48 protein-coding genes and 1 pseudogene (2 of these 49 only partly in view) are annotated in these 57,290 nt (G+C 69.6%); 29 read left to right on the forward strand and 20 right to left on the reverse strand.

Translation table 11 applies throughout. From position 1 onward, the window contains the following. On the reverse strand, window positions 1-501 hold the 5' portion of the coding sequence (locus ACH4YL_RS27720; RefSeq protein WP_398510161.1) for a hypothetical protein. It extends 129 nt beyond the left edge of the window; 501 of the gene's 630 nt are visible here — the first part of the coding sequence; it begins with the start codon at window positions 499-501; its stop codon lies beyond the left edge, outside the window. Window positions 502-761: 260 nt separating this feature from the next. Between ACH4YL_RS27720 and ACH4YL_RS27725 the strand changes: the two genes are divergently transcribed. Then, entirely contained in the window at window positions 762-2,498 is a 1,737-nt protein-coding gene (locus ACH4YL_RS27725; protein ID WP_398510162.1) for a SulP family inorganic anion transporter, read from the forward strand. 44 nt (window positions 2,499-2,542) lie between these two features. On the opposite strand, the gene ACH4YL_RS27730 is transcribed toward ACH4YL_RS27725, so the two are convergent. After that, entirely contained in the window at window positions 2,543-4,150 is a 1,608-nt protein-coding gene (locus tag ACH4YL_RS27730) for a phospholipase D-like domain-containing protein (RefSeq protein WP_398510163.1), read from the reverse strand. Between the two features lie 493 nt (window positions 4,151-4,643). On the opposite strand from ACH4YL_RS27730, the gene ACH4YL_RS27735 reads away from it, so the two are divergent. The 3 genes from ACH4YL_RS27735 (at window position 4,644) to ACH4YL_RS27745 (ending at window position 7,690) form a co-directional block, all read left to right on the forward strand. Beyond that, window positions 4,644-5,324: a class I SAM-dependent DNA methyltransferase gene (locus tag ACH4YL_RS27735; protein WP_398510164.1), complete on the forward strand. Its 681-nt coding sequence runs from the start codon at window positions 4,644-4,646 to the stop codon at window positions 5,322-5,324. Window positions 5,325-5,636: 312 nt separating this feature from the next. Beyond that, window positions 5,637-7,313 (forward strand): SpoIIE family protein phosphatase, encoded by a 1,677-nt coding sequence (locus ACH4YL_RS27740; RefSeq protein ID WP_398510165.1) that lies wholly within the window; start codon window positions 5,637-5,639, stop codon window positions 7,311-7,313. Window positions 7,314-7,507: 194 nt separating this feature from the next. Next, complete coding sequence (locus ACH4YL_RS27745) at window positions 7,508-7,690, forward strand: hypothetical protein (RefSeq protein WP_398510166.1); 183 nt, start codon at window positions 7,508-7,510, stop codon at window positions 7,688-7,690. 63 nt (window positions 7,691-7,753) lie between these two features. Here ACH4YL_RS27745 and ACH4YL_RS27750 read toward each other — a convergent pair whose 3' ends face one another. Further along, the gene (locus ACH4YL_RS27750) at window positions 7,754-8,173 is read right to left on the reverse strand and encodes a hypothetical protein (protein ID WP_398510167.1); all 420 of its coding nucleotides are present in this window, start codon (window positions 8,171-8,173) and stop codon (window positions 7,754-7,756) included. A 541-nt stretch (window positions 8,174-8,714) separates the two neighbouring features. Here ACH4YL_RS27750 and ACH4YL_RS27755 point away from each other — a divergent pair. Beyond that, window positions 8,715-9,335, forward strand: a complete 621-nt coding sequence (locus ACH4YL_RS27755) for a TetR/AcrR family transcriptional regulator (RefSeq protein ID WP_398510168.1) — start codon at window positions 8,715-8,717, stop codon at window positions 9,333-9,335. A 35-nt stretch (window positions 9,336-9,370) separates the two neighbouring features. On the opposite strand, the gene ACH4YL_RS27760 is transcribed toward ACH4YL_RS27755, so the two are convergent. Beyond that, window positions 9,371-9,673 (reverse strand): muconolactone Delta-isomerase family protein, encoded by a 303-nt coding sequence (locus tag ACH4YL_RS27760; RefSeq protein WP_398510169.1) that lies wholly within the window; start codon window positions 9,671-9,673, stop codon window positions 9,371-9,373. Window positions 9,674-9,942: 269 nt separating this feature from the next. Here ACH4YL_RS27760 and ACH4YL_RS27765 point away from each other — a divergent pair, with 269 nt between their 5' ends. The 5 genes from ACH4YL_RS27765 (at window position 9,943) to ACH4YL_RS27785 (ending at window position 14,078) form a co-directional block, all read left to right on the forward strand. Beyond that, window positions 9,943-10,866, forward strand: a complete 924-nt coding sequence (locus ACH4YL_RS27765; RefSeq protein ID WP_398510170.1) for a LysR family transcriptional regulator — start codon at window positions 9,943-9,945, stop codon at window positions 10,864-10,866. A gap of 218 nt (window positions 10,867-11,084) precedes the next feature. Next, complete coding sequence (locus ACH4YL_RS27770) at window positions 11,085-11,798, forward strand: SDR family NAD(P)-dependent oxidoreductase (RefSeq protein ID WP_398510171.1); 714 nt, start codon at window positions 11,085-11,087, stop codon at window positions 11,796-11,798. Window positions 11,799-11,954: 156 nt separating this feature from the next. After that, window positions 11,955-12,326 carry a YybH family protein gene (locus ACH4YL_RS27775; protein WP_398510172.1) on the forward strand — a complete coding sequence of 124 codons (372 nt, stop codon included), beginning with the start codon at window positions 11,955-11,957 and terminating at the stop codon, window positions 12,324-12,326. Between the two features lie 112 nt (window positions 12,327-12,438). Then, window positions 12,439-13,254 carry an alpha/beta fold hydrolase gene (locus ACH4YL_RS27780; RefSeq protein WP_398510173.1) on the forward strand — a complete coding sequence of 272 codons (816 nt, stop codon included), beginning with the start codon at window positions 12,439-12,441 and terminating at the stop codon, window positions 13,252-13,254. A gap of 128 nt (window positions 13,255-13,382) precedes the next feature. Then, window positions 13,383-14,078, forward strand: a complete 696-nt coding sequence (locus ACH4YL_RS27785) for a lysostaphin resistance A-like protein (RefSeq protein ID WP_398510174.1) — start codon at window positions 13,383-13,385, stop codon at window positions 14,076-14,078. 528 nt (window positions 14,079-14,606) lie between these two features. Here ACH4YL_RS27785 and ACH4YL_RS27790 read toward each other — a convergent pair. From ACH4YL_RS27790 to ACH4YL_RS27825, 8 genes are all read right to left on the reverse strand, one after another. Beyond that, window positions 14,607-15,443 carry a class I SAM-dependent methyltransferase gene (locus ACH4YL_RS27790; RefSeq protein WP_398510175.1) on the reverse strand — a complete coding sequence of 279 codons (837 nt, stop codon included), beginning with the start codon at window positions 15,441-15,443 and terminating at the stop codon, window positions 14,607-14,609. Window positions 15,444-15,639: 196 nt separating this feature from the next. Then, a complete protein-coding gene (locus tag ACH4YL_RS27795; RefSeq protein ID WP_398510176.1) occupies window positions 15,640-17,052 on the reverse strand; it encodes an aminobutyraldehyde dehydrogenase in 1,413 nt (470 codons plus the stop codon). Beyond that, window positions 17,045-18,376, reverse strand: a complete 1,332-nt coding sequence (locus tag ACH4YL_RS27800) for a flavin monoamine oxidase family protein (protein WP_398510177.1) — start codon at window positions 18,374-18,376, stop codon at window positions 17,045-17,047. Before ACH4YL_RS27800 ends, ACH4YL_RS27795 begins: the two co-directional genes overlap by 8 nt. A gap of 40 nt (window positions 18,377-18,416) precedes the next feature. After that, window positions 18,417-19,523 carry an ABC transporter ATP-binding protein gene (locus ACH4YL_RS27805; RefSeq protein WP_398510178.1) on the reverse strand — a complete coding sequence of 369 codons (1,107 nt, stop codon included), beginning with the start codon at window positions 19,521-19,523 and terminating at the stop codon, window positions 18,417-18,419. A gap of 4 nt (window positions 19,524-19,527) precedes the next feature. After that, window positions 19,528-20,457, reverse strand: a complete 930-nt coding sequence (locus ACH4YL_RS27810) for an ABC transporter permease (protein WP_398510179.1) — start codon at window positions 20,455-20,457, stop codon at window positions 19,528-19,530. Further along, window positions 20,454-21,356, reverse strand: coding sequence for an ABC transporter permease (locus tag ACH4YL_RS27815; RefSeq protein WP_398510180.1), 903 nt, complete (start codon window positions 21,354-21,356; stop codon window positions 20,454-20,456). Before ACH4YL_RS27815 ends, ACH4YL_RS27810 begins: the two co-directional genes overlap by 4 nt. A 4-nt stretch (window positions 21,357-21,360) precedes the next feature. Continuing rightward, window positions 21,361-22,503, reverse strand: coding sequence for a spermidine/putrescine ABC transporter substrate-binding protein (locus ACH4YL_RS27820; RefSeq protein WP_398510181.1), 1,143 nt, complete (start codon window positions 22,501-22,503; stop codon window positions 21,361-21,363). Between the two features lie 197 nt (window positions 22,504-22,700). After that, the gene (locus tag ACH4YL_RS27825; RefSeq protein ID WP_398510182.1) at window positions 22,701-23,900 is read right to left on the reverse strand and encodes an aromatic ring-hydroxylating dioxygenase subunit alpha; all 1,200 of its coding nucleotides are present in this window, start codon (window positions 23,898-23,900) and stop codon (window positions 22,701-22,703) included. Window positions 23,901-24,281: 381 nt separating this feature from the next. Here ACH4YL_RS27825 and ACH4YL_RS27830 point away from each other — a divergent pair, with 381 nt between their 5' ends. From ACH4YL_RS27830 to ACH4YL_RS27900, 15 genes and pseudogenes are all read left to right on the forward strand, one after another. Next, the gene (locus ACH4YL_RS27830; protein ID WP_398510183.1) at window positions 24,282-24,719 is read left to right on the forward strand and encodes a hypothetical protein; all 438 of its coding nucleotides are present in this window, start codon (window positions 24,282-24,284) and stop codon (window positions 24,717-24,719) included. Further along, window positions 24,716-26,002, forward strand: a complete 1,287-nt coding sequence (locus ACH4YL_RS27835) for an NADH-ubiquinone oxidoreductase-F iron-sulfur binding region domain-containing protein (RefSeq protein ID WP_398510184.1) — start codon at window positions 24,716-24,718, stop codon at window positions 26,000-26,002. The genes ACH4YL_RS27830 and ACH4YL_RS27835 overlap by 4 nt, the downstream gene beginning before the upstream one ends. Continuing rightward, entirely contained in the window at window positions 25,999-26,190 is a 192-nt protein-coding gene (locus tag ACH4YL_RS27840; RefSeq protein WP_398510185.1) for a ferredoxin, read from the forward strand. The genes ACH4YL_RS27835 and ACH4YL_RS27840 overlap by 4 nt, the downstream gene beginning before the upstream one ends. Window position 26,191: 1 nt before the next feature. After that, the gene (locus ACH4YL_RS27845; RefSeq protein ID WP_398510186.1) at window positions 26,192-28,252 is read left to right on the forward strand and encodes an acetate--CoA ligase family protein; all 2,061 of its coding nucleotides are present in this window, start codon (window positions 26,192-26,194) and stop codon (window positions 28,250-28,252) included. Window positions 28,253-28,301: 49 nt separating this feature from the next. Continuing rightward, window positions 28,302-29,474 carry an acyl-CoA dehydrogenase family protein gene (locus ACH4YL_RS27850; RefSeq protein WP_398510187.1) on the forward strand — a complete coding sequence of 391 codons (1,173 nt, stop codon included), beginning with the start codon at window positions 28,302-28,304 and terminating at the stop codon, window positions 29,472-29,474. Between the two features lie 53 nt (window positions 29,475-29,527). After that, on the forward strand, window positions 29,528-30,709 hold the full coding sequence (locus ACH4YL_RS27855; protein WP_398510188.1) for an acyl-CoA dehydrogenase family protein: 1,182 nt from the start codon (window positions 29,528-29,530) through the stop codon (window positions 30,707-30,709). Between the two features lie 88 nt (window positions 30,710-30,797). Further along, window positions 30,798-31,658: a 3-hydroxybutyryl-CoA dehydrogenase gene (locus ACH4YL_RS27860; RefSeq protein ID WP_398510189.1), complete on the forward strand. Its 861-nt coding sequence runs from the start codon at window positions 30,798-30,800 to the stop codon at window positions 31,656-31,658. After that, window positions 31,655-32,395: a TetR/AcrR family transcriptional regulator gene (locus tag ACH4YL_RS27865; protein WP_398510190.1), complete on the forward strand. Its 741-nt coding sequence runs from the start codon at window positions 31,655-31,657 to the stop codon at window positions 32,393-32,395. The genes ACH4YL_RS27860 and ACH4YL_RS27865 overlap by 4 nt, the downstream gene beginning before the upstream one ends. A 26-nt stretch (window positions 32,396-32,421) precedes the next feature. Next, the gene (locus ACH4YL_RS27870; protein WP_398510191.1) at window positions 32,422-33,114 is read left to right on the forward strand and encodes a histone deacetylase; all 693 of its coding nucleotides are present in this window, start codon (window positions 32,422-32,424) and stop codon (window positions 33,112-33,114) included. Between the two features lie 45 nt (window positions 33,115-33,159). Further along, window positions 33,160-33,924, forward strand: coding sequence for a crotonase/enoyl-CoA hydratase family protein (locus tag ACH4YL_RS27875; RefSeq protein ID WP_398510192.1), 765 nt, complete (start codon window positions 33,160-33,162; stop codon window positions 33,922-33,924). A gap of 261 nt (window positions 33,925-34,185) precedes the next feature. Beyond that, window positions 34,186-35,259, forward strand: a complete 1,074-nt coding sequence (locus tag ACH4YL_RS27880; protein ID WP_398510193.1) for a mechanosensitive ion channel family protein — start codon at window positions 34,186-34,188, stop codon at window positions 35,257-35,259. Window positions 35,260-35,533: 274 nt separating this feature from the next. After that, window positions 35,534-35,734: pseudogene (locus ACH4YL_RS27885) on the forward strand (molybdopterin-dependent oxidoreductase); the annotation flags it as partial. Between the two features lie 105 nt (window positions 35,735-35,839). Beyond that, entirely contained in the window at window positions 35,840-36,235 is a 396-nt protein-coding gene (locus tag ACH4YL_RS27890; RefSeq protein WP_398510194.1) for a molybdopterin-binding protein, read from the forward strand. A gap of 99 nt (window positions 36,236-36,334) precedes the next feature. Then, entirely contained in the window at window positions 36,335-37,144 is an 810-nt protein-coding gene (modA, locus tag ACH4YL_RS27895; RefSeq protein WP_398510195.1) for a molybdate ABC transporter substrate-binding protein, read from the forward strand. Window positions 37,145-37,234: 90 nt separating this feature from the next. Next, the gene (locus tag ACH4YL_RS27900; protein ID WP_398510196.1) at window positions 37,235-39,175 is read left to right on the forward strand and encodes an ABC transporter permease; all 1,941 of its coding nucleotides are present in this window, start codon (window positions 37,235-37,237) and stop codon (window positions 39,173-39,175) included. A gap of 87 nt (window positions 39,176-39,262) precedes the next feature. Here ACH4YL_RS27900 and ACH4YL_RS27905 read toward each other — a convergent pair whose 3' ends face one another. From ACH4YL_RS27905 to ACH4YL_RS27925, 5 genes are all read right to left on the reverse strand, one after another. Beyond that, a complete protein-coding gene (locus ACH4YL_RS27905) occupies window positions 39,263-43,273 on the reverse strand; it encodes a molybdopterin-dependent oxidoreductase (protein ID WP_398510235.1) in 4,011 nt (1,336 codons plus the stop codon). Between the two features lie 432 nt (window positions 43,274-43,705). Next, window positions 43,706-45,427, reverse strand: a complete 1,722-nt coding sequence (locus ACH4YL_RS27910) for a ricin-type beta-trefoil lectin domain protein (protein ID WP_398510197.1) — start codon at window positions 45,425-45,427, stop codon at window positions 43,706-43,708. 210 nt (window positions 45,428-45,637) lie between these two features. Then, window positions 45,638-46,507 (reverse strand): GyrI-like domain-containing protein, encoded by an 870-nt coding sequence (locus ACH4YL_RS27915; protein ID WP_398510198.1) that lies wholly within the window; start codon window positions 46,505-46,507, stop codon window positions 45,638-45,640. Between the two features lie 157 nt (window positions 46,508-46,664). Continuing rightward, a complete protein-coding gene (locus tag ACH4YL_RS27920) occupies window positions 46,665-47,147 on the reverse strand; it encodes a DUF6924 domain-containing protein (protein WP_398510199.1) in 483 nt (160 codons plus the stop codon). 80 nt (window positions 47,148-47,227) lie between these two features. Next, window positions 47,228-47,653 carry a hypothetical protein gene (locus tag ACH4YL_RS27925; RefSeq protein WP_398510200.1) on the reverse strand — a complete coding sequence of 142 codons (426 nt, stop codon included), beginning with the start codon at window positions 47,651-47,653 and terminating at the stop codon, window positions 47,228-47,230. 137 nt (window positions 47,654-47,790) lie between these two features. Here ACH4YL_RS27925 and ACH4YL_RS27930 point away from each other — a divergent pair, with 137 nt between their 5' ends. The 3 genes from ACH4YL_RS27930 to ACH4YL_RS27940 all read left to right on the forward strand — a co-directional run bounded on the left by ACH4YL_RS27930 (window position 47,791) and on the right by ACH4YL_RS27940 (window position 52,687). Beyond that, window positions 47,791-51,189, forward strand: a complete 3,399-nt coding sequence (locus tag ACH4YL_RS27930) for a hypothetical protein (RefSeq protein WP_398510201.1) — start codon at window positions 47,791-47,793, stop codon at window positions 51,187-51,189. Window positions 51,190-51,452: 263 nt separating this feature from the next. Next, the gene (locus ACH4YL_RS27935; RefSeq protein ID WP_398510202.1) at window positions 51,453-51,893 is read left to right on the forward strand and encodes an OsmC family protein; all 441 of its coding nucleotides are present in this window, start codon (window positions 51,453-51,455) and stop codon (window positions 51,891-51,893) included. A gap of 137 nt (window positions 51,894-52,030) precedes the next feature. Further along, on the forward strand, window positions 52,031-52,687 hold the full coding sequence (locus ACH4YL_RS27940) for a maleylpyruvate isomerase N-terminal domain-containing protein (RefSeq protein ID WP_398510203.1): 657 nt from the start codon (window positions 52,031-52,033) through the stop codon (window positions 52,685-52,687). Window positions 52,688-52,719: 32 nt separating this feature from the next. On the opposite strand, the gene ACH4YL_RS27945 is transcribed toward ACH4YL_RS27940, so the two are convergent. The 3 genes from ACH4YL_RS27945 to ACH4YL_RS27955 form a co-directional block, all read right to left on the reverse strand. Beyond that, window positions 52,720-53,811, reverse strand: a complete 1,092-nt coding sequence (locus ACH4YL_RS27945; protein ID WP_398510204.1) for a WD40 repeat domain-containing protein — start codon at window positions 53,809-53,811, stop codon at window positions 52,720-52,722. 105 nt (window positions 53,812-53,916) lie between these two features. Next, window positions 53,917-56,061: a DUF1996 domain-containing protein gene (locus ACH4YL_RS27950; RefSeq protein ID WP_398510205.1), complete on the reverse strand. Its 2,145-nt coding sequence runs from the start codon at window positions 56,059-56,061 to the stop codon at window positions 53,917-53,919. A 547-nt stretch (window positions 56,062-56,608) separates the two neighbouring features. After that, a complete protein-coding gene (locus tag ACH4YL_RS27955; protein WP_398510206.1) occupies window positions 56,609-56,818 on the reverse strand; it encodes a hypothetical protein in 210 nt (69 codons plus the stop codon). Between ACH4YL_RS27955 and ACH4YL_RS27960 the strand changes: the two genes are divergently transcribed. Next, on the forward strand, window positions 56,808-57,290 hold the 5' portion of the coding sequence (locus ACH4YL_RS27960; protein ID WP_398510207.1) for a hypothetical protein. Its footprint extends 111 nt past the window's final position; 483 of the gene's 594 nt are visible here — the first part of the coding sequence; its start codon is at window positions 56,808-56,810; the stop codon falls past the right edge of the window. The two genes, ACH4YL_RS27955 and ACH4YL_RS27960, sit on opposite strands and share 11 nt — an antisense overlap.

The raw sequence follows: 57,290 nt of genomic DNA on the forward strand, positions 1-57,290 counted from the left end.
GACGGGGTTGGTGGACATACTCGGAGAGCCGTCGGACAGATGCTTCGCGGGCGGCCACTCGGCGATCCACATCAGCGCCATCATCGCTGTCCCCGCAATGGCGGCCGTCCGCAGCGCGATGCCGCTGATCAGGGCCAGTCCGATGCCGAGCAGACCGGCCATGAACAGCCAGTCCGCCCAGCCGTCGCCTGCCCAGGAATGGAAGGTCGACTCCATCGGCCCGGCAGCGACGCCGCCGAGGAACCCCTTGGTCGGGGAACCGCCGTCGACCCAGCCCTTGCCGGAGGGGGTGGCGTAGCCGAAGCCGAAGGTCTTGTCGAGGAAAGCCCACAGGAAGACGAAGCCGGTGAGCAGGCGGAGGGATGCGAAGGAGTAGGCGCGCAGGCTGTGGGTGTCCGTGTCCGCCACAGCGGTGGACTCGGACGTCGGCACAGTCCGGTTCCCGCGCCAGGCGGGCAGGTGGAAGCCGGAGCGCCGGTGGGGATGCTCATGCACGGCCATGGTGGTGTCCCTTCGGAAGATGCGGCGGGGTGCTGACGTGGCTCACTGTTGCGGGGCGCGGCGGGGTTTCCGAAGAGGCCGAAGGACCGCGGGCGTGGGCCGAACGGCACTGTGTGCGGGGCCCGTTGGGGCTGGCCGCGCCCTGCCGCCCACGGAGGGTCGCGCGCCGAGGCATCATGGCGACGGGCGTGGCTTGCCTGGTCGGCCTCGCGGCTGTGCGACCGTCGGCGGGATCCTGAAGAGGCGTGGAAAGGAGATCCATGTCCCAACCCGCGGGTGCTCACGACGCGTGGTGGCGTCGCCTGGTACCCGGTGCGCCGGGTGTCACCGTGCTCGCCGGCTACCGGCGCTCCTGGCTGCACGGTGACCTGCTGGCCGGAGTGACCGTCGCGGCGTACCTCGTGCCGCAGGTCATGGCGTACGCGAGCGTGGCGGGACTGCCGCCGGTCACCGGGCTGTGGGCGATTCTGCCCGGCCTGGTGCTCTACGCGGGGCTCGGCTCGTCGCGGCTGCTGTCGGTCGGTCCCGAGTCGACGACCGCGCTGATGACCGCCGCCGTGGTCGGGCCGCTGGCCGACGGGGACCCCGGCCGGTATGCGGTACTGGCGGCCGCGCTCGCGGTCGCGGTCGGGCTGCTGTGCCTGGTGGCGTGGGCGGCGAGGCTCGGCTTCGTGGCCGATCTCCTCTCACGGCCGGTCCTGGTCGGCTATCTCGCGGGCGTTGCGCTGATCATGATCGTGGACCAGCTGCCCAAGCTCACCGGCGTCCAGACGACGGGCTCCGGCTTCTTCCCACAGCTGTGGTCCTTCGTACGGCATCTGGACGATGCCCAGGTGGCCACCGTGGTCTTCGCCGCCGCGGCGCTGGTCTTCCTCTTCGCCGCGCCGCGCGTGCTGCCCGGCGTTCCCGGCCCGCTGCTGGCCGTCGTGCTCGGTACGGCAGTGGTGGCGGTGTTCCAACTGGACGAGCACGGCATCGCGGTGATCGGCGAGGTCCCGTCGGGACTCCCCCGCCCCGCACTGCCCGATCTCGGCGAACTGCCCGAACTGATCCTGCCGGCGCTGGGTCTCCTCCTCGTCGGCTACACCGACGTGATCCTGACCGCGCGCGCCTTCGCCTCACCCAACGACCGGCCGCTCGACGCCGACCAGGAGCTGCTGGCCCTGGGCGCGGCGAACATCGGCGCCGGCGTGCTGCACGGCTTCCCGGTGAGCAGCAGCGCCAGCCGTACCGCGCTCGCCCAATCGGCGGGCGGCCGCACCCAGTTGTACTCGCTCACCGCAGGGGCGGTTGTGCTCGCCGTCCTGCTGTTCCTCAGCCCGCTGCTGACCCTCACTCCGGTGACCGTGCTAGGAGCCCTCGTCGTCTACGCCGCCGTCCGGATGATCGACCTGGCAGGCTTCCGGCGGCTGGCCGCCTTCAGGCGCCGGGAACTCCTGTTGGCGCTCGGCTGCCTGCTTGGTGTGCTGGCCCTGGACATTCTTTACGGAGTGCTGGTGGCGGTCGGCCTGTCGGTGGCCGAACTCCTGACCCGGGTGGCCCGCCCGCACGACGCCGTCCAGGGCCTCGTGCCCGGTGTCGCCGGCATGCACGACATCGACGACTATCCGCAGGCCCGCACCGTTCCTGGGCTGGTCGTCTACCGCTACGACTCTCCGCTGTTCTTCGCCAACGCCGAGGACTTCCGGCGCCGGGCACTCGCCGCCGTCTCGGAACAGGAAGGCCCCGTGGAGTGGTTCGTGCTCAACACCGAGGCCAATGTGGAGGTGGACATCACCGCGCTGGACTCCGTCGATTCGCTGCGCCGCGAACTGGCCGCGCGCGGGATCGTGTTCGCGATGGCCCGGGTCAAACAGGACCTGCGCGAAGACCTTGACGCCTACGGGCTGACCGAGTCCGTCGGCCCCGATCTGATCTTCCCGACGCTGCCCACGGCGGTGGCCGCCTACCAGGAGCGGCGCCGCACCAACGGAGACGGATTGTCCCCGCCTTCGTGATCTCCGCATCCGATCAGCCGGCCACCGCGTCAAAGAGGCACGCTCTAGAGCGAATCGGCCAGCAGTCGGCGTTGGTGGTCCCGCGCCGGTTCGTCGTAGTACTTGTCCCACCAGTCGCCGGCGGCGAGCGGCACCGGCGCCTCGACTCCGGTCTCGGGGCCGGGTGTGGGCTGGTGCGCGGCCAGGCGGAGCGAGTCGCGGAAGCGGTGGTGGCTGAACAGGCGGAAGAACTCGGTGAAGTAGATCTCCGCGAGGCCGTGGTCGCCCCGGATCACCAGCATGTTCTCGTCGTTCCTGTTCGCGGACGGGTTGCTGAAGTTGGCCGAGCCGGTGACCACGATCGGATCGTCGCCGATCGGGTCGATCAGCAGGTACTTCGTGTGCAGGTACTCGATGTTGTTGGAGAACGGGTTGTCGTGCTCGGCCGCCCAGCCCGCGAGGCCGCCCTCTTCGACCAGGCCGCAGGCCACGAGCTCGGTGTCGGGATCAGTGACCAGGTTCCGGTGCGCGTCGGCGATGTTGGCGTTCTCGAACAGCAGCCAACGCAGCGCGGCGTGGTCACCCGGGAGCTGGTTGGCGAACCGAGGATCGAAGTTGAACGGGAAAGTGATGCACACCAGATCCTGCGCCGACCCGAACAGTTCGGCGTAGCGGTCCTGCGCCGTCGTCCGCGTGTGCGGGCTGAACACGATCGAGATGCCCGCCGGCCACGGATCGGGCATCGGGTTGTTGGCGTCCACCCAGTTGTTGAGGGTGCCAGGGGTGGGGTCCGCGACGAGCTGCGCCCAGTAGTCGAGGTACTGCCGGGCGACGGTCGGTTCGGTGACGGTGTGTCCGACGTTCGACTGACCGAAGATCCCGTTCTCGGTGATGTTGGTCGACCCGGTCCAGACGGCCCGGGGCGCACCGTCGCGGCTCGCGATCACGAACTTGTTGTGCGGGATCTGGGCCCGGGCCCGCCAGGCCACGACCAGGTCGTCGATACCGGCGGCGGTCACCGCTTCACGGTTGTGCTCGTGGTCGAACACGACGAGTTGGACGTCCACGCCCGTGTCTGCGGCCACGCGGAAGGCCTCGAGCACGGGCAGGTACTCGAACTCGTACAGCGCGGCGTGGAGCTGCGAGCCGTCGCCGGCGGCGGTGCCGATGAAGGCGAGCAGCGCCTCCTCGAGACCGCGCGACAACCATCGCCAGGCCTCGCGATTGGCGACGTCGCGGGGGTGGAGGTTCCTGAAGCGTTCGGCGTAGGCCTGAGAGGCATACACGCCACGGTTGAACCAGACACCGTGCACGCCCGGCTCCTCGGTCCGCACCTGCAGCTCGACGGTCGAGACCGGGGTGAGTTCCTCCCCCGGAGTTCCGGCCATGGTGTGCACACGGTAGGTGTAGGTGTGGCCTGGCTTGACGCGATAGTCACCCCAGGCAAAGGTCTGGAAGGGGTTCCAGTTGGACCCCCATCGGCGCCTCGCCTGCGGGAACCGGATGCGGTTGTCGAGCCAACGGTGCCGGCCCTCGGTGTGATCGAACCGCTCGACGCCGAAACCGAGCACGCCGTTCATGGCAGCTCGGTCGTGGTCGAAGCCCAGTGCCACCGCATGAGTACCGGCGATGGCCTGCACGCGCAATGGCCCGGAACTGCCCTGCACCCTCATGCCTGCGCCTCCCCGCTCACCCGACCATCTTCTGGACCCGTGCTCGCTTCCGGGCGAGCCTTCGGCTATCTCGCCGTCAGGTTCTCGATACCGGAATCGATCCTGCGTCGAGCGCATGCGTTTCGCGAGTCGAGGGTCGCACGTGTCCAGGGCTTCGGCCCGCCAGCACACCGCCGTACGAGGGACGCGGAGCCCGCCCGCACGGGAGCGTGGCCGCGTCACCAGCAGACCGCAAGAAGCTGCCCGCACTGACCGCCTGGCCCGGAGTGCTGGAACTGCTCCGCGCCAACGGGCCGGCCGATATCATCCCCGCGTCCGGCAGGCCCAAGCCCGCACATCCGGAGACCCCGATGCTCTCGTTCTTGACGACGCCACGGTTGCGCACTGCACCCACCTGGCGCGCGCTCGCTACTACTGAGTTTCGGCCCGATGGGACGACCTCCCCCACAGCTCCAGTGGGTATTCTCTTACACGTGATCTGAAGGGTGAAGCCATGGGCGAAACCACCGAAGAAGCTGGCTACGAGAGCATTCGGATCGATCGCAGCGGCCAGGCAGAGGCATTCGATGTCATCGGTGATCGGTACGACGAAGCGTTCCCGTACAAGGCAGGGCAGGTGTCGGCCGGCAAATTTCTGGCCGAGACCCTGGATCGCGGCAGCCGAGTACTCGATCTCGGATGCGGTACCGGCTTGCCGACGGCCCGCCAGTTGTCGGACGCGGGTTTCGAAGTCACCGGAGTCGATCTGTCCGGCGAGATGGTGCGCCTGGCTCGAGAGTATGTGCCCAAGGCTACGTTCCACCAGATCGATATCGCCGACCTCCGTCCCGGCGGCCCCCAGGACCTTGGGCGTTTCGACGCGGCAGTCGCATTCTTCTCGCTGCTGATGCTCCCGCGGGCCGAGATCCCGCTCGCCCTGAGTACCATCCACCACCTCTTGGTTCCCGATGGTCTCTTCGTCCTGTCGATGGTCGAGGCCGACGTGGACGACTTCACGATCTCCTTCCTCCACACGAACATCCGCGTCTCCGGCTATATCCGGGAGGACCTGATCCAGGTCGTCGAGGAGGCCGGCTTCGAGATCCTCGATGAGGACTCCTACACCTACGCCCCTGCGATCTCTGACGTGCCTCCGGAGGAACAGATCTTTCTGCGGTGCCGACGGACTGGATGAAGCACGCGGCGGCCTCAGAAAGGTCAGGATGGAGCCAGTAAGGTGATGCCACATCCTTTCCCCGATGAAGTCCCCGATGGGGCTGTCAGCAGGGCGGAAGGGCCCGACGCTTCCGGCGGGGAGCGGAGTGTCGCGTCGGGCTGTGGCCCCGAGCAGTCTCTGCAATTCCAGTCCGATCAACCCGCGCCTGCCGGTGGACGCCAAGCCGAGCGCCCAGGGACGCAACGACCGGTAGACACGGCTGACGGCGCTGTTCAGCATGCGGACCATCTGATCTACCTCGACGCCGCCATTCGGCAGATCGATCGCGGAATGTTCCCGGACGAAACGCTGAGTGAACTTCGCAGCGCTGTCGTTCCCGCCTTTGCCGATGCGGTTCTTATTCATCTGTGCGAGAGGTCGCCGACAGAGAACGAGACACCCGATCTCCTGATCCTGCTTCCGCATACCGCCGACCGGGGTGCACATGCGGAAGCAGCCGTGCTGGACAGCACCCGGACCGGCGTCCCGCAGTGGTCGTCGACCCCGATCGGATCGCAAAAACTCTCGGTCAGCGGCCCCCTTGCCGAACTCCTGCGTGCCGGGCTGCCCATCCTCGGGGACACCCCAGGAACCGCATCATGGGTTAAGGAACTGCTGGATCCCGCGGTGGGCGGCCCCAAGGACCTTCCATCCGGTGAGCGAGTGATCATCGCCCCGCTCGTCGGCCGCCGCCAAGTCATCGGCGTCGCCCTTCTGATCCGTGGGCCCGACCAGCCCCCTTTCTGCGACAACGATCTGCTCGTCGCCTCTCAGCTCGCCACGCACACGGCCCTCAGCATGGACAGGCTCGAAGCCTCCGAACAGGACGCTGTCCGCGCGGCGGCCATACAGCGGACCATGCTTCCGGTATCACTGCCAGAACTCTCCGGCGTCCGACTCGCCAGTCGATATCTGTCCGCCGCGGAAACATCTCAGGTCGGCGGCGACTGGTACGACGCCATGCCTCTGCCCGGTAACCGCGTGGCGCTCGTCATCGGCGATGTCATGGGTCATTCCATGACCTCCGCCGCGATCATGGGCCAGTTGCGCACGACCGTGCAGACGCTCGCGGGACTCGACCTCCCCCCGGAGGAGATCCTTTACCACCTCGACGAACAGGCTCAGCGGCTCAGTAGCCAGCACATCGCGACCTGCCTCTACGCCATCTACGATCCGATAGCGCAGCGGCTGCAGCTGGCCAACGCCGGCCATCCGCCGCCCATCCTCGTTGCCCCGGACGGCGGCGCCAAGGTGCTACAGGTCCCGCCGGGGCCGCCAATCGGTGTCGGCGGCCTCACCTTCGAGACGGTGGAACTGTACGCACCGGTTGGCGCGACGTTGATTTTGTACACGGACGGACTCGTCGAAACGCGGACAAGGGACGTCTGGACAGGCTTGGAATTCCTGCGCGACCAGCTGCAAGCCGCCGGCCATGATTCCGCCACGCCGCCCGAAATGCTGTGCGACGCGATTCTCCGACTCATCGGCCCGACCGACCAGAAGGACGACGTTGCACTGCTCGCCGCCCGATTCGACGGCATCGCCGCCGGCAACGTCGCGTATTGGTACCTTGCTCCGCATCCGCAAGCAGCGAGCCGTGCCCGTCGGCTGACCCGCAAGATGCTGCTCCGTTGGCAGCTGGAATCCATGGTGGATTCGACCGAGCTCATGGTGAGCGAGGTGGTGACCAACGCCTCGCGATACGCGTCCCGTCCGCTGTGGCTGAGGCTGATCCGCACCAGCGCTCTTCGCTGCGAGGTAGGCGATGACTCCCCATACGTGCCCAGAATGCGGCACGCTCAGCTCGGTGACGAGGGCGGCCGCGGCCTGTTCCTCGTGAATCAGCTCGCTCGGCATTGGGGGGCGACGCGGCTGAGTACGGGCAAGATGGTCTGGTTCGAGCAGGCGCTACCCGATACGGCGAAGCAATTCGACGAGGCAGCGATGGAGCGTCGGATCTCTCCTTGATTGGGTCGAGGTGGCCGGCGCCACCGGACCACGGCGAGAAGAGCCAGGCTCACCCCGGCACGCTCGGCCAGCGCCTATCCCCACACACGTGGCGTGATCAATCCGCTGACCTGCGGAAATTCCTCTCGTCTTCGTTTCGCCACATCAACCGGCGAAGGTGGAGACTGGAGGTGAGCGAGTAAAGGAGGCCCGTCATGAAATCCGGTGCCTCGGATTCGGATTACGACACTTGGCTGTATTCACACACTCCGTCGCAGGCGGAAGGCGAGCGAGACGAACCGGGCGAGCGCAGTGCCATGGAGGTGCACCCCGACGTGCCCAGGACCGAACCGTCGCAGGCCGAAGGCGAACGGGCGGACGACATACCCACCGGATGATCACCACGCCGGAAAGTGGATGCACACGAGGGCACCGTAACGCCGGGGGCGGGCAGTGGTACGTCAGGTGCTCGCCCCTTGCGTGAGCCGGTCGAGTTGCTTGTCGACCACCACGTCGAGAGGGAATCGGTGTGTGCGCTGCGCGCCGCGGTCGCTGAAGTCGACCGTGAGGGTGCCCACACGCACCATGATGTGGTGGTCGATCAGCACCGTGCCATCTGAGCCCTTCATGCTCAGGTCGAAGGCGACGGCCTCGTCACCGGCCGCGGGGGCCTTCGCCATGGTGATGCGGGAGTTGAGCTTCCCCTCAGGGGTTTCGCCGAGAAGGGCCTCGCAGGTCTTGAGTCCTCGTTTGAGTCTTTGGAACTGCTCTGGGGCCTCGGTGTCGGCATACGAGGCCAGCCAGGTCCGGGCACCCCAGCGGTTGTTGTTCCACCAGAAGTCCTGGATCACGGACGTGGACGCGTCGTGTGCGACAAGCACGTCGAACACGTCCTGGCAGTCCGGGCCCCCCGCTACCACAACTCGCGGATCGTACTTGGGAACCGGGCCCTGAACGGGCGCACTGTCAGCCTGCGGCACGTCCTCGTCCCGTAGCAGGAGTGACTTCAACTGTGCGGTCGTCAGCGGCCGAGACCCGGAGGGCGACGGCGTCACGGACGCCGGTGCCGCATCCGCCCCTTTTTCCTCCTCGACCGGTTGCTGTGACGAACACCCGGAAACGACGAACACTCCGGCAGCCACCACCGCAGTCGCCGCTTTCCAGCACCTTGTCCACACTGCCACTGGCCCCCTGATCTACTTCACCTGAGACGGGCAGACGTTACGGCCCGGAGATACGGTTCGGCCACCCCGGCCGGCGGGTGCCGCGGCTCGATGGGGAGTTGCTCTGGGACAGAAGCCGGTCACGCGATGGCTGCCGGCCAGCACTACCCGGGCCCCTGGCGTCGCGCGGCTTCCAGCTGGTGGCCGCGGTGGGCGACTGGTCCAATAGGAAGTAGTCGACCGGTCGTACACTTGCCCCATGGGACGGACCAGCAACGCCCGCGGGAAGATCCTCAGCGTTGCGCAATCGCTGATCGAGCTCCGCGGTTACTCTGCCTTGGGCGTGGCGGAGATCTGCAAGACAGCCGGTGTGCCGAAGGGCAGCTTCTACTACTTCTTCGATTCCAAGGAAGCTCTCGGCCTGGCCGTGATCGACGAGCACTGGGTCGATCAACAGCGCATGTGGACACGCATCCTGAACAGTGACGAGGAACCGCTGCAGCGGCTGCGTCGGCTGTTCGAGGAGACCGAGGCGGGCCAGCGTGCCGGCCGGCAGAGCTGCGGCACTGTCTCGGGCTGTCTGTTCGGGAACCTCAGCCTGGAGATGAGTAACCACACCGAGGCCATCCGCACCCGACTGCAGGAGATTTTTGACGCGCAGGTCGAGTTGGTCGACTCGGTCATTGCTGAGGCCCTCGAGCGCAAGGAAGTCACCGCGACCAACACACGGGAAGCCGCACGCGCGGTGGTCGCCCAGTTGGAGGGGCAGGTGTTGTTCGCCAAGCTCTACAACAACCCCCAGCGACTCAGCGCATTGTGGCCGAACTGCCTGGCCCTGCTGGGTGCTCGCGCACCGCACGAGGTCGGTGCCGGCGTCTGATCGCGCCGGCGCCAGTGGGCCTGCCGAGCCTGCTGTCACGGCGTGGCGTCAGTCCGGCCGGGGTCGTTGGGGTGGGACTCGAGCGCGGTGACGGTGAGAGTCATCCACGGGCGCAGCGGGAGGGTTCCGAGCACCTTCTCGTGGAGCTCCTCCTCGTCGGCGGCCCGCCAGATGCCGATGCTGCGGAGATCGCCGACCGGGCGCCACAAGCGCGCCAGGTTGTCGGTACCTGCCAGTTCCCGGGCGCGAACTGCTTCGGCGGCACGTCGCTGGTCGACCTCGTCCTGGCTGGTGCCCTCGGGGACTGTGGTGGTGATCTCCACCAGGAACTCTCGCATGGTCCTGCTCCGCTCGGTGGGGCGTCCGGCGAGGACCGGACACCGGAACTGGTGGTGGTTGCCTGAGCTTCCTGGTGCCGGCCGCCGAGGTCAGTTCGGACGGCCGGGCGTACCGGGAGCCGACAGGCTCAACCCGTCTGTCGGAGGCGTCGAGGGCTGCTGACTCACTTGCCTGGAGCTTCCATGGCTTCATCGTCCGCCTGCCACCAGGGACGATGCCACAACCGGCTTCCTCCCTGCTGGGAGCCGTGGCCTCTCACCCCCGTAGCATGACGGGTGTGGAACTGCGCCAGCTGCGGTACTTCGTCGCGGTCGCCGAGGAGCTGAACTTCGGCCGGGCCGCCCAGCGTCTGCTGATCGCGGGCCCCTCCTTGTCGCAACAGATCAAGGCGCTCGAGCGCGACTTGGGCGTGCGGCTCTTCGATCGCGACCGCCGTTCGGTGTCCCTCACCCCGGCCGGTTCGGCGCTGCTCCCCCACACCCGCGCCCTGCTTGAGCGGGCTGACGACCTCCAGCGGCGTGCCGTTCAGCTGTCCGGATCGGAATCGGTACGACTCGGCTACGTCAACTGGCTCCCGCCAGACCTGACCGCCCGCACGGCGGGGGTCGCCCAAGTGCACATCGACGCGTGGATCGCGCCCTCACACACTCAGGCCGCCCGGGTCGCCGACGGCAGCCTGGACCTTGCGGTGTGCTGGGTGCGGACGGAGGACCTGACACAACGCGGCCTGCACGCCCGGCTCATCGGCGCCGACCGGCTCTACGCCGTTGCCTCCGGCGACGACACGCGCGACGTGCGCGCCCGGGACACCGTCGTCCTGCTCGACGACGACACCACCTCCTGGTCGTCCTGGAACGACTACGCCGAACTACTGGCCCGGGACAGCGGGGCCCGCGCGGTACGCATCTCCGACGGCGGCATCACCGGACCCGCCTTCTTCGACCACGTCCGTCGCAGCAGCCGTCCGATCGTCAACTGCCCCAAGGGCCAGACCACACCGCTGCCGCCCGACCTCGTCCAACGTCCGGTCGTCGCACCGGAGATCTACTGGACCTGGTCCTTGGTCTGGCGCGAGGGCGAGGAACGCCCTGCGGTCCTCGCCGTCATCGATGCCCTCTGCGACGCCGTGGGCGACCTCGGCATCCATGCCCCGGGCGCCTGGCTGCCCGACGGCGACCCGTACCGGCGCTAGGGCGCTCCGCCGCTCCTGCCGCGGCCGCCCGACCCGGGTCGGCGCGCTCCCGCTGACATGGGCTGGAAGGCTGCGCCTACCAACTGGGAGGATGCCGGTCCTGGCCAGGGCCCTGTTGCCCTTTGACTTCTTCGTGCCGAGCCGCCTACGTTCGAATAGTCGACCGGTCGTCTAGACGATCAGTCGTGGCAGGCCCACCCCAACCGAAGAAGGTCATCATGAGCTCTCAGCACCAGAAGGTCGCAGTCATCACCGGCGCCTCCCAGGGCATCGGCGCGGGACTCGTCGACGCGTATCACAAGCTCGGCTACGCCGTCGTAGCCACCTCGCGCACCATCGCTCCTGCCGACGACGCGGGCATCCTGACCGTCCAGGGCGACATCGCGGACCCCGCCACCGCCGAACGCGTCATCGCCGCCGGCGTGGAGCGATTCGGCCGTATCGACACCCTGGTCAACAACGCGGGCCTTTTTGTCGCCAAGCCGTTCACGGACTACACCGACGACGACTACGCCGCCGTCACCGGCGTGAACCTCGCGGGCTTCTTCCGCATCACCCAGCTGGCCATCGAGCGCATGCTCGCCGTAGGCGGCGGACACATCGTCAACGTCACCACCAGCCTGGTCGACAACGCCGACTCCAACGTCCCTTCCGTGCTTGCCTCGTTGACCAAGGGCGGCCTGCAGTCCGCCACCAAGTCCCTCGCCATCGAGTACGCCACGCGAGGCATCCGCACCAACGCGGTCTCACCGGGCACCATCAAGACCCCCATGCATCCCGAGGAGACCCACGAGGCCCTCGCCGCCCTGCATCCGGTCGGCCGGATGGGCGAGCAGCGCGACATCGTCGACGCGGTGATCTACCTGGAGAACGCCCCGTTCGTCACCGGAGAGATCCTCCACGTCGACGGCGGCATGAGCGCCGGCCACTGACCCTGCGCTCACCGCCGACGCCGCGCGGCCCGGGGGCCGCGTCCACCGGCAGGAAGCCGACCGGTCACAGCACCGCTCTGGCAGCCAAATGCGCCGGTCACAGTGGCTCACCGGGCCCAGCGGATGTCTGCGCCGACTCACCAACAGGAGAACCTGATGAACAGCACGACAGACAGCGAAGCGATCCTGCGCGGCGTCCTCGACCAGTGGAAGACCGCAGTCGACAGGCACGAACCGCAGCAGGTCGCCTCCCAGTTCACCGAAGACGCAATCTTCCAAGGACTGCGCCCCTACAGCGTCGGAAGGCCGGGCATCGCCGCCTACTACGACTCCCAGCCCGTCGGGCTGACGGCGGCATATCGGATTCTCGAAACCAGACGCCCCGCCGACAACCTCGTATTCGGGTACCTGGACGTCGACTTCTCGTTCACCGATCGGCCCACTCTGAGGGTGAACCTCGGCGTACTGGTGCAGCGCATGGAGCAGGGCTGGTACATCAGCCACTATCAGGTCTCCCGGCTCGACTAAGACGTCACGAGCCCTCCTGGACGGGACAGAGAATCTACAGCGGCACACCCGGACCGCCCGGATCTCGCAGTCGTAGGCTTGAGGCAGAGATGCCGAGCCGAGGCGCGTGGCTATGAGTGCGGTGGGAAGGCACACGGTCAAGCAAGGCTGCATCTGGCATCGCGGGGCCGAGCTGGTCTACGACGACGCGGGCCAGGGCTCCCTCGCTGTGTACGCGCACGGAGGGTTCGTCAGTCAGGCCGCTGAGGACCGGATGGGCCTGTTCGACTGGGATCCGGTCCTTGACGCGGGGCATCGTCTGGTCCGCTATGACGCTCGGGCGCACGGGCGGTCCACCGGCGACCCCGTCGATACGGACTACACCTATCACTCGCTTACCGACGATCTGCTGGCCCTGCTCGATCACCTGGGCGCCGCCGAGCCCCTCGACGCCTTGGGCGCTTCGATGGGATGCGGCACTGTGCTGCATGCCGCCGTCCAGGCGCCCGACCGGTTCTCCCGACTCGTTCTGCTCATCCCACCCACGGCATGGGAGACAAGGGAGGCGCATGCGCGGGCCAACCGGGAGTCCGCTGACACCATCGAACGAGAGGGAGTGGACGCTTGGCTCGCCGCCAAGGAGAAGCAGCCTCGCCCCGCAGTCGTGGCCGATGTTCCCGACTCGCCACCCACGCCTGCCGAGCGGGTACTGCCTTCCGTCCTGCGCGGCCTGGCGCTGTCCGATCTCCCCTCCCCCACGGCAGTCGCCACACTGCACCAACCGAGTTTGATTCTTGCCTGGGTCGATGACCCGGGCCACCCCCTGTCGACCGCGGAAACGCTTGCCCGTCTGCTGCCGCACGCAGAGCTGCACGTGTCCCGGACACGCGCCGACATCCGCACGTGGGGAGCGCGCATCGCGGAGCACCTGAGCCGACCCTGGCCATGAACGGCAACAGATCAGCGCCCCTATGGCCTTGGGAGCGAAACGATCAATGCACCGCATCCGGGTGCCGTCCCTGGACACGCGGGAGAAACCAGCGGTGACCGTGCCCGATCGACGATCCTGGCATCACCATGCGTATCTTCCTGGCCGTCGCCGTTCTCGCGGTCGTGAACGTCCTCAACAACCGGCTCGTACCTGGGTTCTACGTCCCCGTCTGCCTCGCCGCGACCGCGGTCCTGATTCTGATTGCCCGCTGGGACGGCATCAGCTGGGCCGACCTCGGACTCGGCAGGGCCACGCTGGGCCGCGGAGTGCGGTGGGGGCTGATCCTGGCCGGGGCGGTGCTGGTCGGCTATCTCATCGCGTTCGCCATTCCGCTCACCCGCCCGCTGTTCCTGGATGAGCGTGCCGACGACCTGTCCGTGGCCCAGCTGCTGTTCCGGGTACTGATCCGTGTGCCGTTTGGCACCGTGCTGCTTGAGGAAGTCGCGTTCCGGGGCGTCTTGTGGGCCATGTTCAAGCGGCGATGGGGCGTCGGCTGGGCAACGTCACTCTCCTCGATCCTGTTCGGCTTCTGGCATGTGCTTCCCTCACTGGGCATCACAAAAGCCAACAGTGCAGTCGGGACTGTCTTCGGCCACGGCACGCTCGGTGTCACGTTGTCTGTTGCCGCGGCCGTCGTGGGCACCGCGGCGGCCGGCGTGGTCTTCTGCGAGCTGCGTCGCAGATCCGGCAGCCTGCTGCCGTCCGCCGCACTGCATTGGGCCCTCAATGGGGAGGGATACGTCCTCGCGTGGGGAGCAGACCAGTGGCGGGGTGCCGGCTGAAACTGCGTGACCGCGCACGGCTCCCGTCAGCAGGCGACGGACACGATCTAGTCGTCGTGCTCGGTTCCGCCGAAGAAGTGCAGCTGTCCGAGCCATCGGATCGGCTGGCCGACCGGGAGGTGATCACGCCCCGGGTCGGGCAGCGGCACCTTCGACCAGTCGATGAACGGCCGGCCCTCAGGCGTCCGGCCAAGTGACTCGCGCAGCCCGGATCACCCATGACGTGGGTCATCTCCAGCAGGTGGAAGCCGTGGGGATGGTGGGTGATGAGCCCACCCGGCGGTTCAGGTAGCTCGATGTTCTCCAATTGCTCTATGCGGGCCTTGGCGATGTGGTCGTAGGAATCGAGAGGGAGTGCCTCGCGATAGGCGTCCCTTGCAGGGCAGGAGTGCGCTCCGCCGCCCGTACCACTTCGGCGGCCAGCGCCCGGCCGCGCCGGTCGTCCTCGTCCAATCCGGCGGGCGGGTTGTGTTGGCGCCGGGAGATTCGCTCCGGGCTGGTCCGTCGCACAGCCCAACCGGCATGGCGTCATGCCGAGGCTTCGTCGGGCTTCCAGCCCCAGGCGGTGATCATCCCGGGTGAGAGAGCGGCACAGTCGGGTGAGTCCAGATAGCGGATCGCGGCGTCGACGGCAGGTTCGTCCGCGAGGCGGGTGGCCACGATCGTCTCTCTCGCGTGGTCCCATGTCTGCGCCCAGAAGCGGCTGATGGGGCTTCCCGGGAGCAGAGGAGGCACATGGATCTCCGCCGCCACGGATTCAAGGTTCGCTCCCCGCAGCAGCTGCGGGTATCCGGGCACCCAGGAGATGTCGGTGCCGATCGTGTCCTTGAGCCCCTGCCACATGGCTCGTATCACCTGCGTGTAGGGGGTTGCGGGGGCTGTCGCGGTGGTCAGGTCGATCGCGTCGCTGAGGACCAGCACGCCGCCGGGGGCGACGAGGGTGCTCAGCTTGGTGATCATCCGATGCCAGGAGCGCAGGTGCATGAGGACGAACCGGGCGTGGACCAGCTGGAATTGACCAGGGTTGAAGTCCGGGGCGGTGATGTCCGCCTCCAGGGCGGTCAGCCCGGGTGTGGGGTGGGCGGTGAGGAAGCGTACGTCGCGGTCGACGGCGAGCACGTTGGCGACCCGGGCCTGGCTCAGGAGGCGGCGGGACACCGTGCCGGTTCCCGCACCGAGGTCCAGGCAGTTCCAGCCCGGTCCGGCACCCAGGTTCATGAGTCGCGTCAGGGTGATGTCGTCGTAGGTGAGCGCGCCGAGATCGATGCGCTGGTCCTCGCCTGTCTGCTCGGGCCTGAACACCGTCTCGCCGTAGCGGCCGTCGCGAGGGATGTCACCGCCCGTGCCCTCCCGTGACGCGCTCATGCGTCGGCCAGGACGGAAGCGAAGAAGCCGTTGACCGGCATCCGGAGCAGCGGGCTGTGGAGCAGCTTCATGGCAGGGACCTCTTCACCGACCGGGGACAGCACTGAGCGGCTCGCTACGGGGCCGTCGCGCCATCGATCCTCCACCGGCCTGGGCCCGCACGGCCGGGGGCGCGCCGTGCGGGGGGCCAAGCGGATCAGAGCATCACATGCTTGACCTGCGTGTAGTCCAGCAGGCCGGACAGGGACAGATCGCTGCCGTAGCCCGAGTGTTTGACTCCGCCGTGCGGCATCTCGGACACCGTCGTGCCGTGTGTGTTGACCCAGACGATCCCGGTGTTCAGCGCCCGGGTCGCACGCATGGCTCGGTCGTGGTCCGTGGTCCAGACGCCGGCGGCGAGGCCGAACCGTACGTCGTCGGCATGCCGCAGTGCCTCGGCTTCGTCCTCGAAGGACTGGACGGTGACGACGGGGCCGAAGATCTCCTCCTGCACGATCTCGTCACTCTGGCGGACATGGGTGACGACGGTGGGCTGGTGGTAGAAGCCGGGGCCCGCCTGCCGCGAGCCGCCCGTCGCGATCTTCGCGTGGCCCGGCAGACGACTCAGCAGGCCTTCCACGGAGGCGAGTTGGGCCGCGCTGTTGAGGGGGCCGAAGTCGAAGGCCGGTCGTAGGGCTGCCGCGTGTGCGGCGAAGGCGTCCACGAACGTGTCGTGGATGTCGGCGTGGACGAGCAGCCGGGTGGGAGCCGTGCAGTCCTGGCCCGCGTTGTAGTAGGCGACGGCGGCAAGTTGTGCTGCGGTGGTCTCGATGTCGATGTCGTCGTGGATGATGACCGGCGCGTTGCCGCCGAGTTCGAGATGGACGCGTTTGAGGTCGGCGGCTGCGGCAGTGGCGATCTCGCGGCCGGCCCGGACGCTGCCGGTGACGGCGATCAGCCGGACGGCCGGGTGGGCGATGAGCGCCCGGCCTGTGTCGCGGTCGCCGCAGACGACATTGAGAACGCCGGGCGGCAGGTGTTCAGCGGCGATCCGGGCCAGCAGCGCAGTCGAGGAGGGCGTGGTGTCCGCGGGTTTGAGCACGGTCGTGTTCCCGGCCGCGAGTGCCGGGGCGATCTTCCACGCCGCCATCATCAGCGGGTAGTTCCATGGCGTGATCTGGGCGCAGACGCCGATCGGTTCGCGGCGCAGCAGTGAGGTGCGTCCCTCGGTGTACTCCCCTGCCGCGGCGCCCGGCAGGTTTCGGGCCGCTCCCGCGAAGTAGCGCAAGGTGTCGGTGATCGCGGGCAGTTCCTCGGTCCGGAACAGCTCGGCGGGCTTGCCCGTGTCCCCGACTTCGGCTGTCGTCAGGTCGTCGGCATGGGCTTCCATGGCGTCGGCGATGCGCAGCAGCGCGCGTTGCCGTTCGGCGGGCGTGGTCGTAGACCAGCGCTCGTACGCCGCTGCCGCGTGGGCGCAGGCCGCGTCGGTGTCGGACCTGCCGGACAGTGGGGCGGTGCGGTGTGGCATGCCGGTCGTGGGACTGATCAGGTGCATCGTCGCGCCTGATGCGGCGGGGAGGTCCGCTCCCCCGATGTGGTTGAGGACCGGGCGGGCTAGGGGTTCAGCCACGGCGCAGCGCCTCCTTCGCGGCGGCGCGGCCGGTGCGTACGGCGCCTTCCATGTAGCCGGCCACCCACTGGTCGGATCCGCAGACGTAGAAGGGTGGTTCATGTGTTCCGTGCAGGGGGCCGACGGCCATGACGTCGCCAGGGGTCCACTGGGTGACATAGCCCTGGGTCCAGGGATCGGTGCCCCACATGCGGACGTACGAGCTGATGGGGTCGTGCGCCTCCGCTCCGTAGAGAAGGGCGATGTCGCTGAGGAGTTCGTGCTCCCTGCGCGCCTCGGGCATGCCGAGCAGGACGCCGTAGCGCTCGGGGGGAATCAGGGCGGACAGGATTCCTTCGTTCTGCGGCCAGGTGCTTCCGAGGACCCCTTCGGATTCGGAGAGGCCGTTGAGGCCGGACTCGCGCCAGAACGGTTTGTCGTACGCGGCGGCGAACTTGGCGGCGACCGCCTGCCTTTGGCGGTTCAGCGAGGCGAGCCGGTCGTCGGAGACCCCGCTGACGGCGACCGAGCGGAGCGGGCCGACGGGAAGCGCGCTGACGACGGCACCGGCGGAGAAAGTCTCGCCTCCGGTCAGGCGCACCGCGCAGCCGCCGGGCCGTACGTCGATCGCCTCGACGGGCGCTTGAAGCCGTATCCGCTCCTTGAGGTCGTCCGCCATGCGCAGGGCCACCGTTGCCGAGCCCTCGGCGACGCGCAGTCCTTCCCAGTCCTCGTAGTCGTAGTGATCGTTGGGTTCGGTGTGCTGTCCGCCGGGAACAGCGGCGTGTTTGCGCAGGGCGGAGAGCAGCGAGGTCCGCTCGTACGAGCCGCTCGCGAGAGCGAGTTGGCCGATCTCCCAGAGGCGCACCACGGCGGGGGTGGCGTGCTCGGAGCGCAGCCAGGCGCCGACCGAGAGCCGGTCGAGGGCGGCGGCGTCGAGGTGGGACCACGGGTCGTCCGGGTCGACCGTGCGGGCCAGGGCGGTGAAGGCGGCGGTGACCCGCTGGTGGCAGGCATCGTCGCGGGGGCCGAACCAGTGCGGCGGGTCACCGGCCGAGGCCCCCTCCGGGGTGGCGCGAGCGATGGTTCCGGGTTCGGCGACATAGCTGGGGATCAGGGTGAGGCCCAGTTCGGCGACGAGGGTGCGGTAGGCGGTGTGTGCCTGTCCGACCACCTCGCCGCCGAGCTGGACGAGCCGGCCGTCGGGGAGTTCGGTCTGTTCGACGCGTCCGCCGACGCGGTCGCGGGCTTCCAGGACCAGGACGTCGGCCCCGCCTGCGGCCAGGTCACGTGCGGCGGCGAGTCCGGCGAGCCCGGCGCCGAGCACGATGACATCGTGATTCATGGGGCGTTCCTTCGCTGGGTTGGCTGCTGCGGCGGGGCGGTCAGTCGAGGACCAGGCAGTGTTCGGGCCGCCAGCCGATCTCGACGCTCTCGCCGCCGCTCCAGCGGTCCTCCATACGGGAGCGGTCGGTGTTCTGCTCCAGCACTGACACGGTGACGCCGGGGGCGAGTTCGATGAGGTACGTGGTGGTCGGGCCGGAGTAGACGGTCTCCCGGACCACTCCGCTCACCCGGGCCATGTCCGGTCCGAGGTCGGAGAGCCAGATCTTCTCGGGCCGGATGGCGAGGCTGACCCGGCTGCCGTCGGTGATGCCGGTGCGGGGTCCGACGGGCAGGGCGGGTCCCTGGTCCATGACGACCTCGCCGGAGCGGTAGGTGCCGGGGACGAGGTTGGATGTGCCCATGAAGGAGGCGACGAAGCTGCTCGCCGGGCGTTCGTACACGTCCTCCGGGGTTCCGCACTGCTCGACGTGGCCCTCGTTCATCACCGCCAGCCGGTCCGACATGGTCAGCGCCTCGTCCTGGTCGTGCGTGACGAAGACGAAGGTGATACCGACCTCGCGCTGGATCTGCTTGAGCTCCACCTGCATCTGGCGGCGGAGTTTGAGGTCGAGGGCGGCCAGCGGCTCGTCGAGCAGCAGGACTTGGGGACGGTTGACGAGTGCGCGGGCCAGGGCCACGCGCTGGCGCTGGCCGCCGGAGAGGGTACGGGGCTTGCGGTCGGCGAGGTCGGCGAGTTGCACCTGGTCGAGCATGGTGGCGACCCGTTCGCGTATCTCGGCGCGTGCGATGCCCTTGCGCTTGAGGCCGAAGGCCACGTTGTCGGCGACCGAGAGGTGGTCGAAGAGGGCATAGCTCTGGAAGACGGTGTTGACGTTGCGCTTGTTCGGCGGCAGGCCGGTGACGTCCTCGCCGGCGAGCAGGATGGCGCCTTCGGTGGGATCGGTGAAGCCGCCGATCATCCGCAGCGAGGTGGTCTTGCCGCAGCCGGAGGGGCCGAGGAGGGAGAAGAACTCGCCGGGCGCGATGTCCAGGGTGAGGTCCTGGACGGCGTACGAGTCGCCGTAGCTCTTGCTGATGCCGTCGAGCCGGACGGCGGACGTGGTGTGCGTCGTCGCGCCGGCTGCCTTGGTGGTCGTGGAGGTCACGGGGTCACTTCCCGGAGAGGAGGTCGAGGCCGCCGCGACGGCCGAACAGACGCGGGATGAACAGGGCCAGGGCGATGAGGCCGATGGAGCCGGCGAGCATCAGCGTGCCGACGGCGTTGATGGTGGGCTGTACGCCGAACCGGATCGCCGAGTAGATCCGTACGGACAGCGGCTGCGGGTCGACTCCGGTGGTGAAGTACGCGAGGACGAAGTCGTCGAAGACGAGCGCGAAGACGAGCACGGCCGAGGCGAGGATGCTGGGGAGCAGAGCGGGCAGGGTCACCAGGCGCAGCGCCTGCCAGCGGGTGGCTCCGAGGTCCATCGCGGCCTCCTCGACCTCCGGGTTGAGGGCGGCGATCCGCGACCGCAGGATGACCGTCACGTAGGAGATGGAGAAGGTGATCTCGGCGAGCATCACCGTGCCGGTGGAGAGGGTGATGCCCATGCCCTTGAAGAGCATCATCGCCGCGACGCCCGTGACGATCTCGGGCGTGATCAGCGGGACGAGCATGATCAGGCCCGCGAGGGAGCCGAAGCGACTGCGGCAGCGCACCAGGCCGAGGGCCAGGGCCACCCCGAGTATCAGCGACCCGGCCATGGCCACCAGGGACACCCGCAGGCTCATGCCGAGCGAGTCGAGCAGGGCCTGGTCCTGGAAGAAGGCCGAGTACCAGCGGAAGCTGAAGTCCTTGAAGACGGTGAGCGATTTCTGGGAGTTGAAGGAGAAGAGGATGACGACGCCGATGGGCAGGTAGAGGAGCGCGAAGAACGCTGCCGTGACTCCGAGGGCGAAGCGGGGCCTGCGGTCGGTGCCGCGACGGCGGCGCTTCGGGGCGGCGGCCCTGCCGGACGCGCCGGCGGTCGGGCCGCTGTGCGCGCGTGGGGCCGGACGGGCGGCGGGGCGGTGCGGTTTGAGGGCGGGGCGCAGCGTCATCGGACCGCCTCCGCCTCGTCCTTGCGGGCCCGCCGCAGGTAGCCGAGCATCCCGATGAAGAGGACGGCCATCATCAGCATGGTGAGTGCCGAGCCGAGCGGCCAGTTCTGGCCCTGGAAGAACTTGTCCTGGATCAGGTTGCCGATCATGATCTGGTCGGGGCCTCCCATCAGTTGGGCGCTGACGAAGTCGCCCATGGCGGGCAGGAAGACAAGGACACAGCCGGCGGCCGCGCCCTGCCGGGTGGCGGGCAGGGTGACGAAGAAGAAGGTCCGCAGGGGACCTCCGTAGAGGTCACGGCCTGCTTCGATCAAGGACACGTCCATGCGCTCCAGCGCCGCGTACAGCGGGATGATCATGAACACGATGAAGCCGTAGACCAGTCCGGCGATGACGCCCACGCCGGTCTGCAGGATCTTGGTACCGCCGTCGGCGAGTCCCATGGCGCGCAGCGCCTTCAGCAGCGGGCCGTCGTCGGACAGGACGACGGACCAGCCGTACATCCGCACCAGGTAATTGGCGAAGAACGGGACGACGATGGCGGCGATCAGGAGGTTCTTGAAGCGTCCGCCGTACAAGGCGATGGCGTACGCGACCGGGTAGGCCACGACCAGACAGATGACGCAGGTGAGCAGTGAGTAGCCGAGGGAACGCAGCAGCACGGCCCGGTAGGCGGGCTCGGCCAGTGCCGCGATGTTCTCGAAGTTGAGTCCGAACTGCGGATTGCCGAGCGGGTCGGTGGTGCCGAGCGACAGGGTGGCGACCAGGACGAGGGAGCCGATGAGGAAGGCGGACATCCAGAGAGTGCCCGGGATCATCAGCCAGGTCCACAGCCGGTTGCCGGCTGCGGTCGGCGCTTTGCGCGCCCCGGGCGACGGGTGATCCGTGCGTCGTTTCACGTCGTCAGCCGGCCTTCACCTGGGTCCAGGCGGTGTCCCGGGCGCGCTCGCCCTTCGCCGTGCCGTTGCGGAAGTACAGGTCGTCCTTCAGGTCGTAGGCGGAGACCAGGCACTCGGGGAAGGGCTCGACGAGCGCGGAGTAGGTGTCCTCGCTGCCGGCGACCGGCATCGGATAGCCGATGTACTCGATGTTCTTCTTCACGTTCTCCGGGCGGAGCATGTAGTCGATGAAGAGCATCGCTGTGCCGGGGTGGGGTGCGTCGGACGGTATGGCGTAGCAGTCGGAGTTGACCGGAGCCCCTTCCTTCGCGACTTCGAAGCCGAAGACCGAGGGGTCCTTCGCCTGGCCCAGCATGGCGGCCATGTCGCCGCTCCATGCCTGCGTCATGACCGCGTTGCCGTTGAGCAGGTTGTTGTAGCTGTCGCTCGAGAAACCGCGCAGATGGGGGCGCAGGGAACGCAGGGTGCTGGTGATACGGCCCAGCTCGCCCACGTCGGACGTGGAGACGTCGAGGCCGAGCTTGAGCGCCGCCATGCCGAGGACCTCGTCGCGGTCGTCGAGTACGAAGACCTTGCCCTTGGCCCGGGCGTTCCACAGGTCGTCCCAGGAGCCGGCCAGGTCGCCGCCGATCTTGTCCTTCCGCCAGCCGATCCCGGTCTTGTACATGGTGAACGGGACGGTGTGCCGGGATCCGGAGTCGTACCAGGGGTCGGCGAAGTAGTCGTAGCTGCCGAAGACCGCTTCGGCGTTCTTGAGCTGCTTGTGGTCGATGCTGCGCAGCCGGCCTCCGGCGGTCAGTCGCTGGGCCCATTTCGCGGTGGGGAAGATGATGTCGTAGCGGTTCCCCGCGTTGAGCTTGGCTGCCATGCCTTCCATGGAGTCGAAGTTCGACTGGATGACCTTGACGCCGTACTCCTTCTGGAATCCGGCGAAGACGGCCGGGTCGACGAAGTCCGCCCAGTTGAAATAGACGAGGTCGCCGTCGACCTTGACGTCGATGGGTTCCTCCTGGGCCTTCTTGTCGGCCGTGCCTGCGGAGGAGAATCCGCAGCCGGCCGCGGTCAGGCCCAGGCCGAGTCCGACGGCCGTGGCGGAGCCGGTGCGGAGGAATGAGCGGCGGGAGAATCGGGGTGCCTCGGGGGACATCAAGGGGTCCTCTCCGTGGGGTCCGTGCGGGGGGACGGACGGCTGTTCGGGGTGGGTTGTCCTGTGCACGGATTCGCTGATTCCGTTTCCGTGCGGGACCGGGGAGCCGCTGCCGGTGCGGGGGCACCGCCATAGTGGCTCGACTGCGGGGTGGGCTCGGCGGTTCACTGCTCCGGGCCTGCGTGGAGGGGGACGGCTCAGGTCTCCGCGCCGTCGAGATCGGCCCGCACGCGGCCGGCGAACCAGCCGACGGCCGACTCGCGCCGGGACAGCGGGCCGGGCTCGAACCCGGGGGTGGTGAGTCCTTTCTGCACCCTGGCCACCAACTCGGCGTCCTCGTCGTTGGTGATCCAGCCGATGTGAATGTTCAGCCGCCGGGCGAGGCGGGTACGCAGCCCGGTCCCGCGGCGGGTGTAGAACGCGCCGGGTACGGCCACGCGGTCCACGGCCGTGGGGATTGCGGTCCAGGCAAGCACATGGTCGGGGTAAAAGTCGATGAGTGTATTGGGGTAGATCACGGCATATCGCCAGACCCGGCGGTCGGCCTCGGTGAGACCGGGCATGGGTGCGGTAATGCGCTGGTAGAGGCGTTCAGCCCAGTTCGAGGACGGCTTGTCGCGCAGGGGCGAGGCGAACAGCGCGTAGGACTCCTCGATCTCGCAGGTGTAGCGCTGGTAGTCGAGCAGCCGCATCAGACCGGGGTGGGCGACCGGGACGTGGTAGCCCTCCAGGTAGTTGTCGACGGCCACTTTCCAGTTGGCGTGCTGGACCTCCGCGCCCGCCAGATCATGGATACGGCTGCGGCCGATCGGTACCAGATCGGTACCGGCGTAGTGGCCGACCGCCTCGGCGAGGCCCGCGCACTGCTCGGCGAGCGGTACGGCGTCGGGGTCGTGGTTGACAAAGACGAATCCGAGGAACGATTCGACGCGGACCGGGAAGAGCCCGAGCCGGGGCTTGTCGAGGCAGGGGATCTGGCGTGCCTCGGGGGCGCCGACCAGGCTTCCGTCGAGCTTGTAGGTCCAGCCGTGGTAGGGACAGCGGATCGCCTTGCCCGCCGGCTCGGGGGCGGTGACCAGCCGGGTTCCGCGGTGCCTGCAGACGTTGAGGTGCGCCGCCAGGCCTCCGTCCTCGGTGCGGACCACCAGGACCTCGCGGCCCGCTGCGGTGGCGGCGAGCCGGGAGCCGGGCCCGGGAAGGTCCGATTCATGGCAGACCAGCTGCCAGGACTTCGCGAAGATGTGCCGGGTCTCGGCGGTGGCCGTGTCCGGATCGGTGTAGTAGCGGCCGGCCAGGGCGTGACCGACCGGGGCCTGCTCGGGCGGGGCCTGCCCTGGCGGGCTCGGTGTGCCCTGCCGCTCCGGCGGAGCGGTGGGCGCGTGGGCTTTCTGCTGCATTCGGCTGACTCCTCCATGCCGCCTGCGCGGCGATCGGTGTCGAGGCGGCCCAGCGGGTGCCTGCGGGGCCCCGGTGTGCCCCGGGAAACCACGCTGACTAATTGGTCAGTTAGATTGCGTGGAGGTTTCCCTGCTGTCAAGGCTTGCAGACTAACTGATTGATTAGTTAGCGTAGCTCTCGTCGTCGCACACCGACATGCGCCGCAGCCCGTCAACCCGGATGCGGCAGCGTCACGGGCGACGACCGCCCGGCCAGCGAAAGCCCGCCGCGGCGTCCACCCCCTGCAGCGAGCCGCAGCAAACGCTCGCCGTATCCCGATTCACCTCGGTAACCGGCACCGCCCGTGCCGGCCACCTCCCACCCCCCTCCCGGAGGCACGCATGAGCGGTCGTCGGAGTCTGGTCTGGCTCGGGCTCACCCCCGAGCCGGAGCGGGAACTTCCCCCGAGCGTCGCTGCCCTGCGTAACCGTGCGCGGAGCACGGCAACCGCACCCCCGGAACTCGCCGCCGCCGAGCGGCGCCGCGTGGAGCGTCTGGTCCTGCACGGCACCGAGCGCACCTGGCTGCGCTATCTCGCCGAGGTCACCGAGCTCGTAACCGCTGTCGCCGACGGCTCCCGGCCGGGCGACCGGCAGGCAGCGCTACTCGCGGGCGAGGTGGTGCTCGACCACCACCGCATGCTCATCGGCCTACCCGGCCCCGGCTACGACCGGACAGCGGCCGACCGCAGAGCCCTGGACGCGGCGGTGCGGACTCTGCGCACCGCCACCCTCGACCCGGCGCCCGGCGCCGCATCACCCGACGGAGGTCGACGATGACGGCGATCCGATCCCTGATGCCGGGGCGGCCGGCCACCCTGCTCGGCACGGCACCGGAGAGCATGGAGGACGCCGCAGCGTACGAGGCCGCAGGCGGCTACGGGACAGGCTGCGGGCCGGAACAACTGCTGGAGCACATCGCCACCGCCGGGCTGCGCGGCCGCGGCGGGGCCGGGTTTCCGGCCGCCGTGAAGCTGGCGGCCGTACGGGACGGCGATGGGCCCCCGGTCGTGGTGGCGAACGGCGAGGAAGGCGAACCCGGCTCGGTCAAGGACCGGTGGCTGCTGCGGGCCCGGCCCCATCTCGTCCTGGACGGCCTCGCCCGCGCGGCCTCGATCACCGGCGCCACACGAAGCTACGTCTATGTCTCCGACCCGGTGGCGGCAGCAAGCGTCCGCCGGGCGCTCGCCGAGTGGGTTCCCGCACTGCCCGTCGAGGTGATCGAGACCGAGCACGCCTACGTCGCCGGCGAGGAGACGGCGGTGGTGCGAAGGATCAACGGCGGACCGGCCCTGCCCACGGCCAAGCCACCCCGTCCGTTCCAACAGGGCGTCGGGGACAAGCCGACCCTCGTCTCCAATGTGGAGACACTCGCCCGGATCGCACTCATCGCCGCCCGGCCGGACCTGCGCCGGCAGATCGCCGACTCCACCTTGGTGACGCTCTCCGGCACCAGCGGTCATGCACTGCTCACCGAAGTTTCGTGCGACACCACGCTGCGCGCACTGGCCGCCGCCCAAGGCACTGCCGAGGCGACCGGCGCCCTGATGGGCGGCCTCTTCGGCGGGTTGATCGCGGACGGCTCGCTGGACCTGCCTCTCGAACGCCAAGCGCTGGCCGCCGCGGGCACCACGGTGGGCTGCGGCGCGATCCGCTTCCTCGCTCCCGGCGAATGCCCCGTCACCGCGGCCGCCGACGCCGTGAGCCATCTCGCGGCCGAGAGCGCCCGGCAGTGCGGTGTCTGCGTCGCGGGCACGGCAGCGGTCCGCGACACCCTGCACTCACTCGCCACAGGCAGGCCGGACCCCGACGCCGTCACCAAACTGCTCCGCTGGTCCGCCGGCCTTCCCGGACGCGGGGCGTGCGGCTTGCTGGACGCCGCAGCCGGTACGGCCGGAAGCCTCCTGCGCGCCTTCCCGGACATCACCCGGGCCCACGTCGAATCCCCCTGCCGAGCCTGTTCCGCCGTGCCCCCCGACGGCGGCAGTCGGCTCGCCGTGGCCGTACCCGCGGTCGCCGCCTCCCTTGCGACTCCTGTGCCCGCGCTGAAAGGAACACCGTGAAACTCCTTCTCGACTCCACTCTCTGCCAGGGCTACGGGCTCTGCCAGGAACACGCTCCCGACCTCGTCGACCTCGACGAGTGGGGCTACGCGGCGATCATCGCCGTAGCGGTACCCGACGGCCGCGAAGCGGCCGCCCGCGACTGCGCGGCAGCCTGCCCCAACTCCGCCCTCCGGCTGGAGAATTGACATGGGACGTGATCTGACCGCGCTCTTCGACCCCAAGTCCGTCGCCGTGGTCGGCGCCAGCGACGACCCCGCAAAGTACGGCCATTCCGTGGCCGCACAGGCACTGCGCGCCCCCGACCGGCGGCCCGTCCACCTGGTGAACCGCCGCGGCGGTACGGTCCTCGGCCGTACGGCGGCCACCTGCCTCGCGGAGATCGGTGAACCGGTCGACCTGGTCGTGATCTCCGTACCTGGCCGGGGATTCGAAGCCGCCGTCGACGACGCGCTCGCCTGCGGAGCCCGCGCGATCGTCGGCATCACCGCCGGCTTCGCCGAAACCGGCGCAGCCGGACTGGCCCGGCAGCGGGCGATCGCCGCCCGGGTACAGGACGCGGGAGCGGTGCTGGTCGGCCCCAACTGCCTCGGCATCGCCGACAACACGACGGAGCTCTACTTGGCCTCCGACACCTTCACGGCCGGCGGGATCGCCCTGCTCAGCCAGAGCGGCAACCTCGCGCTGGAACTCCAGCTCCGCTGCGCACCGCACCGACTGGGATTCTCCCGCTTTGTCTCCCTCGGCAACCAGGCCGATGTCACCCTGGTCGACCTCGTCGAGGACTGCGCGCGCCACGAAGCCACCTCGGCCATCGCCGTGTACGCCGAGGACTTCGGAGACGGCCGCGCCTTCGCCCGGGCCGCCGCCGCGGCGGGCAAGCCGGTCGTGCTGCTCACCGCGGGGCGCGGCTCCGCCTCCGCCCGCAGCGCCCAGTCGCACACCGGCGCGCTCACCACCTCGTCCGACGTGGTGGCCGCGGCGTGCCGCGACGCCGGAGTCGAACTCGTCGCCACAGCACGCGAGATGACCGTCGTCCTGGCGGCACTCAACGCGGGCTCCCGCGCCACCGGCCGACGTACCGCGGTGCTGACCGACGGCGGTGGCCACGGCGTCATCGCCGCCGACGCGGCCGAGGCCGCGAGCCTCGACGTCCCCGAACTCGGCGCCCCGGCGCAGGAACGGCTCAGGGCCCTGCTGTGGGAGCAGTCCGCGGTGGGCAACCCGGTCGACCTGGCCGGGATGGGCGAGCAGAACCCGCTGTCGTACGCCACCACCGTCGGCGGGCTGCTCACCACCGACGAGGTCGACACCGTCCTGATGACGGGATACTTCGGCGGCTACGCCGCCTCCGGCGGTGGACTCGGCGGCGGAGGTGCCACGCTCGGGGAGGGCGAGGCACAGGCCGCGCGGGAAATCGTCACGCACTGGCGGGCGACACCCAAGCCCCTGGTCGTGCAGTCCATGTACCCGCATTCGCCGAGCTGCCGGACGCTGGCCGACGCGGGGATACCGGTGTTCGGCGCAACGGAGGACGCCGCCCGCGCTCTCGCGGCGATGACAGCTTCCCAGGCGGCCGGTCCAGCCGGGATCGCCCCGCTGCCCGCGGCCGCCACGCCCCTGCGGGACGTCGGGTACCACGCGGTCCGGGCCCTGCTCAGTGCCGCCGGCGTGCCGTTTCCCGAGGCGCGCGAGATCGCGGACGAGGACCAACTGCTCGCCGCTGCCGAGGAGTTCAGCGGTCCGTATGTACTCAAGGCCCTGCACGTCCTGCACAAGTCCGACGCGGGCGGAGTGGCGCTGAAGCTCGCCGACCGGGACGCGCTGCTCGCCGCATACCGGGAGATGGACGCCAGACTCGGCGCGTCCGCCTACTCGGTCGAGGCGATGGCCGACCTCACCGACGGCATCGAGCTGATCGTGGGAGTCAACCAGGACCCCCGGTTCGGTCCGGTCGCCATGGTCGGGCTCGGCGGAGTCCTCACCGAGGCGCTGCACGATGTCGCCTTCTCCCTGGCGCCCGTACCCGCCGACCGCGCCGAACAGCTGCTGCGGAGTCTGCGGACCGCTTCGCTCCTGGACGGCGTCCGCGGGCGCCCCGCCGTCGACGTGGCCGCCGCGGCCGCCGTCATCGAGCGCATCACCGCCGTCGCCGCCGCCCACCCCGAGATCGCCGAACTCGAGGTCAACCCGCTGCTGGTCCGCCCGGACGGCGTACTGGCCCTGGACGCCCGGGCCGTACTGGCCTGACCGCGCCCACTCCCCCGCCCCCATCCCGCCGACTCCGAAGGACAGCACCATGGACTTCCGCTACACACCCGAGCAGGCCGACCTCAAGGCGCGGTCCGCCGCGTACGCCCGGCTGCTGATGCAGTACGAGGACCAGTCCGAGCAGGCGGGCGGACCGCTGCCCGTCGACACGGTCCGCGAGCTGACGCGCGCCGCGATCGACGCCGGCGTCTACGCGATCAACATGCCCGCCGAATGGGGCGGAGCCGGTCTGTCCCTGCTCGACCAGGTCATCGTCGAGGAGGAGTTCGGGAAGGTCACCAACTGCCTGTGGGACATTCCCTGGCGGCCCGCCAACGTCCTCGCCCACGGCACCGAGGCGCAGCGGGAGAAGTACCTGCTCCCCGTCATCCGGGGTGAGCGCTTCGACGCCTTCGCGGTCACCGAGCCCGGCGCCGGCTCGGACCCCGGCTCGGGCACCAGCACCGCCGATCGCACCATGGGCGGCTGGCTGCTCAACGGCGAGAAGTGGTTCGTGACCTGCGGTGACATCGCCGACTTCCTGCTGGTCCAGGCCGACGCGGGTCCCGAGCGTGCGCCCACGCTGTTCTTCGTGGACAAGCAGGCCCCCGGTGTCGAGATGACGCGCGTGCCCCGCTTCATGCACTCCGCCGTGAACGGGCACCCCGAGTTCACCTTCACCAACGTCTTCGTCTCCGACGACGACGTCCTCGGCGGGGTCGGCAACGGCTACGAGCTGACCAAGGAATGGTTCACGGACGAGCGGCTGATGATCGCGGCACGTACGACAGGCGCCGCGGAACGCGCGCTGGAGCTTGCGCGCGACTGGGCCGTGGAGCGCCGCCAATTCGGCTCCCGCATCGCCGACTTCCAGCTGATCCAGGGCATGCTCGCCGACTGCGCCGTCGACATCGCCGTCAACCGCGCCTACACCCACCAGGTCGCCTGGGAAGCCGACCAGCCGCACACCGACCCCAAGACCCTGCACGCGAAGGCGTCGACGGCGAAGCTCGCGGCGAGCGAGGCGGCCGGGCGGGTCATCGACCGTTGCGTGCAGATCTTCGGCGGACGCGGCTACGACCGCTCCTACCCCGTCGAGCGCCTCTACCGCGAACTGCGCGTCGACCGCATCTGGGAAGGCACCTCAGAAATCCAGCGCCTCATCGTCGCCAACGAGCTCATCAAGCGCGGCACCGGAGCGCTCGCGCTGCCCACCTTCTGACACCCGCCCGCACCTTCCCGCACCCGCTCGTACTCACAACCCCGAGGACCGACATGGACTTCCGTCTCACCGCCCGTCAGCAGGAGCTCAAGAGCACCGCGCGAGGTCTCACCGACTTCATCATGAAGTACGAGCTGGACTGCGAGGAGAACAATGGCCTGCCCCCGCAGGCCCACGCAGAGATCCGCGACGCCGTGCTCGACAGCGGGCTGCAGGCGGTCAACATGCCCGCGGAGTGGGGCGGCGCCGGCCTCTCGATCCTGGAGCAGGCCACCGTCCAGGAGGAGTTGGGGCGGCTCACGGGCGCCTTGTGGGACATGGTGTGGCGCCCGGCGAACGCCCTGAGCTTCTGCACTCCCGAACAGCGCGAGCGGTTCCTCGTCCCCGTCATCCGGGGACAGCGTCGCGACTGCTACGCCGTGACCGAGCCCGAGGCCGGGTCCGACCCGCAGAACCTGCAGACCACAGCGGTGCGCACCGGCAGCGGCTGGGTGCTCAACGGCGAGAAGTGGTTCGTCACCGTGGGCGACCACGCCGACTTCATGATCGTGCTGGCCGCCGCCGGCGAGGAGCGTGCGCCGACGCTGTTCCTGGTCGACAAGGAGACGTCCGGCATCGAGATGACGCGCGTGCCGCGTTTCATGCACACCTTCGTCTACGAGCACCCCGAGTTCACGTTCACCGACGTCCAGGTACCCGAGGACGCCGTGCTCGGCGGCATCGGGAACGGGTACGACATCACCCGCTCCTGGTTCACCGAGGAGCGGCTGATGATCGCGGCACGTACGACAGGCGCCGCGGAACGCGCGTTGGAGCTGGCGCGCGACTGGGCCGTGGAACGCCGCCAGTTCGGCTCCCCCATCGCCGACTTCCAGCTGATCCAGGGCATGCTCGCCGACTGCGCCGTCGACATCGCCGTCAACCGCGCCTACATGCACCAGGTTGCCTGGGAGGTGGACGCGGGACTGTCCGACCGCAAGACCCTCCACGCGAAGGCGGCCATCGCAAAGCTGTCGGCGAGCGAGGCGGCCGGGCGGGTCATCGACCGCTGCGTGCAGATCTTCGGCGGACGCGGTTACGACCGCTCCTACCCCGTCGAGCGCCTCTACCGCGAGCTGCGCGTCGACCGCATCTGGGAAGGCACCTCAGAAATCCAGCGCCTCATCGTCGCGGGCGAACTGGTGAAGCGCGGCACGGGCGTGCTGCAGATACCGTCCTCGTCTGAGTCCGCCTGAGCCGCCCGAGCCGGCCGGTCTCCCGGCCGCGGCCATCACCCCGCGGCCGGGACCCACTCACCCCCAACACGCTGTCACAGGAGGACCCATGACCGACATCGACCGGATCGGGATCGTGGGCTGCGGCCTGATGGGATCCGGCATCGCCGAAGTGTGCGCCCGGTCAGGACGGGAGGTCGTGGTGCTCGAAACGAGCACGGCGGCAGCCGAGGCCGGGCTCCGCCGCATCACCGGCTCCCTCGATCGCGCCACCGCCGCCGGAAAGCTGTCCGGCGCGGACCGCGACGCCGCACTGGCCCGGATCGCCACGACCACGGACATGCAGCGGATGGCCGACCGGGACCTGGTCGTCGAGGCCGTCGCCGAGGACGAAGCGGCAAAGGTGGACATCTTCTCGCGCCTCGACGCGACCGTGGAGCGGCAGGACGCGATCCTGGCGACCAACACGTCCTCGATCCCCGTCATCCGGCTGGCCGCCGCCACCGGCCGCCCCGCGCAGGTCGTCGGCCTGCACTTCTTCAACCCCGTCCCGGTACTGCCCCTGGTCGAGCTGGTGCCGTCGTTGCTGACCGGCGAGAACACGGCGCGTCGGGCGGAGCACTTCGCCTCGGACGTACTGGGCAAGCAGGTCGTCCGAGCCAGGGACCGGTCCGGATTCATCGTCAACGCCCTGCTCGTGCCTTACCTGCTGGCCGCGGTACGGATGGCCGAGTCGGGCACGGCGTCGGTGGAGGACATCGACCGGGGCATGACCCTGGGCTGCGCCCACCCGCTCGGTCCGCTCGCACTCACCGATCTCATCGGACTGGACACCACCCAGGCCATCGCGGAGTCGATGTACGAGGAGTTCCGCGAGCCGCTGTACGCACCTCCGCCGCTGCTCGCCCGGATGGTCGACGCCGGCCTGCTCGGCCGCAAGTCGGGCCGCGGCTTCCACACCTACCGATGAACCGGCGCACACTGGCCGGCAGCCGCAACGGCAGCGGCCCGAGCGGATACGGGAAGATGAACACAGCGGGAGCCGATGCCGTCCCGCCGACCGGACCGACACGCACCAACCCCGGGAGCACCGACGTGACCAAGGCCGAACGCACTCGCGAAACGCGCGAGCGGATTCTCGCCGCCGCGTGCGAAGTGATCGCCGAGGTCGGCTTCGAGAAGATCCGCATGCGCATGGTCGCCGAGCACGCAGGAGTTTCCACGGCGCTGCTGCACTACCACTTCGAGACCCGCGAGAAGCTGTTCACGGAAGCGATGACGCATTCGTTCGCGCAGACCGGCACAGAGCTCGAACGGGACGCGGACACAGTGCCCGCAGCAGTCATCCTGGCGCGCATCCTCCACACCCTCCTCCCCACGGACCCGGAGCTCCGTCAGGACTGGAAGCTCTGGCAGGAGCTGTGGGTGCGGGCCCTGCGCGACGAGACGGCACAGCAACTGGCCGTCGACCTGTACGAGCAGTTGCACGCCTGGGTCGGCCAGGCGCTGCGGCGCGGCATCGACTCGGGAGAGTTCGCACCCTGCGACGTCGACGCGACGAGCACACTCCTGCTCGCCCTGTGTGACGGGTTCGGGATCCGCCTGATGCTGGGCGACCCCCAGGTCACTCTCAAGGCCGCTCAGACTGCCATCTGGGGTGCGGTCGCCGGGACCCTCGACGTACCGGCGGAGTTCCCGGCCCTCTGAGATCGTCGACATCGGCTGGATGAAGCATGACCATCGCACACCGTATTGAGCCGGGGCCTGTGAGCGGGCCCCCGCCACAGCGAGTCTGGTACGCCTCCTACGGCTCCAACATGCACCTCGACCGGCTTGCCCAGTACATCGTCGGCGGACAGCCACCGGGTGCGGCCAGGGCGTATCCGGGATGCAGGGACCGTAGCCTGCCCGCACGCTCCATCCCGGTGGAACTCCGGGGCACCTTGTACTTCGCCACCCAATCGCCGGTGTGGGGCGGAGGCAGAGCGTTCTACGACCCGCGGCGCGATGACCGTGTGCCGGCCCGCGCACATCTCGTCTCAGCCGGCCAGTTCGCCGACATCGCGGCACAGGAGATGTACAAGGAACCTGGCACCGACCTCGACCTCACCGAGGTACTCAACGTCGGGATTGCCGCCCTCGGCACCGGACGATACGAAACCCTCGTCTGCGCCGGAGCTGTGGACGGACTGCCCGTGCTCACTTTTACGGCCCCTTGGGGCGTCGACGACGTGTCGTGGACCGAGCCGTCTCCGGCCTATATGCGCTCCCTCGCCTCCGGGCTCGTGGAGGCGGGCGCATGGGGTGTCGACGCCATCACGGCCTATCTGGCTGCCCGCCCCGGCGCGGTCGGCCACTGGACGGAGCGGCGCATCAAGGACCTGGTTCAGCCTGACCCGTCCAGGCCGTCCGACCGCCCGGAGTGACCCGGGAGTAACCTGCTCGCGTCGCCACACAAAGGGGTCCTCGCGATGCCGGTCCGGATCGAACGCCAGGAACACGTCACCACCGTCGTTCTCTCCCGCCCGGAGGTCCGCAACGCGGTGGACGGTCCGACGGCTGCCGAACTCGCCGACGCATTCAGGGCGTTCGAGGACGACGAGACGGCCCGGGTGGCGGTGCTGTGGGGCGAGGGCGGCACGTTCTGCGCGGGCGCCGACCTCAAGGCGCTCGGCACGGAACGCAGCAACCATGTCACCGAGGACGGCGACGGTCCGATGGGTCCCACGCGGATGCGGCTGTCCAAGCCGGTGATCGCGGCGGTGGCGGGCCACGCCGTCGCCGGCGGCCTGGAGCTGGCACTCTGGTGCGATCTGCGGGTCGCCGAGGAGGACGCGGTCTTCGGCGTCTTCTGCCGCCGCTGGGGCGTACCGCTCATCGACGGCGGCACCGTACGACTCCCCCGCCTCATCGGCACCAGCCGCGCGATGGACATGATCCTGACCGGCCGTCCCGTCGCGGCCCCCGAGGCGTACGAGATGGGCCTCGCGAACCGTGTCGTCCCACCGGGCCGGGCACGCGCGGAGGCCGAGGCCCTGGCCGCCTCGATCGCCCGCTTCCCGCAGGCCTGCCTCCGGGGCGACCGCAGCTCCGTCCTCGAGCAGGAGGGCCTGAGCGAGCAGGCCGCCATGCAGGGTGAACTGCGCCACGGGACGAGCGTGCTCGCGCAGAGCCTGGAAGGCGCGGCCCGGTTTTCGGCCGGGGCGGGGCGGCACGGGTCCTTCAGCGAACTCTGATGCCGTTCGGCCGACGCCTTGCGTCAACGCAGCAGTGAGCGGGGCGAGTTGGCGGCAGTGCACATGAGAAGACTGCCTGACCGAACGACCGGGCCACGAAGCACCCCCGCACGTGTAGCAAGATGAGCGGACCCGCCGGTCAACGACGCGTCGTGTCCGGCGGCTGGGCACATCCTGGAACCGAGCAGCAGGTGACAACAAGGTGACGACACATCACATACCGGGCACACGCCCCCTTCTCGGCACGATGGGAGGCAGCTGGTGAACAGAGACCTCACACTGCACGACTGGATCGTCGCGGGCATCTGGGTGGCCGTCGGGCTCGCGGCAGGCATCCTGCTGCGCCTTCTCCTGCGCTGGCTGGGCAAGCACGCGACCCGTACCCGCTGGAACGGCGACGACGTCCTCGTCGACGCGCTGCGCGCACTGGTGCCGGTCGCGGCGCTCGCGGGCGGGGTGTGGGCGGCCGCGGCGGCGCTGCCGCTGACCGGCCGGGTCAACCTCACCGTCAACCAGGTCCTGACGGTGCTGCTCATCCTGGCCGCCACGATCACCGCGGCGCGCGTGATCACCGGCCTGGTGCGGGCCGTCACACAATCGCGGTCCGGCGTCGCCGGATCGGCCACCATCTTCGTCAACATCACCCGTGTCGTCGTTCTGGCCATCGGCTGTCTGGTCGTCCTCCAGACACTGGGCATTTCCATAGCCCCGCTGCTCACGGCCCTCGGCGTCGGCGGTCTCGCGGTCGCCCTGGCCCTGCAGGACACACTCGCCAACCTCTTCGCGGGCATCCACATCCTCGCCTCGAAGACGATCCAGCCCGGCGACTACATCCGCCTCACCAGCGGGGAGGAGGGGTACGTCGTCGACATCAACTGGCGCAACACCGTCGTACGCAGCCTCTCCAACAACCTCGTCATCATCCCGAACGCCCAGCTCTCCAGCACCAACATGACCAACTACAGCCGCCCGGAACAGGAGATGACCCTGATGGTGCAGGTCGGCGTCGGCTACGACAGCGACCTGGAGCACGTGGAGCGCGTCACCTCCGAGGTCGTGACCGAGGTCATGACGGAGGTCGAGGGGGCGGTCCCCGAGCACGAACCCGCCATCCGCTTCCACACGTTCGGCGACTCGCGGATCAGCTTCACCGTGATCCTCGGCGTCGGTGAGTTCAGCGACCAGTACCGGATCAAGCACGAGTTCATCAAGCAGCTGCACAAGCGGTACCGCCTGGAAGGCATCCGCATTCCCTCTCCGGCGCGCACCGTCGCTCTCCAGCAGAACGGCGTGGCCATCCCACCGCAGCGGGACGGCTCCGTGCACATCCCGTAGAAGCATCCACGAAGCCCGGCCCCGGAGCGAACGTTCCTCGCTCCGGGCCGGGCTTCTTGGATGTGCTCGGCGTACGGCCTACTGGTAGTGCGGCCGCAGGTGGAGCGAGTTGATGGGGGTCAGGTCCACGTACTCGCCGTGACCCGCCGCCGTACTGGTTGTTCAGGTTGTGCGCGCCGTACTTCCAGTAGATGTGGCTCGGCGACACCGCCGGGTTCGGCCGGATCTCGGGCCGTCGGCACTGGACTGAGAGGGGTTCGGACCGCGTCCTGACTCGTGGGCGGAGATCGATGCCGACTTCGGCAACACGCCCATGCTGCTGGCGACCCGCCTGGACGACGAGGACCTCGACGCGACGGGCACTCAGCTCGTGGTGCCCACCGACCGCTGCGGCGCGCGCTACATCAGCGCCGTCACCAGCATCTGGATCGGCACCTGCCGGCTGCCCGACGAGCCCGTGGGTGCGCACGGCTGAGTCGGAGTCCAATCAACTGGCACTTCCTCCAGTCAACTGGCATCTGCAATGGATAATCGCATATAGACTTGCAGATGCCAGGTGGATCGTTCTAACGTGGCGCCCATGCAGTCCTACACCATCGGACAGGCGGCACGTCTGCTCGGCGTCAGTCCCGACACAGCGCGCCGCTGGGCGGACGCCGGCCGGGTCGCGACCCATCGCGACGACAGTGGCCGCCGCCTCATCGACGGCCGGGATCTGGCCGCCTTCTCCATCGAAGTCGCCCAGGGAGCCAAGGACGAGGACGACGCGCCCTACACCTCGGCCCGTAACGCCTTTCCCGGAATCGTCACCGCGGTCACGCTCGGCGACGTAGCGGCCCAGGTCGAGATCCAGGCAGGCCCGCACCGGCTCGTATCACTCCTGACCCGGGAGGCCGTGGAGGAACTGGGTCTGGAGGTCGGCATGCAGGCCACCGCCCGCGTGAAGTCGACCAGCGTTCACATCGATCGCACCTGACCCCTCGCGAACCAGCGGCGTCGCCCGTCACCGGCGCGGCTCATCACCAACCGCAACGGACGGCGCCAGCCGACCATGTCCCCGAGGAGATCCGCCCTCATGTCCCTCACGTTCACCAGACGCCGCGCCGCCGCGGCCGTGCTGACGGCTGCCCTCCTCATGCCGATCGCCGCCTGTGGTAGCAGCGATTCCAAGAAGGATGGCGGCGCCGCCAAGGCCACCGAGTCCGCCACCGGGGCTCCCAAGGCCAACCTGACGGTGCTGGCAGCCGCTTCACTGACCGACGTGTTCAAGACCGCCGGCGCTGCTTACGAGAAGAAGAACCCCGGAACGAAGATCACCTTCTCCTTCGCCGGGTCCCAGGAACTGGTGGCCCAGGTCAAGCAGGGCGCCCCGGCCGACGCACTGGTCACCGCCGACACCAAGAGCATGGACAGCGTGAAGGCGGACACCGGCACCCCGGCCGTCATAGCCAAGAACCGCCTCGTCATCGCGACCGTCGAGGGCAACCCGCACAAGGTCGACGAACTCAAGGACCTCGCGGACACGAAGCTGAAGGTCGTCCTCGCCGCACCCGAGGTGCCGGCCGGCAAGTACAGCAAGAAGATCCTCGACGCCCAGAAGATCACGGTGAAGCCCGTCTCCCAGGAGCCGAACGTCCGGGCCGTGCTGAGCAAGGTCGAGCTCGGCGAGGCCGACGCGGGTCTCGTCTACAAGACGGACGCCGAATCCGCCCCGGACAAGGTCGACACGGTCGAGATCCCCGACGCGCAGAACGCCATCGCCGAATACCCGGCCGCCGCGCTGAAGCAGTCCAAGAACGCCGAAGCTGCCGCGGCGTTCGTCGCATGGCTGTCCACACCCGAGGCACAGAAGATCCTCCAGGACGCGGGCTTCCAGAAGCCGTAGCACTGGCGACTGCCGTGAGGGGGCTGTCCGTTCCGGGGGAACGGACAGCCCCTTTCACTCATCCAGAACACCGAGTCCCAGGAATCCCCGATGAAACGCATCCGCAGTCGCGCACCAGGCCCTCGCACGCCGATCACCCTGGCGGTCCCCGCCCTGCTGGCCGTCGCGTTCCTGTTGCTGCCGCTGATCGGCATCCTCGTACGGACTCAGTGGGACGAACTCGCGGACCATCTCACGACTCCGGGGACCATCGAGGCACTGCGGCTCTCGCTGCTGGTCTCGTTCTGGGCGCTCGGGCTCTCACTGCTGCTCGGTGTGCCGCTGGCGTGGCTGCTGGCCCGCGTACAGTTTCCCGGCAAGGCGTTCGTGCGCTCCCTCGTGCTGCTGCCGATGGTGCTGCCGCCGACCGTCGGCGGTGTGGCACTGCTCCTCGCATTCGGCCGCCGCGGGCTGCTCGGCCCCTGGCTGGAGAACACCTTCGGCATCACCCTGCCGTTCCACACCTCCGGGGCCGTACTGGCCGCGACGTTCGTCGCCATGCCGTTCCTCATCATCAGCCTCGAAGGCGCACTGGGCGGACTCCGACCCCGCTACGAGGAGACCGCAGCGTCCCTCGGGGCCTCTCCGGTACGGGTGTTCTTCACGGTCACGATGCCCATGGTGGCCCCGGGCCTCATCGCGGGAGCGGCCCTCACCTGGGCTCGGGCACTGGGCGAGTTCGGCGCAACCATCACCTTCGCCGGCAACCTCCCCGGCACCACCCAGACACTGCCCCTGCAGGTGTACCTGCTGCTCCAGGACGAGCCGGAGGCAGCGACATCGGTCTCTCTGCTGCTGCTCGCCATCGCGATGCTGGTGCTTGTCGCGCTGCGCGGCCGCTGGACCGGTACGCCCGACGTCCGCTCGCAGGAACCAAAGCTTCAGGTGGAGGAAGCCGAACCAGGTGTGGCCCCGGTCCCCGAGCCCGCCGGCGCACAGCGCGCGGCCCCGCAGGAGCAGTGGTCGCTGCACGCCGACGTCACCGGCTTCAACCGACTCACCCTGGACGCCGAACCCGGCACCACCATCGCCGTCGTCGGCCCCAACGGCGCCGGCAAGACCACGCTGCTGCGCGCCCTCCTCGGCCTCACCCCACGCGCCCACGCCGAACTCCGGCTCGCCGACCACGATGTCACCGAACTCCCCCCGCACCGCAGGGGCGTGGCCTGGGTCCCGCAGGACGGCGCCCTCTTTCCGCACATGAGCGCGCTGGCCAACACCGCGTACGGGCTTCGCGCTCACGGCGTCCCGCGCGCGGAGGCCCGTCGCAGCGCCCAGGATTGGCTGGACCGGCTCGGCGTCGGCCATCTCGCCCATCGCAAACCGGCTCAGGTCTCCGGCGGTCAGGCCCAGCGTGTCGCGCTCGCCCGTGCGCTGGCCGCACGCCCCCGGCTCCTCCTGCTCGACGAGCCGCTTGCCGCACTCGACCAGACCACCCGCGCCCAGGTCCGGCACACCCTGCGGAGTCATCTCGACGGCTTCGGCGGTGTCTGCCTGATCGTCACTCACGACCCGGTGGAAGCAGTCGCGCTCGCCGACCGTGTCCTCGTACTCGACGAGGGACGTGCCCTGCAGGACGCCCCGCCCACCGAAGTCACCCGACACCCCCGCTCCCCCTGGGTGGCCCGCATGCTCGGCCGCAACGCCTGGCCCGGGACCGCCACCGCCGAAGGCATCCAACTCACCAGCGGCGGCACGCTCGTCGTCGCGGACCCGCTCCCGGCCGGCACGGGCGCACTCGCGATCATCGCTCCGGAAGCCGTCGCCGTGCACCGCGACAGGCCCAGCGGCAGCCCTCGCAACATCTGGCCGGGCACCGTACGGGAGATCACCACCAGCGGCAGCCGGCTACGTATCCTGATCACCTCCGACCAGGCACCGGACCTCGTCGCCGAGATCACTCCCCAGGCTGTCGCCGAACTCGGCCTCGCCGACGGCATTCCCGTCTGGACCAGCGTCAAAGCGACCGAGGCAACCGTGGTGGCCCTCTGAGCCGGTCCGTCGCGTGCGAACCGGGCGGACGATGACCCGGGTGCCCTTGGCGAGAACCGGAGCACACTCCTGGTCGACCGACGCGGATCAGTAGACGTCGCGGACGTACCGCTTGTCGGCGGCGAGCTGCTTGACGTACAGAGCCGCTGCGTCCTGGTCGAACCCTCCGTGTGTGACGGCGATGTCGCGCAGAGCCTGGTCGACGTCCTTGGCCATCCGCTCGGCATCGCCGCAGACGTAGAAGTGTGCGCCGTCCTGGAGCCATGACCAGAGCTGCGGACCGTGTTCGCGCATCCGGTCCTGGACGTAGATCTTGGCGCGCTGGTCGCGCGAGAAGGCGGTGTCGAGGCGGGTGAGGGTGCCGTCGGCGAGGAAGGAGGTCAGCTCGTCCTCGTAGTAGAAGTCGGTGGCACGGTGCTGTTCGCCGAAGAAGAGCCAGCTGGGGGCTCGGTGGCCACGGGCACGGCGTTCCTCGAGGAAGCCGATGAAGGGAGCCACTCCGGTCCCGGGCCCGACCATCACCATCGGTGTGGCGGGGGCCGCCGGAGCCCGGAAGTGCGGGGAGCGCTGGACGAAGACCGGCACCGTGGCGTCGTCCGTGGCATCGGCGAGGAACGGCGAGCACACGCCCTTGCGGAGACGGCCGTTGAGGTTCTCGTACCGGACGACGGAGACCGTCAGCGACACCTGGTGGGGGTCGGTGAGAGGGCTGGACGATATCGAGTACCGGCGTGGCTGCAGGCGCTTGAGGACGCCCGCCCACTCCTGCGGTGTGGCTCGCACGGGGTGCTCGGTGATGACGTCGACGGCCTGACGGCCCCAGGACCACCGGGCGAGCTCGCCCTTGTTGTCGGGTCGCAGCAACTTCTTCAGGTCGCGATCGCCGGTGCGCTCGGTGACGAAACCCAGCAGGGCCGGGGTGAGCTTGGTGATGTCCAGTTGCCGGTGCAGGGCGTCGGCCAGGGGAATCCGGCCGATTCCTGTGACGTCGACAGCGGCGGCGGGGTCGAGACCGGTGACGGCCAGCCATTCGGCCACGAGATCGGGGCAGTTGACGGGGTGCACGCCGAGAGCGTCACCTGCCTCGTAGGCGAGCGGAGTCTCGCTGTCGCTGCTGTCGAAGGTGAACCGGCGGACCTCCTTGCCCGCGCCGGGGAGGCTGAGGAGCCGGTTGCCGGTGAGCCGGGCGGCGACGGGGGCCGGCTTGGCGCTGCGGACAGGTGCGGTTGTCGGAGCGGGGGCCGAGCCGGTCGTCGGTGGTGCGGTGAGGTTGCTGAGGACGTGGTCGAGCCATGCGTGGGCAAAAGGCTGGTAGTCCGGTTCGCAGTCGGTGCGCGGGGCCAGGCGTACGGCCCCCAGCTCGTCCAGACGCTGGTCCAGGCGACGTCCATGGCCGCAGAAGTCGTCGTACGAGGAGTCCCCGAAGGCCAGGACCGCGTACCGCCTGCCGTCCATGCGCGGGCTGTCGGCGGCGGTCAGGGCGTCCCAGAACCCGGATCCGTTGTCGGGTGCGTCGCCGTCACCGAAGGTGCTGGTGATCAACAGCAGGTCGGCGGCCGGCGGGAGGGACCTGGGATCCGCGTCGTCCATGCCGACAAGCGCGGCACGGTGGCCGGTTGCGGTGAGCCGGTCGGCGGCGGCCACTGCGAACTCCTCGGCGTTGCCGGTCTGCGAGGCCCAGAGCACCACCACCTCACGGCCCTGGGTAGTTGCTTGTACCGCCGGTTCCTCTGCGGTTTGCGGGGCACGCGAGTACATGCCGGCGAGCACACCGTTCACCCACCGCGCGTGTTCCTCGCGGAACGGCGCACCGGCCGGCAGCACCGGAACACCGGGCGCACCGGATTCCAGCCCGGCCAGGAAGCCGACCAGGTACTGGCGTTCATGCTCGGCGAGCACGGGCGGCGGTGTGCTCTCCAGCCCGAAGACCGTGGCCGCGCCTGGCTGGACGGCGGTCGGCACGATCGCGGCCGGCTCCTCGGCAGGGACGGCAACGGGCGCCTGAGTAATGGCTACTGGAGTGGCGACCTTCGCCAGTGTCACCGCGCACATCTTGAACTCGGGCTGGAAGGAGACGGGGTCCACGGCGTCGCTGGTCACCGCGTTGATACTCAAGTACTCCCCGAACAGGTCGTTCCAGTGGAACGGCGCGAAGCAGCAGCCCGGCCGCACCCGGTCCGTCACGACGGCCGGCAGCACGGCTCGGCCGCGCCGGGACGCGACCTCCACCGAGTCGCCCTCCCCGATCCCCAGCCGCCGGGCATCCTCCGGATGCAGTTCGACAAACGGCGCCGGGTTGAGCTTGTTGAGCTTGGCGACCTTTCCGGTCTTGGTGAGGGTGTGCCACTGGTGCTGGAGCCGTCCGGTGTTGAGAACGAACGGGAAGTCGTCGTCGGGCATCTCCGCGGCCGGAATGTGCGGGCGGGCGAAGAAGGCTGCCCGTCCGCTCGCCGTCGGGAACACCGGACCGCCGTCGTCGCCCAGGTAGCGGATCGCGTTGCGGTCCGGGCCATCGGTGGTCGCGGCGGGCCATTGAACGGGCGTGGCGCGCAGCCGTTCGTAGGTCACGCCCCGGAGGTCGTAGCCGGTCTTCGGGTTCGCGGCGCGCTTGATCTCCTCGAAGATCTCCTCGGCGCCGGCGTAGGAGAAGGCATGGGCGTATCCCATCTCGCACGCGATGCGCGCGATGATCCGCCAGTCCGCGAGTGCCTCTCCCGGCGGGTCGACGGCAGGCTGGGCGAGGGTGAGGTTGCGTTCGCTGTTGATCAGCACGCCCTCGGTCTCGGTCCACAGGGCGCCGGGGAGCACGACGTCGGCATACGCGTTGGTCTCGGTGTCGGCGAACACGTCCTGCGTGATGACGAGTTCGGCCGTTTCCAGGCCCTCGATGACGGTCTTACGGTTGGCGACCGAGGCGACCGGGTTGGTGCACACGATCCAGCAGGCCTTGATCTCGCCGTCCGCCATCCGCCGGAACATCTCGACGGTGCCCTTGCCCGATCCGTCCTTGCGTACGGTGCCGGGCTCGAGGCCCCACAACCCCTCCACGAAGGCGCGGTCCTCGTCCACCAGCACCGACCGCTGCCCGGGCAGACCCGGCCCCATGTAACCCATCTCCCGCCCGCCCATGGCATTGGGCTGGCCGGTGAGCGAGAACGGGCCGCTGCCCGGACGGCAGATCGCACCGGTGGCCAGATGCAGGTTGATCAGCGCGTTGGTGTTCCACGTGCCGTGAGTGGACTGGTTGAGCCCCATGGTCCAGCAGCTCATCCACTCCCCGGCTGCGCCGATCCACTCCGCCGCCCGGCGGATGTCCGCCTCCGGGATCCCGGTGATCTCGGCGACCGTGGCCGGCGGATAGTCAGCGAGAAACTCCGGCATCGCCTCCCAGCCCTCGGTGCGCTCCGCGATGAAACCGGCGTCCGTGTCGCCGTTCTCCGCGAGCAGGTGCAGCAGTCCGTTGAGCAGAGCCAGGTCGGTTCCCGGCTTGATCTGGAGGAAGAGGTCCGCCTTGTCGGCGGTGGCGCTGCGCCGCGGGTCGACGACGATCAGCTTCGCGCCCGCCTTCACCCGCTCCATGAGCCGCAGGAACAGGATCGGATGGCAGTCCGCCATGTTGGAGCCGATGACGAAGAAGACATCCGCGTAGTCGAAGTCCTGGTAGGAGCCGGGAGGACCGTCGGCGCCGAGGGAGAGCTTGTAACCGGTGCCCGCGCTCGCCATGCACAGCCGGGAGTTGGACTCGATCTGGTTGGTGCCTATGAAACCCTTGGCCAGCTTGTTCGCCAGGTACTGCGCCTCCAGGCTCATCTGCCCGGACACGTAGAACGCGAAGGCATCGGGCCCGTGCTCGTCGATGATGGCCCGCAGCCGCCGTGCCGTGCCGGTGATCGCCTCGTCCACACCGGCGGGTATGGACTCCGTCCCGCGCTCGGGACGCATCAGTGCGGTGGTCAGCCGGCCGGGGGCGGCGAGCATGTCGGCCGTTGTCGCGCCCTTGGTGCACAGCCGGCCGAAGTTGGCGGGGTGCGTCTTGTCGCCCGATGCCTTGACGACCTTGCGGCGGCCGTCGGGGCCGGACGCGATGTCGAGAACCATGCCGCAGCCCACACCGCAGTACGAGCAGACCGTCCGAACCTGGGCGCTGCCGGTCCGCGACTCCTGTGTGGTCACCGGGTGGCCTCTCTGTGGATCGGATCGTGCCCCCGACGGTACGAAATGCCCATTACGTCGGTGTGACCACGGCCGATCATGGGCGGTAACGCGCGTCACACACCTGCTGGACGAGCAGTGTGAGATCGAGCGGAGTCACGCATGAACCAGGTGAAACCACGGCACTCTCTCGCATGTGCCGCGTATGCGCGCCATACAGGATGCATCTGCGGATCGGGCAGACAGGGATGGGCGAAGAGGCGATGAGTGTCGTAGCCATGCAACATGTACCGGCCGAGGCCCCTGTGCGACCGCCACGGCGCCGGGGCTGCTGCGCAACGGTCCCCCGTGCCGCAGCGGCGTCCGTGCGCGCACCAATCAGGACGGGGATGGGCCGACGTTCCAGCGCTGGTCACTGTCCCCGCCGGACGGCGCGAAGCCGAGCAGGCTGCCTTGGGAGCCTGCCAGGGGCTCAAGGGCGAAGTCCGGTGCGATCCGGGGATGAATCGTTCCTGCGCCGTCGACGGTGAAGAGCAGGTTCAGGCCGTTCTTGCCGTTGACCGAGGCGCAGGACCAGATGCCGGCACCGCGGTCGGTCGCGCCGCGTGAGTCGAGGCAGTAGGCGGGGTCGGCGCTGCTGTGCAGGAGGCCGATGGAGTCCAGAGACCAGCGCTGGGTTTCGGCGCCGCTGCAGGTGGCGGTGACTACGTCCGTACGGTTCGCCATCACGCCGTTGACGATGTCCAGGCACAGCCCCGACGCCACGTTGACCACCTGGGTGTAGCCGGCTCCGGGTGCAATCGGCGCCGGCGGACGCGGGACGCTCTTGGCCGGGGCGGCCACCGAGGGCTTGGGGACGCGCGAAGCGGTGGGGCTTGGCGAGGGCTTCTTCGACGCCTCCGCCGTGGGACTCGGCGACGGAACGGCAGGGGCGGGCAGAGCGTCGGTGGGCCAGGCCTGCTGAGGAAGGGGCGTCTGGGCGCGGTCGCGGACCGGGGCCGTGTCCTCGGAGGCGGTGGCCAGCAACGTGCCGGCGGCAACGGCGCCCGCGGCCACCACGGCGATGAGGACGAGATTCCGCGACGGCCGTCTCGCGCCCCTTGCACCCATCGCACTCATCGCACCGCTGCGCGCTGTCACGTCGGTGTACGCCGGCTGCGGGAAGGCAGTGAACACCGGCATGCCGGCCGTGGCCGGGGACCGGTCCGGCTGCGCCGGTACGGCGTCGAGGAAACCGCCCGCGGGACCCTGGGCGGCGTAGGCCGCTCCGCCCCATCCGAGCAGACCCTCGGCGAACACGGTCCGTGGATCCTCGGCCATCCGCGTCAGCTGGGCCATCAGCCAGGTGCAGCTGGGGCATTGGGTGAGGTGGAGCGTCAGGTCTTCGCTGCGCCGCCGGTCCCCCGGCCGGGCCGCCGCCTCGATGATGCGGCGGAATCCCAGGCATCTGGGATCCGAGCCGCGTTCCAAATGGGCCCGGAGATACGCCTCGCGGAGGGCGTCCTGCGCCTTGCTCCGCAGCTCAGGAACGTGTTCGGGCCGGACACTGAGGAAGGTGGCGACCGTGGCGTCCCGCTCTTGGTCCACCACCGCGTACCAGAGCATGCCACGCGTCAGCCCGGGCAGCCGATAGAAGCCGGTGAGCATGGCGGAGGCGGCTTCGGAGCGCAGGCCGGGGGCCTCGGCCAGGCCCGGCACAATGTCCGCGGCCGTGACGTCGGCCGCCTCGTCGGCCCATGCGGCGAAGCCGGGTGAGAGCCGATCGCGACGGCTGCCGAGGGCCCAGCCGGCACCGGCCCGCTGAACAAGCCTCAGCACATGGTGGCGCCAGTTGCCACGGGGCTCGATCCCCCGGCAGGCCTCCTGGGCGGCGAGGCCGAAGGCCTGGACGGCCAGTTGATGGCCGGCGGCCCGATCGCGTGCGCAGAGCCGGGCGTAGCTCAGGACGGCGGGCAGGTGGCGGCGTTTGAGTTCCTGGACGGCCGGACGGGCGGCGGGGGCACCGGAGCGGATGCGTTCGATGAGCCTCGCGTCCGACAGGGCGGCGTAGAGCGCTTGTTCGTCCGCGGGATCCGGACCGGCCTGGCGGAGCTGTCGCACCCTTTGACTCCTCGTGCACTGCGGCGTGACCGACCCGCACGCCCAGACGGAACACGCCGGTTGTTACCAGCAGGAAACAAGAGCCCATAGTGATGCAGCCGGATGCGCAGGGAAAGGTGTTTCCGCGGGTAAGTCGTCCCGGATGCCACCCCCGCGGATGCCACCCCCGCGGCTCCTGAATGCCGCGGGGGTGTGCGCATTGCATCCTCCCTATCCGCCCGCAGTCCGCTCCACGGGGATCCACAGCTCCGCGTCGGCCTGCGCCGCGTCCTGCGACAGCCGGGTCCGCAGGATCTCGGGCCCTGGCCGGCTCCGGTACGGGTTGGACGGGAACCACTGCGTGAACACGTCCCGCCACAGGTACTGGAGCGCCTGCGGAAACAGCCCGGAGCTCTCGAAAACGGCCCACGTCCCGGCCGGGACGGTGAGCGCGTCCATGTCCTCGGGCACCGGCGCCCGGGTCACCACACCGTGGTAGTAGTCGAGTTCGGTTCCCTCGGCGCGACTGTCGTCCAGATTGTCACTCACCGAGACGATTCCCTCCGGCTCCTGATCGGACAGACTCTGGATGCGCTGCAGCGTCTCCTGGCCGATGCTCCGGATGAACGCGGCGATGTCCGGGTTGACCCCCTCGTGCACGAGAGGGACGCGCGCCTTCCTGCCGACCACACGGAACTCCTCCTTCTCCACGACCCTGTACCGCATGCTGCTGCTCCCTTCGACGATGAGGCGGAAGGACATCCGTGGCTGGGACTGCAGACTCGCACCGACCCGCCTGACCTCGCCGGGACCGACGCCGTGCATCGCGCGGAACGCACGCGCGAACGCCTCCCCCGAGCTGTAGCCGTAGCGCACCGCGACCTCCAGCAGCGTCCGCTCGCCGGCCAGCACCTCGGCACCCGCGACCGTCAGCCGCCTGCGCCGGATGTACTCCGACACCGGAATCCCCGCCAGCGCGGAGAACAGCCGCCGCAAGTGGTACTCCGACGTCATCGCGATCCGCGCCAGGTCGGCCACCTCGATCGGCTGATCGAGGTGGCGCTCGATGTGCTCCATGGCCTGGTTCAGCCGCTCCAGCACCCCGGCCTCCTTCCCTTTCGCTCCCTCACGTTAGGAAGGACCCACCCTGCCGGACCCGACATCCTGTGCCCGTTCCGGTCGGGTACGACAATGGCTCCTGGACCGCAGCAATCGCCCGCACCGAACTGGGCACTTGGCGAGTACGCCCGCGGCAGATTCAGAAGGACCGGTAGATGCGGTCGGGATCGGCGAAGGCCGCCTCGGCGAACTCAGCGAAGTCCATGTTGGCAATCGCCAGATTTGCGTGCACGTCGTGGACGCCAGCCGGAAGGGTCCGGAACTCGCGAGGCGGCGGGGAGTCGGTGAGCTCCTTGTAGTACACCGGGTCGAGGTCTTCGTCCTCGGTGATGTCGAGCGCGAGCAGCGCGCGATGCGCAGACTGCATGGTGATGCGGTCGGCGAGGAACACCACGCTCAGATTCTCGTCCCGCCTCACCTCGTTGAGGACCTCATCGGGCTTGAGTCCGGCCCAGGCAGGATCGTCGATGACGTGAACGGCGGCTTCAAACTCGCCGTCGTCTCCCCACGGCTGAGCCAGGTCCACCACCACTGCCTGCCATGCGGCCTCGTCGCCGTAGTCGGTCCTGATGACCAGGGCGTCAAATTCATCACGCCCGACAATCTCAGGCAGCGCGTTCATGCAACTCCTCCCCCAGTGCCCGGCAAGGGTCCGACTGTCTCACGAGCCACCGACAGGGCCTTCGCTCGCCGCCCTGACCTTCACCGGTGACGCCTCCCGCCTTGCATGAAGCCGTCCTGCTGAAGGTCGGCGCTTGGCGTGCGGCGCCAATCCCATCGTGGGTGACGGGCGAGCAGATCAAGAAACTCGCAGGCCGCAAGAACCTCGAAGTGATTGGTATCGAGGAGCCCGTCGAAACCGCGTAGAACCTGCCCCAGGAAGGCTCGGGCCGCGTCCATCGACTCGCATGAGACGTAGGCACCGTACGGTTTCCCGATTTGGGCCGTGATCTGCTCCAGTTCCTCAGGCTCGAAGTCGGCCAGAATCCCGCCCGACAGATCGAAGAAGTACGAATACCCCTGCCAGTACAGGCGTTCGCCACCCGTCACCGGCTCCGGCACGAGACCGAAGGAACGGATCCGCGCCTCAAGCGACGGGCCTTGCTCCGCCGGGGCAAGGATGATCACAGACGGCCAGGACACATGCCCACCTCCCCGGCGACCGTAACCTCATCAATGCGACCCGGCCCAGCGGCCACGGCTCACACAGAGGCCTGCTCGCATAATCGATCGCACGAACGGATCACACCGGGCACAATCGGCGCATGCCGACCGCCGCGGAGCACCTGCTCTCCGCACTTGAACCGCTGCCGTTCCCCGCCCGCCTCTCCCTCACCGCGAAAACCGCCCGCCGGCTGGCGGACGACGGGCAACTCAGGGCGCTGCTCACCGACTTGGACGCGCGGGGGCCGTACGAGCGGCGGCTTGCGGCGCTGGCCGCGTCCGTAGGACGGGATGCCGACTTCCTCGCCGGGAGGCTGGCCGACTCCGATCCGGTTGTCGCCGGGTATGCCCAGCGCGCCACACGTGTCCTGCCCGTGCCGGATGCCGCGGTGGAGGCGGCGTACGACGACGCACCGGAGGTCCTGCGGCACCGGCTGGCACGCCTGTTGACCTCCGGTGGCCGTACCGCGCTCGCCGAGCGGCTGGTGGTGCGGTTGCGCGCGGAGTGGGGCGACGCCGAGGCCGCGCGGCTGCTGCCGGCCTGCTCCGCGTCCTTCGTGTCGGAGCAACTGCCAGGGCTCGCGCACGCCGTCGACGGCTGGACCCGGTTGGCACGCCGGCATCCCGACCCGGTGCTCGACCACGCCGAAGCCGCGCTGGCCGACCGTGCCGGCGGACAGCAGCGGGAGGACTGGTGGCGCCTGCACGCCACGACGGTCGCAGCGCTCGCCCCGCTGCGCCCCGAGCGGGTACTGACACTCCTGGAGCAGTACGGGCCCCACAGCCTGCCGGCCTCGCTGAACAGCGGACTTGGCGCACTGGTCACCGCCGACGCCGACCGTGTGGTCCGCTGGATCACCTCCCCCGACCGCCACGAGCAGCGCTACGAGCCGATACCGCCGCCGGGAGTCCTGCGCAGGCTGGTACGGGCCGCGCCGGTGTCGCTTCCCGCGCTGGGCCGCCACTGGCTGCACCGCGGCGGCCACTTCGCCGCGCTGCTCAAAGCCATGGCACCCGCCGGGCGTCCGGCGTTCCTCGACGCGGTCACCGCCGACGGGACGCGCGGGAGCGGGGAGCCGGCGCTGAGCGTGCTCGATCTGCTGCCCCGCGAACGACGCTGGGCGGAAGTGCGGCGCGCGGCGGCAGAGTTCACCGGCGAAGCCTGGTGCCTCTGGGACGACTTGGACACGCTCGCGCACGGGCCGTTCGGCGAGGCGCGTACCGCGCTGCTCGCCGCGGCCGGCCGGCCCGACGCCGACGACCGGGCCGCCGCCTGGCCGCTGCTGGTGGCGTGCGCCGGCCGGGACGGCGGCCGTGAGGTGGTCACCGAACTGCTGACCGCGATGGGGCGCCTGCGCAACGAGCAGGACCCGGTGCGCGCCGCGGCGCTCGGCGCGCTCGCCGAAGTGCACCCGCGGCTGTTCACCTCTGATGACGCCGCGCTGCTGGACCGGATCGCCGTCGACGCCCTGGAGGCACGGGACTGTTCGGACGAGAGCCGGGCGGCGGTACGCACGCTCGCCGAGCGCGTGCTGGTCGAGCACGCCACGGACGGCGAAACGGCCCTGCGGCCGTGGGCGCTGCGCACTCTGGAGCGGATCGCGGGCCGCGTCGGCGTACCCGCCTTCGGCCCGCTGCACCGTGTCCTGCGCCGTGGCCAGGAGCACCAGGTGTTCGAGGCCTTGCGCCCATGGCTCGAGGCCGCGGCAGGACGGGCCGACTTCCGGCTGCTGCTGGGCCTGGCCCACGCGTTGGGGCCGCGTGCCCGGCTGATGCCGGAACTTCAGGACATGCTGGCCACTGCCGTAGAGCGCGGCGACGACGAGACGTTCGAGGCGGCTGCGGAACTGTGGCTGGCTGCACCGGCCACCCGCGACGAAAGGGCGGCCCACATCGTCGCGCTCGAACCGTCGGCGGTCGTCCTGGCGCCCGTACGGCGCGTGCTGGCCCGGCGGCGCACGGATCTGCTGGACGCGCTGCTCGACGACACCCCGCCGTACGGCCGCTTCCTGGTGAGCGGCGCCCGGCGCCCGCTGCCGGACCTCGGCGACAGCGACCGCTGGCTGCCGCGCCAACAACGGGCGGCGGCACGGCTCGCCGGGCACGCCGCCGCTGACGCCTCCCTTCCGCTCGACGACCGGGCCGCCGCGATCAGGGCCGCCGCACCGGTCCCGGAGCTGGGACGTGCCCTGGCGATGAAGCACAAGGACGACGTAAACGTGGTCGTCGCCGAGGCGGCGCTCGGCGCGCTGCCCTGGACCGACCGTCCTCAGGACGCCCTGCCCGTGCTGCTGGAGCAGGCCGGCAGCGACCGGGCGCGGGTCGCCGTGTACGCGGCGGCACGCGCCGCACGCTTCACCGCCCCGTCCGAACTCGCCCTGTCGCTCGGCGCGTTGCTGACCGGGGAGCAGGCCGCGAAGGTGACCTCCCGCAAGGAGGCCGTACGGCTCGCGGCCCGCTTCCTGCCCCCGCAGCAGGCGGCGGCCCTGCTGACCCGTGCCTTCCACGCCCCCGACCGCCACCCGGACGTGCGCTCCGCCGTCGTCCGCGCGCTGCCGCCGCTGCTCGGCGTCCCCGACGCTTGGCGCCTCCTCGAGGAGGCCGCACGCGACGACGCCTCGCCCGTGCTCGAGGCTCTCCTGGCAGTCACGCCCTGGGAACTGGCCGATGCGCATCGCCGCCGGTACGCCACCGTGGTCGGCGCGGCGTACGACGCGTGCCTGGCATCGCTCGACGGCTTCGCGAGCTACGGCTCACTGCGGGCCGTGGGTGTGTGGTCCCGTTACGCCCCCGCGCTGGCCGGCCGGCTCTCCCGTACGGTCTGCGATCTCGGCAGCCGCACTCACTGGGCGTACGCGGCATGGGTGCTGCGCGACCTGGCCGCCTCCGAGCTCCCCCACCCCGCAGGCGGTGCGGCCCAGGGCAGTGTGTACCACTGCGCCGTGGCCGAACTCCTGGCCGCCATGCACGAACCCGAGGGCTGCTGCGACGCGCTGGAGGACCGCGACCTGCCCGCGCTCCAGCGGTTGCGGACCCTGGTGTCACCAAGCTCCGACCAGGGCGAGCAACCGGAGATGCTCGAGGCGCTCGCCTCGCAGCTGGCAACGGAACCACTGCTGGCGGCCGAACGCGCCGACCTACTGCGCCGACTGGTCGACCGCAACGCCGAGCGGGCCGTGCTCCTCGCACGTCTGCGGGACCTTGCAGACGCCCTGGAGAACGCCGGAGTGACCGTCGCGGTGCAGACCGCCGCCCGACTGCGGACCTCCTGGGCCCACCGCGCACTGCCGCAGCACCCCGGGACACTGCTGGCCGTGACCGACCGGCTGGCCCGGGACGGCGGCGCGGCCACCGGGCTGCTCGCGGCCGGGCTGGTGACCGGGACGGGCAACAGCCTCGGCTGGCCGGAGGAGTGGCGGTCGTTGCTGCGCCTGCTGCGCAGGCACCCGCACCCCGACGTACGCCACGAGGCACACCACACCGTGACGGAGGCGGAATAGCGGTCGGTCGGTCGGTCGGCCGATCGACCGCTCCGACCGCTCGCCGTGGGCCGCCTGACGATGGATCCGCGAAGCCGAACCGCGCACGGCCCTGACCCGGCGGCTAGTTGCGCAAGTCCGGAGAGCCGATCACGGCGCTGGCCGCTGCCGCCAGACACCCACATCGGCCCGTACGGCTCGGCTCCGGACAGCCCTCGACACCGGCGAACGACATCGCAGGACATCCACGACGCCCAACACCCCTCACGACTAGTGTCGTCGGCATGACCGAAAACACCCTGCGCTCCGTCACCATCGAGCGGACCGGCACGGGCCACTTCACCGCGACGAACGCTCGTGGCGGCACGATCAACTTCGGCACCAGTTCCGACGCCGGCGGCGGCACCGACTTCACCCCGGTCGAGCTGTTGCTCGCCGCCATCGCGGGCTGCACCGCAGCCGACGTCGATGTGGCCACCACCCGCCACGTGGAGCCCGCCGGGTTCACCGTCACCGTGACCGGCAACAAGATCAGTGACGAGCTCGGCAACCGGATGACCGACCTCGCGGTCACCTTCTCCGTCGCCTTCCCGGACGGCGAATCCGGCGACCGCGCCCGCGCGATCCTCCCCCGGGCGGTCAAGACTTCCCACGACCGGCTCTGCACCGTCAGCCGCACGGTCGAGATCGGCACGCCCGTCACCGCGACGGTCTCGGGCGCCTGACGCCTGCCGGTCGGGGAGGGCCCTCGCCACGAGCACCTCGGCGGCCGCGAGGCAGTGTCCCGAGCCCAACATCTCGGGGCGACCCTGTCGGCCAAACGCGTTTGTCCGCCTTCGCGGCACCGCACTACGTTGCCGATGTGGATCTCTTCTCAAGTTCCTGGACGGCGTTGCGCACGGCCGTCGCCGAACTCCCGGACGAGGCCTTCGCGCAGCCGTCCGGCTGTACCGGCTGGCTTGTGCGGGACCTGGTGTGCCATCTGGTCATCGATGCTCAGGACGTCCTGATCACGCTCGTGACCCCAGCCGAAACGCAACCGACCCGCGACGCGGTGACCTATTGGGACGTCGCCGAAACGCCGCCGACCGGCGACGACCCGCTCGACGCGCTGATCGTCCGGCTGGCCGCCGCTTACGAGGAGCCTTGGCTGCTCAAGTTCCACTTCGACGACGTCGGCTCCGCCGCCGGCCGCGCCGCCGAACTCGCCGATCCTGACCTGCGGGTCGGCACCCGCGACGAGGTCCTCACCGCGGGCGATTACCTCTGCGCGTACGTCCTGGAGTGGACGCTGCACCACCTCGACCTGGTCGCGCACCTCCCGGACTCGGCGGAACCGCCCGCGGAGGGGCTCGCCCGGTCCCGCGCAATGCTGGAGAAGATCGCCGGGAGCGCGTTCCCCGCGTCGTTCTCCGACAAGGACGCGCTGCTGGTCGGCACCGGACGCCGCGCCCCGACCGACAAGGAAAAGGCCGAACTTGGCGAGCTGGCCGCGAAACTCCCGTTCGTCCTCGGCTGATTGTCCAGCTGAACGACGAGCGTAGGTGCTCATCACAGCAGGGCGGCAAGATCCCAGACACGTATCCTGCCGTCCCGGCCTGCGCTGAGGGCGACTTGCCGGCCACGGAGGCTGGTGGCGAGCACGGCCTCGACACTGCCCTGATGGCCGATCAGCGGGACACCGATCGCGGCTCCCGCCAGGTCCCAGATCCGGACGCTTTCGTCCTCGGCCGCGGTCACTGCGAGGAGCCGATCACCCACTGTGGCGGTGTCCATGGCGAGGATACGGTCCTCGTGGCCGGTGATCGGGTCGTGGATCGGCTCATCATCCTCATCATCCTCGTCCTCCGACAACTCCCATACGTACAGCTCCCCCGGCTCGGCGGCCGCCGCCACGATCGGGCGGCGGTCGGTGAGCCGGGCCAGAGAGACAGCCTGGACGGCGCCGTCATAGGGGGAGAACGATGCCAGCTGCTCGTTCCGCGTCAGGTCCCAAACATCGATGCAGTCACCGCCGACCGCGACCAGCGAACGGCCGTCGATCGATGCCGTGGCGAGGCTCGTGATGTCGTACTGGTCGTTGGGCAGCTCCTCTGGGGGAGTTTGGCCCGAGGCTTCCCACACCTGGAGTCGGCCAACGTACTGCGAGCCCGTCACGAACCGCGGTGCCCCCTCGCCCCGTACGGCGGCGATCGCCCCGGTGTACGGCTCCTCATAGGTCGTCCCACGGAGCAGCTTGCCGCTCTCCAGATCCCAAAGAGCAGGTGCCTGCTCGTCATCACCAGCCGCCAGCACAACGCGCCCGTTGGAGACGGCCGCGGCCACCGTGTCGATCTCGTTCTCGGCGTCGGGATACTGGGCGGCGAGCGGATCCTCGGCGAAGGCGTAAGCCAACGGCCGTTTCTGCCATACATCCTGCAGCGGATCCCAGGTCCACGCATGCCCATTGGAGTCGGCGCAGATCACCAGCGGGCCACTGCCTGCATCGACCACCGCGAGATCGGTGATCGCGGTCATGGACGGTATTTCGCTGCTCAGCAGCAGCCGCGCGTCGGACATGCGGGAAAGGGTAAGCGCCGGCTCTGACAACGCGATCAGCAGGCCATGGCAGTGCGTCGGCTGATGATGGAGCTGACGATTCACGAGCTCAGCCAGTTGAACACCCGCTCCACCAGACCGTAACGAGAACAACCCTGGCCGGACCCGCGAACTGCGGGTCCGGCCAGGGCCAAGGCACGGCCGGCTACATCAATGCCCGGCGGGCCCACGTCGGTTGCGCGTGCGCAGGAGCACGATGCCCACGATCACCAGCACGGCTCCGGCCGCGGAAGGCCACAGCTGAGCGCCGGTGGCGGCGAGTCCGCCGCCGCTGCCCTGCGGTTGGCTGCCGGCCTGGGCCTCACTGCCGACGCCGGGCGCCGGGGTGTTCTCACCGGTCTGCGGTGTGGCCTGCGTACCGGGAGTGGCCTTGGCCGACCCGGTGAGTACCCCGGGCTGCTGAGCGTTGTCCGGCGCGTCCGGCTGGGCCTGACCGCCAGTTGTGCCATCCGAGCCGGTCGAGCCGCCCGGCTCCTGCCCGTCACCCGGGGCGTCCGGCTGGGCCTGCCCGCCGGTTGTGCCACCATCGCCACCGTCGGCCGAGGGATCCGCCGGTTTGCCGGGCTCTACGGGATCACTGGGCTCGGCGGGCTGCCCGGGGTTCCCAGGGGCCTCGGTCTCGCCGGGCTCAGCGGGATCGCCGGGATCCGCGGGGTTCCCGGGCTCAACGGGGTCGGCCGGGTCGGCGGGTTCACTGGGCTTCGCGGGTTCGCTGGGCTCAGCCGGTTCGCTGGGTTCAGCTGGTTCCGCAGGACCGTCGGGCCCGCACTCGCGGCCTTCGTTGATGCAGTCCACCAACTCCCGCATGAGGCTGTCGTCGAAGACGTTGATGAAGTCACCGTGGTCGGTGACCGGCTTGTGCAACTGCTCCGGGAACGAGTCCACCGCGAACGCGGACCGGTTGTCCCCGTCGAAGACCGGAGGCGGAACGTCGTAGACGATGCGCTGCACCAGCTGCGGAATGGCCCGGAAGCCGTTCTGGCAGCCACCGTTCTCGTCCGCGAAGGCGACATGGGTGCGGTGATTGGCACTGTCGGTGTTCTGGCCGTCCCAGCAGCTCTGGAACTTGAACGACCGGACCACCTTGCTGCCCTGCGGGCAGAGCGGGTACTTGTCCTTCAGCTGACGGTCCTCGAATCCGGTGCAGCTCCAGGACGCGTTGGCGTTCGCGTTGCCATTGACGAAAGCCTTGGCGTCACCGGTGATGATCCGCAGGAATCGCGGCATCGCCGTGACCTTGGAGACCGGACTTCCGACGAAGTTGAGTGTGACCTGGGCCGGAGTCAGGATCTTTCCGACGTTCTTGTCCTTGCCGCCGCCGTCGGCCCCGGCGTCCTTCTCGTCCTGTCCGTTCTGCAGTCGCAGGACCGGCCAGTAGTACGTCGACCTGTCGCCCTGGTCACGGCAGGTGGTGGCACCGCCGGCGAGATCGTCGTCACTCGCGAACGCGTCGTTCGCCTGATTGCCCACGTAGTCGTGCATGTGGTGCGCGCCGTTGCTCACACCGGGAGCGACGATCACGTTGTCCGGGTTGAACTTGCCGTTCTCGTTGCGGCCGCAGTCCGTGGCGAAAGTGCCGCGCGAGGCGTCGCCGAGTTCACGGGGGTTTCGCACATTCGGCTGGACGGATGCGATGTCGACGAAGTCGGACGCCTCGGGCCCGTTGCCGGCCTGACCGCCGCTGCCCTGGTCGCCGTTGCCGTCGCCGTTGTTCTGGCCACCGTCGCCGTTGTTCTGCCCGTCGCCCTGGTCCTGGCCCTGGTCCTGTTCCTGGTCCTGGTCCTGGTCCTGGCCGTTGCCGTCACCGCCGTCGGCGTCATCCACCTGCAGGGTGCAGGGGGCCATCGCCTCCAGTCCCTGCGGGCGCTGACCGGCCACACGGCCGATGGCTGTGGCGATCCGGTCGATGCTCGCCGTGCGCTTGGCCTTCAGCGGTTCGAGGACGGCCTTCTGTGCGAACTCCGGGTCCCGCTCGATCTGTTCCTTCTGGTCGACGAACTGCTCGTACGCCTCGGTGATCTGGCTGTCCAGCGTGGCCAGTTCGCGGTCGACCTCCGGCCGCGCCGCCTCCGGCACCTCGGGGAGCCCGTTCGCGACCTCGGGGCACTTGATGGTGGAAGGTCCGGCACCAAGGGTCTGCGTCTGCTCGTTGCGGCCGTCGGACTGCCCCCATCCCTCCCCTGCGGCGGCATAGGAGTTGACCGCGATCAGTCCACCTCCGCCCAGCATCAGCGCGATCGCGGCAGCGAATGCTCTGCCGCCGGTCCTCGAGCGTCTTCGTGAGGTACGTGTCACGGGAACTCCTGTGCGTCGTTGCCGATCGGCAGTGGGGGCTGCGCCGTGTTACATACGGAAGTGGCCCCTGGTGTGTTCAACGCACTCAGAAATTCACCGAAACTCTCCGTCATGGGCGGGTGAGGAGGCGTCAGAAGACAGCCCGGAGCGGTCGGCGGCGGAGAGGACGATCCCCGACCGCCCTGGACCATCATGAGACCGCGGCGCAGAAGCGTGAACAGACGGTCCAGGTTGTTGAGTTCGGTCGCGGCAGGGCAGCGGTTCCGGGACGGGCGGGCGGCAAACGAGCAGTGGCCGCTTCACTGACCGGCGGCCCTGGCAGGCTCCACGTTGCTCGCCGGGCGCAGGCCGTCTGCCGCGGCCGGAGAAGCGGTGCAGCCAGGCCCTGAGTGCGGTCGGGAGCCGATGTCAGCGATGCCAGCGATGCCCGCCCGTACGGCCTCGTCCTGCTCGGCGACGTGCTTCACGTGGGGCGGCGTGGCTGTTCAACCGCCGACCGCTCGGTAGATCGACGGCGGAACGCGACATCTCTCCGGTGCCAGGCGCTTCACGCGCCGAGCCAGCCGGTGAACGCCGAGGACACGTCACTTTCGGCGGCCGGGTCATGGCCAGAGCGCGGGGAAGCGTTCCCCGCGCGATTCTGGAGGAAGGACGCAGAGGAGACTTCCGCGACTTCGACCGTATCGCCGCCTGGGCCACAGGCATCGCAGCCGGTCAGGCGGCCGAAGCAGAACGGCGCTGAGCCGATGAGCACCACACGACGAGGACAGCGACGGCAACGGCGGGCCAACCCGCTGCGCCGCAGGTCGGATGCCGTCAGGGCCTGGACCACGCTCGTCCTCGGGATCTGCCTCATCCTCGGCGCACCGGCAGCAGGCCTCGCCGCCGGCTGGTCGGCGTACGCCTCCAACAAGGCGGCGGCCGTCCAGGAGGCGGCGTCGAAGCATCGCGTACGCGCCGAACTCACGAAGGACGCGCCGAAAGCGATCCCGTCGGCGGACGAAGGCGGAGGCGTCGAAAAGCACCGGGTCCCGGTCCGCTGGCCCACCGCCGGAACCGGCTACCGCACCGGCGTCGCACTGGTGGACGCGGGCATGGAGCGAGGAGACCGTACGGACATCTGGCTGGACTCCCAGGGCCGGGTGACCGCGTCGCCGAAGCCGGACGCCGACATCTGGCTGGCCGCCTTCGCCATCGGCTCCGGAGCCGCAGCAGTAACCGCCGCCATC

Source organism: Streptomyces sp. NPDC020681 (genome assembly GCF_044334895.1).
In the GTDB taxonomy this organism is placed as follows: domain Bacteria; phylum Actinomycetota; class Actinomycetes; order Streptomycetales; family Streptomycetaceae; genus Streptomyces.

Bases quoted from the DNA above. Each gene is read 5' to 3' on its own strand.
- ACH4YL_RS27855 (WP_398510188.1), top strand. From the start codon at position 29,528: ATGGACTTCCGTCTCACCGCCCGTCAGCAGGAGCTCAAGAGCACCGCG.
- ACH4YL_RS27890 (WP_398510194.1), top strand. From the start codon at position 35,840: ATGCAGTCCTACACCATCGGACAGGCGGCACGTCTGCTCGGCGTCAGT.
- modA (WP_398510195.1), top strand. From the start codon at position 36,335: ATGTCCCTCACGTTCACCAGACGCCGCGCCGCCGCGGCCGTGCTGACG.
- ACH4YL_RS27770 (WP_398510171.1), top strand. From the start codon at position 11,085: ATGAGCTCTCAGCACCAGAAGGTCGCAGTCATCACCGGCGCCTCCCAG.
- ACH4YL_RS27800 (WP_398510177.1), bottom strand. From the start codon at position 18,376: ATGAATCACGATGTCATCGTGCTCGGCGCCGGGCTCGCCGGACTCGCC.
- ACH4YL_RS27860 (WP_398510189.1), top strand. From the start codon at position 30,798: ATGACCGACATCGACCGGATCGGGATCGTGGGCTGCGGCCTGATGGGA.
- ACH4YL_RS27905 (WP_398510235.1), bottom strand. From the start codon at position 43,273: ATGGTTCTCGACATCGCGTCCGGCCCCGACGGCCGCCGCAAGGTCGTC.
- ACH4YL_RS27735 (WP_398510164.1), top strand. From the start codon at position 4,644: ATGGGCGAAACCACCGAAGAAGCTGGCTACGAGAGCATTCGGATCGAT.
- ACH4YL_RS27835 (WP_398510184.1), top strand. From the start codon at position 24,716: ATGACGGCGATCCGATCCCTGATGCCGGGGCGGCCGGCCACCCTGCTC.
- ACH4YL_RS27830 (WP_398510183.1), top strand. From the start codon at position 24,282: ATGAGCGGTCGTCGGAGTCTGGTCTGGCTCGGGCTCACCCCCGAGCCG.
- ACH4YL_RS27930 (WP_398510201.1), top strand. From the start codon at position 47,791: ATGCCGACCGCCGCGGAGCACCTGCTCTCCGCACTTGAACCGCTGCCG.
- ACH4YL_RS27870 (WP_398510191.1), top strand. From the start codon at position 32,422: ATGACCATCGCACACCGTATTGAGCCGGGGCCTGTGAGCGGGCCCCCG.
- ACH4YL_RS27755 (WP_398510168.1), top strand. From the start codon at position 8,715: ATGGGACGGACCAGCAACGCCCGCGGGAAGATCCTCAGCGTTGCGCAA.
- ACH4YL_RS27935 (WP_398510202.1), top strand. From the start codon at position 51,453: ATGACCGAAAACACCCTGCGCTCCGTCACCATCGAGCGGACCGGCACG.
- ACH4YL_RS27865 (WP_398510190.1), top strand. From the start codon at position 31,655: ATGAACCGGCGCACACTGGCCGGCAGCCGCAACGGCAGCGGCCCGAGC.
- ACH4YL_RS27900 (WP_398510196.1), top strand. From the start codon at position 37,235: ATGAAACGCATCCGCAGTCGCGCACCAGGCCCTCGCACGCCGATCACC.
- ACH4YL_RS27920 (WP_398510199.1), bottom strand. From the start codon at position 47,147: ATGAACGCGCTGCCTGAGATTGTCGGGCGTGATGAATTTGACGCCCTG.
- ACH4YL_RS27745 (WP_398510166.1), top strand. From the start codon at position 7,508: ATGAAATCCGGTGCCTCGGATTCGGATTACGACACTTGGCTGTATTCA.
- ACH4YL_RS27850 (WP_398510187.1), top strand. From the start codon at position 28,302: ATGGACTTCCGCTACACACCCGAGCAGGCCGACCTCAAGGCGCGGTCC.
- ACH4YL_RS27810 (WP_398510179.1), bottom strand. From the start codon at position 20,457: ATGACGCTGCGCCCCGCCCTCAAACCGCACCGCCCCGCCGCCCGTCCG.
- ACH4YL_RS27820 (WP_398510181.1), bottom strand. From the start codon at position 22,503: ATGTCCCCCGAGGCACCCCGATTCTCCCGCCGCTCATTCCTCCGCACC.
- ACH4YL_RS27725 (WP_398510162.1), top strand. From the start codon at position 762: ATGTCCCAACCCGCGGGTGCTCACGACGCGTGGTGGCGTCGCCTGGTA.
- ACH4YL_RS27845 (WP_398510186.1), top strand. From the start codon at position 26,192: ATGGGACGTGATCTGACCGCGCTCTTCGACCCCAAGTCCGTCGCCGTG.
- ACH4YL_RS27790 (WP_398510175.1), bottom strand. From the start codon at position 15,443: ATGAGCGCGTCACGGGAGGGCACGGGCGGTGACATCCCTCGCGACGGC.
- ACH4YL_RS27740 (WP_398510165.1), top strand. From the start codon at position 5,637: ATGTTCCCGGACGAAACGCTGAGTGAACTTCGCAGCGCTGTCGTTCCC.
- ACH4YL_RS27760 (WP_398510169.1), bottom strand. From the start codon at position 9,673: ATGCGAGAGTTCCTGGTGGAGATCACCACCACAGTCCCCGAGGGCACC.
- ACH4YL_RS27765 (WP_398510170.1), top strand. From the start codon at position 9,943: ATGACGGGTGTGGAACTGCGCCAGCTGCGGTACTTCGTCGCGGTCGCC.
- ACH4YL_RS27785 (WP_398510174.1), top strand. From the start codon at position 13,383: ATGCGTATCTTCCTGGCCGTCGCCGTTCTCGCGGTCGTGAACGTCCTC.
- ACH4YL_RS27780 (WP_398510173.1), top strand. From the start codon at position 12,439: ATGAGTGCGGTGGGAAGGCACACGGTCAAGCAAGGCTGCATCTGGCAT.
- ACH4YL_RS27775 (WP_398510172.1), top strand. From the start codon at position 11,955: ATGAACAGCACGACAGACAGCGAAGCGATCCTGCGCGGCGTCCTCGAC.
- ACH4YL_RS27730 (WP_398510163.1), bottom strand. From the start codon at position 4,150: ATGAGGGTGCAGGGCAGTTCCGGGCCATTGCGCGTGCAGGCCATCGCC.
- ACH4YL_RS27825 (WP_398510182.1), bottom strand. From the start codon at position 23,900: ATGCAGCAGAAAGCCCACGCGCCCACCGCTCCGCCGGAGCGGCAGGGC.
- ACH4YL_RS27875 (WP_398510192.1), top strand. From the start codon at position 33,160: ATGCCGGTCCGGATCGAACGCCAGGAACACGTCACCACCGTCGTTCTC.